Source organism: Methylobacterium currus, assembly GCF_003058325.1.
Taxonomy (GTDB): Bacteria; Pseudomonadota; Alphaproteobacteria; order Rhizobiales; family Beijerinckiaceae; genus Methylobacterium; species Methylobacterium currus.
Genome location: NZ_CP028844.1, coordinates 867894 through 925564 on the forward strand (window position 1 = coordinate 867894; position 57671 = coordinate 925564).

Annotated in this window: 42 protein-coding genes and 2 pseudogenes (1 of these 44 only partly in view); 26 read left to right on the forward strand and 18 right to left on the reverse strand. The window is 66.9% G+C overall.

Annotated elements, in window-relative coordinates:
* Positions 1-309: 309 nt before the first annotated feature.
* The 5 genes from DA075_RS34160 to DA075_RS34180 are packed head-to-tail and all read left to right on the forward strand — an operon-like array spanning position 310 to position 4402.
* On the forward strand, positions 310-1500 hold the full coding sequence (locus DA075_RS34160; protein WP_210207079.1) for a serine hydrolase domain-containing protein: 1191 nt from the start codon (positions 310-312) through the stop codon (positions 1498-1500).
* Entirely contained in the window at positions 1497-2237 is a 741-nt protein-coding gene (locus DA075_RS34165) for an amino acid ABC transporter permease (RefSeq protein ID WP_099957491.1), read from the forward strand. The genes DA075_RS34160 and DA075_RS34165 overlap by 4 nt, the downstream gene beginning before the upstream one ends.
* Positions 2234-2881: an amino acid ABC transporter permease gene (locus tag DA075_RS34170; protein ID WP_099957492.1), complete on the forward strand. Its 648-nt coding sequence runs from the start codon at positions 2234-2236 to the stop codon at positions 2879-2881. Before DA075_RS34165 ends, DA075_RS34170 begins: the two co-directional genes overlap by 4 nt.
* The gene (locus tag DA075_RS34175) at positions 2868-3599 is read left to right on the forward strand and encodes an amino acid ABC transporter ATP-binding protein (RefSeq protein ID WP_099957493.1); all 732 of its coding nucleotides are present in this window, start codon (positions 2868-2870) and stop codon (positions 3597-3599) included. The genes DA075_RS34170 and DA075_RS34175 overlap by 14 nt, the downstream gene beginning before the upstream one ends.
* Before the next feature lie 11 nt (positions 3600-3610).
* Positions 3611-4402 (forward strand): transporter substrate-binding domain-containing protein, encoded by a 792-nt coding sequence (locus DA075_RS34180; protein ID WP_164712597.1) that lies wholly within the window; start codon positions 3611-3613, stop codon positions 4400-4402.
* Here the strand turns inward: DA075_RS34180 and DA075_RS34185 are convergent.
* Positions 4354-4851: a hypothetical protein gene (locus DA075_RS34185; protein ID WP_123834569.1), complete on the reverse strand. Its 498-nt coding sequence runs from the start codon at positions 4849-4851 to the stop codon at positions 4354-4356. The genes DA075_RS34180 and DA075_RS34185 overlap by 49 nt on opposite strands.
* A 287-nt stretch (positions 4852-5138) precedes the next feature.
* Between DA075_RS34185 and mgtA the strand changes: the two genes are divergently transcribed.
* Together mgtA and DA075_RS34195 are read left to right on the forward strand one after the other, a co-directional pair.
* The gene (gene mgtA / locus DA075_RS34190) at positions 5139-7739 is read left to right on the forward strand and encodes a magnesium-translocating P-type ATPase (RefSeq protein ID WP_099957496.1); all 2601 of its coding nucleotides are present in this window, start codon (positions 5139-5141) and stop codon (positions 7737-7739) included.
* A 5-nt stretch (positions 7740-7744) separates the two neighbouring features.
* Positions 7745-9379, forward strand: a complete 1635-nt coding sequence (locus tag DA075_RS34195) for a bifunctional aminoglycoside phosphotransferase/ATP-binding protein (protein ID WP_232388902.1) — start codon at positions 7745-7747, stop codon at positions 9377-9379.
* A gap of 688 nt (positions 9380-10067) precedes the next feature.
* On the opposite strand, the gene DA075_RS34200 is transcribed toward DA075_RS34195, so the two are convergent.
* The 4 genes from DA075_RS34200 to DA075_RS34215 form a co-directional block, all read right to left on the reverse strand.
* The gene (locus tag DA075_RS34200) at positions 10068-11261 is read right to left on the reverse strand and encodes an acetate/propionate family kinase (RefSeq protein WP_099957498.1); all 1194 of its coding nucleotides are present in this window, start codon (positions 11259-11261) and stop codon (positions 10068-10070) included.
* On the reverse strand, positions 11258-12715 hold the full coding sequence (locus tag DA075_RS34205) for a bifunctional enoyl-CoA hydratase/phosphate acetyltransferase (RefSeq protein WP_099957499.1): 1458 nt from the start codon (positions 12713-12715) through the stop codon (positions 11258-11260). The genes DA075_RS34200 and DA075_RS34205 overlap by 4 nt, the downstream gene beginning before the upstream one ends.
* A 46-nt stretch (positions 12716-12761) precedes the next feature.
* Positions 12762-14606 (reverse strand): PHA/PHB synthase family protein, encoded by a 1845-nt coding sequence (locus DA075_RS34210; protein ID WP_099957500.1) that lies wholly within the window; start codon positions 14604-14606, stop codon positions 12762-12764.
* Positions 14607-14667: 61 nt separating this feature from the next.
* On the reverse strand, positions 14668-15696 hold the full coding sequence (locus DA075_RS34215; RefSeq protein ID WP_099957501.1) for an ABC transporter ATP-binding protein: 1029 nt from the start codon (positions 15694-15696) through the stop codon (positions 14668-14670).
* Between the two features lie 286 nt (positions 15697-15982).
* Between DA075_RS34215 and DA075_RS38330 the strand changes: the two genes are divergently transcribed.
* The 4 genes from DA075_RS38330 (at position 15983) to DA075_RS34230 (ending at position 20253) form a co-directional block, all read left to right on the forward strand.
* Entirely contained in the window at positions 15983-16798 is an 816-nt protein-coding gene (locus DA075_RS38330) for a universal stress protein (protein ID WP_099957502.1), read from the forward strand.
* A gap of 767 nt (positions 16799-17565) precedes the next feature.
* Positions 17566-19314 carry a cache domain-containing protein gene (locus DA075_RS34225; RefSeq protein ID WP_099957503.1) on the forward strand — a complete coding sequence of 583 codons (1749 nt, stop codon included), beginning with the start codon at positions 17566-17568 and terminating at the stop codon, positions 19312-19314.
* A gap of 34 nt (positions 19315-19348) precedes the next feature.
* Positions 19349-19588, forward strand: coding sequence for a hypothetical protein (locus DA075_RS36220; RefSeq protein WP_123834571.1), 240 nt, complete (start codon positions 19349-19351; stop codon positions 19586-19588).
* 92 nt (positions 19589-19680) lie between these two features.
* Positions 19681-20253, forward strand: a complete 573-nt coding sequence (locus DA075_RS34230; protein WP_099957504.1) for an NUDIX domain-containing protein — start codon at positions 19681-19683, stop codon at positions 20251-20253.
* Positions 20254-20784: 531 nt separating this feature from the next.
* On the opposite strand, the gene DA075_RS34235 is transcribed toward DA075_RS34230, so the two are convergent.
* The 3 genes from DA075_RS34235 to DA075_RS34245 all read right to left on the reverse strand — a co-directional run bounded on the left by DA075_RS34235 (position 20785) and on the right by DA075_RS34245 (position 24188).
* Positions 20785-22821 (reverse strand): glycosyltransferase family 4 protein, encoded by a 2037-nt coding sequence (locus DA075_RS34235; protein ID WP_099957505.1) that lies wholly within the window; start codon positions 22819-22821, stop codon positions 20785-20787.
* Between the two features lie 49 nt (positions 22822-22870).
* Positions 22871-23557, reverse strand: coding sequence for a hypothetical protein (locus DA075_RS34240; RefSeq protein WP_099957506.1), 687 nt, complete (start codon positions 23555-23557; stop codon positions 22871-22873).
* 445 nt (positions 23558-24002) lie between these two features.
* Positions 24003-24188 (reverse strand): hypothetical protein, encoded by a 186-nt coding sequence (locus tag DA075_RS34245; protein ID WP_099957507.1) that lies wholly within the window; start codon positions 24186-24188, stop codon positions 24003-24005.
* Between the two features lie 710 nt (positions 24189-24898).
* Here DA075_RS34245 and DA075_RS34250 point away from each other — a divergent pair.
* Positions 24899-26035 carry a glycosyl transferase family 90 gene (locus DA075_RS34250; protein WP_164712598.1) on the forward strand — a complete coding sequence of 379 codons (1137 nt, stop codon included), beginning with the start codon at positions 24899-24901 and terminating at the stop codon, positions 26033-26035.
* 455 nt (positions 26036-26490) lie between these two features.
* On the opposite strand, the gene DA075_RS34255 is transcribed toward DA075_RS34250, so the two are convergent.
* The gene (locus DA075_RS34255) at positions 26491-28539 is read right to left on the reverse strand and encodes a response regulator (protein WP_099957509.1); all 2049 of its coding nucleotides are present in this window, start codon (positions 28537-28539) and stop codon (positions 26491-26493) included.
* A 26-nt stretch (positions 28540-28565) separates the two neighbouring features.
* Positions 28566-34379, reverse strand: coding sequence for a HAMP domain-containing protein (locus DA075_RS34260; RefSeq protein WP_099957510.1), 5814 nt, complete (start codon positions 34377-34379; stop codon positions 28566-28568).
* A gap of 1001 nt (positions 34380-35380) precedes the next feature.
* On the opposite strand from DA075_RS34260, the gene DA075_RS34265 reads away from it, so the two are divergent.
* The 4 genes from DA075_RS34265 (at position 35381) to DA075_RS34280 (ending at position 41477) form a co-directional block, all read left to right on the forward strand.
* Positions 35381-37033, forward strand: coding sequence for a putative bifunctional diguanylate cyclase/phosphodiesterase (locus DA075_RS34265; RefSeq protein WP_244936668.1), 1653 nt, complete (start codon positions 35381-35383; stop codon positions 37031-37033).
* Positions 37034-37060: 27 nt separating this feature from the next.
* Complete coding sequence (locus DA075_RS34270; RefSeq protein WP_099957511.1) at positions 37061-38005, forward strand: BLUF domain-containing protein; 945 nt, start codon at positions 37061-37063, stop codon at positions 38003-38005.
* A 763-nt stretch (positions 38006-38768) separates the two neighbouring features.
* On the forward strand, positions 38769-40247 hold the full coding sequence (locus DA075_RS34275) for a hypothetical protein (protein ID WP_099957512.1): 1479 nt from the start codon (positions 38769-38771) through the stop codon (positions 40245-40247).
* Between the two features lie 612 nt (positions 40248-40859).
* The gene (locus DA075_RS34280) at positions 40860-41477 is read left to right on the forward strand and encodes a zinc metalloprotease (RefSeq protein WP_099957513.1); all 618 of its coding nucleotides are present in this window, start codon (positions 40860-40862) and stop codon (positions 41475-41477) included.
* On the opposite strand, the gene DA075_RS34285 is transcribed toward DA075_RS34280, so the two are convergent.
* Positions 41385-43757, reverse strand: a complete 2373-nt coding sequence (locus DA075_RS34285; RefSeq protein WP_210207080.1) for a Tn3 family transposase — start codon at positions 43755-43757, stop codon at positions 41385-41387. The two genes, DA075_RS34280 and DA075_RS34285, sit on opposite strands and share 93 nt — an antisense overlap.
* A gap of 129 nt (positions 43758-43886) precedes the next feature.
* Here DA075_RS34285 and DA075_RS34290 point away from each other — a divergent pair, with 129 nt between their 5' ends.
* From DA075_RS34290 to DA075_RS34295, 3 genes are all read left to right on the forward strand, one after another.
* On the forward strand, positions 43887-44519 hold the full coding sequence (locus DA075_RS34290; protein ID WP_096488053.1) for a recombinase family protein: 633 nt from the start codon (positions 43887-43889) through the stop codon (positions 44517-44519).
* A gap of 136 nt (positions 44520-44655) precedes the next feature.
* Positions 44656-44805 carry a hypothetical protein gene (locus tag DA075_RS36925; RefSeq protein WP_164712599.1) on the forward strand — a complete coding sequence of 50 codons (150 nt, stop codon included), beginning with the start codon at positions 44656-44658 and terminating at the stop codon, positions 44803-44805.
* A 170-nt stretch (positions 44806-44975) separates the two neighbouring features.
* Positions 44976-46159 (forward strand): IS3 family transposase gene (locus tag DA075_RS34295; protein WP_099957514.1). Its coding sequence is split into 2 segments (ribosomal slippage): positions 44976-45243 and positions 45243-46159, totalling 1185 coding nucleotides; the frame shifts between segments, so codons are not numbered across the junction.
* 139 nt (positions 46160-46298) lie between these two features.
* On the opposite strand, the pseudogene DA075_RS34300 reads toward DA075_RS34295, so the two are convergent.
* The 3 genes and pseudogenes from DA075_RS34300 to DA075_RS38735 all read right to left on the reverse strand — a co-directional run.
* Positions 46299-46457: pseudogene (locus DA075_RS34300) on the reverse strand (DDE-type integrase/transposase/recombinase); the annotation flags it as partial.
* A gap of 285 nt (positions 46458-46742) precedes the next feature.
* Positions 46743-47117 carry a flagellar biosynthesis repressor FlbT gene (locus DA075_RS34305; RefSeq protein ID WP_244936713.1) on the reverse strand — a complete coding sequence of 125 codons (375 nt, stop codon included), beginning with the start codon at positions 47115-47117 and terminating at the stop codon, positions 46743-46745.
* A 103-nt stretch (positions 47118-47220) separates the two neighbouring features.
* Entirely contained in the window at positions 47221-47571 is a 351-nt protein-coding gene (locus DA075_RS38735; protein WP_099957516.1) for a flagellar biosynthesis repressor FlbT, read from the reverse strand.
* Between the two features lie 186 nt (positions 47572-47757).
* Between DA075_RS38735 and DA075_RS34315 the strand changes: the two genes are divergently transcribed.
* Both DA075_RS34315 and DA075_RS34320 read left to right on the forward strand, forming a co-directional pair.
* Positions 47758-49686 (forward strand): flagellin N-terminal helical domain-containing protein, encoded by a 1929-nt coding sequence (locus DA075_RS34315; RefSeq protein ID WP_099957517.1) that lies wholly within the window; start codon positions 47758-47760, stop codon positions 49684-49686.
* Between the two features lie 543 nt (positions 49687-50229).
* On the forward strand, positions 50230-52158 hold the full coding sequence (locus DA075_RS34320; RefSeq protein ID WP_099957518.1) for a flagellin N-terminal helical domain-containing protein: 1929 nt from the start codon (positions 50230-50232) through the stop codon (positions 52156-52158).
* A 116-nt stretch (positions 52159-52274) separates the two neighbouring features.
* On the opposite strand, the gene DA075_RS37985 is transcribed toward DA075_RS34320, so the two are convergent.
* The 3 genes and pseudogenes from DA075_RS37985 to DA075_RS34330 all read right to left on the reverse strand — a co-directional run.
* Entirely contained in the window at positions 52275-52562 is a 288-nt protein-coding gene (locus DA075_RS37985; protein ID WP_244936669.1) for a hypothetical protein, read from the reverse strand.
* A 27-nt stretch (positions 52563-52589) separates the two neighbouring features.
* Positions 52590-52751, reverse strand: coding sequence for a hypothetical protein (locus DA075_RS37990; RefSeq protein WP_244936670.1), 162 nt, complete (start codon positions 52749-52751; stop codon positions 52590-52592).
* 289 nt (positions 52752-53040) lie between these two features.
* A pseudogene (locus DA075_RS34330) lies at positions 53041-53394 on the reverse strand (integrase); the annotation flags it as partial.
* 178 nt (positions 53395-53572) lie between these two features.
* Between DA075_RS34330 and DA075_RS34335 the strand changes: the two are divergent.
* The 3 genes from DA075_RS34335 to DA075_RS34345 all read left to right on the forward strand — a co-directional run bounded on the left by DA075_RS34335 (position 53573) and on the right by DA075_RS34345 (position 56079).
* The gene (locus tag DA075_RS34335) at positions 53573-54673 is read left to right on the forward strand and encodes an RHE_PE00001 family protein (RefSeq protein ID WP_091890614.1); all 1101 of its coding nucleotides are present in this window, start codon (positions 53573-53575) and stop codon (positions 54671-54673) included.
* A gap of 217 nt (positions 54674-54890) precedes the next feature.
* Positions 54891-55427 (forward strand): Ros/MucR family transcriptional regulator, encoded by a 537-nt coding sequence (locus tag DA075_RS34340; RefSeq protein ID WP_091890616.1) that lies wholly within the window; start codon positions 54891-54893, stop codon positions 55425-55427.
* A gap of 193 nt (positions 55428-55620) precedes the next feature.
* On the forward strand, positions 55621-56079 hold the full coding sequence (locus DA075_RS34345; protein ID WP_099957610.1) for a Ros/MucR family transcriptional regulator: 459 nt from the start codon (positions 55621-55623) through the stop codon (positions 56077-56079).
* On the opposite strand, the gene DA075_RS34350 is transcribed toward DA075_RS34345, so the two are convergent.
* Positions 56072-56838 (reverse strand): IS5 family transposase gene (locus tag DA075_RS34350; protein WP_099952440.1). Its coding sequence is split into 2 segments (ribosomal slippage): positions 56072-56523 and positions 56523-56838, totalling 768 coding nucleotides; the frame shifts between segments, so codons are not numbered across the junction. The two genes, DA075_RS34345 and DA075_RS34350, sit on opposite strands and share 8 nt — an antisense overlap.
* A gap of 320 nt (positions 56839-57158) precedes the next feature.
* Between DA075_RS34350 and tnpA the strand changes: the two genes are divergently transcribed.
* Positions 57159-57533 carry an IS66-like element accessory protein TnpA gene (tnpA, locus tag DA075_RS34355; RefSeq protein WP_099957519.1) on the forward strand — a complete coding sequence of 125 codons (375 nt, stop codon included), beginning with the start codon at positions 57159-57161 and terminating at the stop codon, positions 57531-57533.
* Positions 57530-57671, forward strand: partial view of an IS66 family insertion sequence element accessory protein TnpB gene (gene tnpB, locus DA075_RS34360; RefSeq protein WP_099957520.1) — the beginning only. It continues 206 nt past the right edge of the window; the window shows 142 of its 348 coding nt (coding positions 1-142); it begins with the start codon at positions 57530-57532; its stop codon lies off the right edge, out of view. The genes tnpA and tnpB overlap by 4 nt, the downstream gene beginning before the upstream one ends.

Consider the following 57671-nt stretch of genomic DNA (forward strand, 5'->3'; position numbering starts at 1 on the left):
ATATTTCAGATATATCCATGCCCCGAAACGGGGCGCAAGGCGAATTTTTCGTGGCCGGCGATCCGGACCCGCCCGGTCCCGATGCGGCGCGATCCTCCGCCGGAACGGAAGCCGTCACGGGGTCGTTCCCCCCTTGACACTATCTGAAACAGCAGAATTATGAGGAGATGCCCCAGGGGCAACGAGGTGATGTCACCCATGACGACGCCATGCCGTGCACCGGACCCGACGAGACCCGGAATCGATCGGCCTCCTCCTCTCGCGCGGACCGGCGACGATCGCGCGGCGACGCCGGAGCCGTCGGTCCCCGTGGCGTCCGTCGACCTGCTCGCGCAGCTGGAGGCCGGGACCTGCCACGAGGCCTTCGTGCCGCTGCGGGATGTCTTCCTCGACAATTTCGCGCGCCGCTCGGAGGTCGGGGGCGCCGTCGCCGTCTACGTGGACGGCGCCTGCCTGGTCGACCTGTGGGCGGGCCGCGTGGTCAGGGACCAGAAGCCGTCCGGGCCCTGGCAGGCGGACACGATCATCCGGATGATGTCGATCAACAAGGCGATGACGGCGCTCTGCGCGCACCGCCTCGCCGATCAGGGGCTCCTCGACTACGACGCCCCGGTCGCGCGGTACTGGCCGGATTTCGCGCAGGCCGGCAAGGGCGCGATCACGGTCCGCCAGCTGATGAGCGGGTTGGCGGCGCTCGTCTATCCGGACGAGGTCCCGGCCGGCAGCGCCTATGACTGGGACCGCGTGGTCGAGGGGCTGGCCCGGCAGGCACCGAACTGGCCGCCGGGGACGCGGGGCGCCTATCATTCGAGCACCTACGGGCATCTCGTCGGCGAGCTGGTGCGCCGCGTCTCCGGGCGGCGTCCCTCGCAGGTCTTCGCGGAGGAGATCGGGCGCCCCTTCGGGATCGACTACCATTTCCGCGTCGCGCCCGGGGACCGGGCCCGGGTGAGCGAGGTCCTGAGCAACCCGGGCAGCACGACCTACAGCGCCATCGCGCGCGGCGGCGAGACCAAGCTCGGGCGGGCCTGGCGGATCCTGCCGGACCTCGACCCGGCCGCCCGGGACCGCCCCGAGGCGCTGGGGGTCGAGATGCCGTCCGGCTTCGGGCGCGGGAATGCCCGCGCCATCGGCAAGCTGTTCGCGATCCTGGGCGAGGGCGGCCGGTGGGAGGGGAGGACGCTCGTCTCCGAGCGGGCGATCCGGGCGATGAGCACCCTCGCTTGGGACAATGTCTGCCCGCTGACCGATCGTTCGTATCGCTACGGGATGGGCATGTTCCTGAACACGCCCGGCCTGGTGCCGATGGGGCCGAACCCGGCGGCGTTCGGGCATCCGGGTGCCGGCGGCGCCATCGGCTTCTGCGATCCGCGCGCGCGCCTCGCCTTCTCCTACTGCACCGCCTTCATGTGCGAGGGCGCCGGGGTCGGGGAGCGCTGCGAGGCGCTCATCCGGGCCGCCTTCGAGGGCCTCTCGCGCTTCCGGGGAGGGCGCGCATGAGCCTCGACTACGCCTTCGACTTCGAGGCCGTCGCGGCCCATGCCGACCTGCTGGCCGCCGGGGCCTGGACGACCGCGCTCGTCACCCTCGTCTGCTGCTGCGGTGGCTTCGCGATCGCGGTGGCCTGCAACGCCCTGCGGCACGGCGGTAGGGCCCCGCTGCGCCTCGCCATCGGCCTCTACGTCGATGCGGTGCGCAACACCCCGTTCCTGGTGCAGCTGTTCTGTCTCTATTTCGGCGTGTCGTCGCTCGGCTGGCGGATCGACGCGCCGCTGACCGCCTGCTGCGCATTGTCCCTGTATAGCGGCGCGTACCAGACGGAGATCCTGCGAGGTGCCCTCGACGGCCTGCCGCGCGCGCAGCAGGAGGCCGGGGAGGCCCTCGGCCTCTCCGACCGCCAGGTCTTCCTGCGCCTCCTCCTGCCCCAGGCGGTCGAGGTGGCGCTCCCCGCCCTCAAGTCGCAGCTAGTGCTGACGCTGATGGCCACCAGCATCGTGTCGGTCATCTCGGTCCACGAGCTGAGCCACGCCTCGGCCGAGATCTCGACCGAGACCTATCGCAGCTTCGAAGCCTACCTGACCGCGTCCGCGATCTACCTCGCGATGGTGATCGCCCTGCGGATGTCGCTGTCCCTGATCGCGGCCGGCCTGTTCCTGCGCAGCCGGCGCCGCGTGGCCGGCGGGCTGCGGGCGGCGGCGGAGATTCTCGTCCGCCGCAAGGGGAGCCTGCCGGCATGAGACCGTTCGGATGGTCAGACCTCCTCCTGCTCCTCGACGGCGCGCTCTGGACGCTCGTCCTGTCGGGGATCGCGATCACCGGCGGCGGGGCGGCGGGCTTCGTGCTCGCGCTGATGCGGTCGTCGCGGCTGCCGCTCCTGTCCTGGCCGGCCGCCTTCACCATCGAGGTCGTGCAGGGCATCCCCCTGCTGATGCTGCTGTTCCTGAGCTTCTTCGGGCTCGCGCTCCTCGGCGTGAACCTGTCGCCCCTGGTGGCGGCGGGGTTCGGCCTGACCCTCAACGCGGCGGCCTTCCTGGGCGAGATCTGGCGCGGCGCGATCCAGGCGGTCGCCGAGGGCCAGCGGGAGGCCGCGGCCGCGCTCGGCCTCACCGCCTGGCAGACCCTGCGCCACGTCGTCCTCCCGCAGGCGGCGCGCCGGTCGCTCTCGGCGACGGTCGGGTTCCTGGTCGCGCTGATCAAGCACACCTCGCTCGCCTCCGTCCTCGGCTTCGTCGAGCTGACCCGCCGCGCCCAGCTGATCAACAACGTCACTTTCAAGCCGTTCCTGGTCTTCGGGATGGCGGCGCTCTTCTACTACCTGATCTGTAGCCCGCTGACCCGCGCCAGCGCTCACCTGGGGGCTCGCTTCGATGGCACTCGTTGAGATCTCGGATATCCGCAAATCCTACGGCGCGCACCAAGTCCTGCACGACGTCTCGCTGACCATCGAGCCGCACGAGGTCGTGGCGCTGATCGGCAAGAGCGGATCCGGCAAGAGCACCTTGCTGCGCTGCATCAACGGCCTCGGCACGATCGATTCCGGCCGGGTGATCGTCGACGGCCTGTCGGCGACGGGATCGCGCGACGAGCTGCGCCGCCTGCGGATGACGGTCGGCATGGTGTTCCAGAGCTACAACCTCTTCCCGCACCTCACGGTCGGGCAGAACGTCACCCTGGCGCCGACCCTGGTGCTGAAGCGCAGCAAGGCCGCGGCCGCCGCCGCCGCCCGCGCGGCGCTCGCCCGCGTCGGCCTGTCGGACAAGTTCGACGCCCTGCCGGAGCAGCTCTCGGGCGGCCAGCAGCAGCGCGTCGCGATCGCCCGGGCCCTCGCGATGGAGCCGCGGGTGATGCTGTTCGACGAGGTGACCTCCGCGCTCGATCCGGAATGGACCCGCGAGGTGCTCAAGGTCATGGCGGACCTCGCCTTCGGCGGCATGACGATGGTGCTGGTGACCCACGAGATGCAGTTCGCCCGGGAGGTCGCGACCCGGGTGGTGTTCATGCACCGCGGACGCGTCTGGGAGAGCGGCCCGCCGCAGGAGATCTTCGCGGCGCCGCGCACGCCGGAATTGCAGACCTTCCTGTCCGTCGAGCTGAAATGAGGAGCCTTGGGATGATGCGCAACGTGTGGAAGGCGGCCGGCGCGGCGGTGGCGCTGCTCGCTGTCTTGTCGGGGGCGGCCTCGGCCGGATCGCTCGACGACATCGTCAAGCGCGGCCGGATCAGGGTCGGCGTCTACGTCGACAATCCGCCGATCGGCTACACCGACGATGCCGGCAACCCGACCGGCGCCGACATCGACGTCGCCCGGCTGCTCGCGAAGGACCTGAAGGTCGAGCTCGACCTCGTGCCCGTCACGGCGCCCAACCGGGTGCCGTTCCTGCTCACCAACAAGGTCGACGTGGTGATGGCCTCGCTGGTGCCCTCGCCGGAGCGCGCGAAGACGATCAGCTTCTCCAATCCGTATGGCAGCCTGCCGATCGCCGTCTTCGCCCGGAAGGACACGGTGATCCGGGAGCCCGCCGACCTCGCCGGCAAGCGGCTGTCCGTCGTCCGCGGCAGCGTCGCCGCCCAGGCGATCAAGGCGGTCGCGCCCAAGGGCGCCACGATCGTCGAATACGACGACAACGCGACCACGATCACCGCCTTCGCGTCGGGCCAGACCGATGCCGTCGTCATCGCCAGCTCGACCGGGCAGATCCTCGCCAAGCAAGCCAACGGCACGCCGGTCGAAGCGAAGCTCACCGTCAAGAACGTCTATTACTCGATCGGCTTGCGGCGCGGTGATCCCGATCTCCTGCACTGGCTCAACATCTTCATCTTCACGCATTCCGAAGACGGAGAATTGAACGCGATCTATAAAAATCGCTTTGGGCAGGAAATGAAGACATTTCCGGTTTTCTGAGAAAACATCCGAGCGGTGACCGATATCCGGCAGGGATTTTGCAGGATATCGTGGGAAGGGTTCAGGACATCGCAAGCCGCTGGCGGGAAGGTCCGACGGGGCCCCGGGAACGGATCGATCTCGCCCTGGAGCGGTTCGGGCGCCCCGGCCATGCGCGAGCAGCAGCCGGCCCGGCGACCCGTCTCACCCGCGTCCGGCTCGATCGCGGCGGCGCCCTCGCGGACGATCGCCTGCGCGCCGCCGGCCAGGCAGCGGCCTTCGTCAACCAGGGCCCGGCCGTCGACGACGACCTTTGCGATGTCGTCGCGGTTGGCGAGGGCGATGCGGGCGCGCAGGGGATCGTGCAGCGGCTGCAGGTGCGGACGCGTCATGTCCACGACGGCGAGGCCGGCGGTGGCGCCCACGGCCAGGACGCCGAGATCCGGGCGCCGGATCGCCTCCTGCCGCACGAGGCCGGTCTGCCGGCCGCGGATGGTGCGCTCGGCACGGTCGCTCAGGCCGGTCAGGCCGCGCCCGGCGGGAGGCCCGCGCTCGGGCTGCGCGGCGAAGCCCGGGTCGCGCCTGGTCCCGCTCCGGCGCCACGCCGCGTCGGGCGAGCAGTGCCAGCGTTGCGGTGGATCAAGGCAGAAATCCGCGGCGCCCGCAGAGTGCGGGCGCCGGCCGTGCAGGGCCGGAGCGGAGCCGGCCGATGGTGGAAGACGTGCGATCACCGCGAGCGAAGCGGAACGCTGCGCCGATGGTCACCGCCGGGCGCCGCGCTTCCGAGGCCCGCGAACCCGGTCGATCGGGCGATCGACCAGCGTTCTGGACCGGCACGCCGGAGGCGCTGTGTGCCCGCCTCGCCTGCGGCCCGGACGGCCTGACCGGTGCGGAGGCGGCCCGCCGCCTCGCGCGCCACGGGCCGAACCGCGACGCGAAGGCCCGGGTCGACGGCGCCGCGCGGGCGGTGTTGCGCCGGTTGAGCGAGCCCCTCGCCCTCATCCTGATCGCCGCCGGCCTCGTCACGATCGTCACCGGCGACTGGGCCGGCGGGGCGATCATCATCGCGATCCTGACGCTTTCGATCGGCCTCGACACGATCCAGGAAGGCCAGGCCCTGCGCACGGCCGAGGCCCTGCGGCAGAGCGTGGCGCTCAAGGCCGAGGTCCGGCGCGACGGCGCCTATCACGTCGTGCCGGTCGAGGACCTGGTTCCCGGCGACGTGATCCGGGTGCGGGCGGGCGACATCGTGCCGGCGGACGCCCTGGTGCTGGCGAGCTTCGGCTTCACCGCGGCGGAGGCCGCGCTCACCGGCGAGCCCTATCCGGTCGAGAAGCGCCCGGGGCTTGTCGCTGCGGCGAGCCCGGCCGAGGCCACGAACGCGCTGTTTCGCGGCGCCGTGGCGCAGAGCGGCGAGGCGGTCGCCCTCGTGGCCGCGACCGGCCGGGACACGGTGTTCGGCGCGGCGGCCGCGTCGCTGGCGGCGGAGGCGGCCCCGTCGCCGTTCCAGCGCGACCTGCGCGACCTCGGCCTCGTGATCGCGCGCCTGACCTTCGTCCTGGTCCTCGGCGTCGTCGCGCTGCGCGTCGCCTTCGGGCGGCCGGCGATCGACTCCCTCCTCTTCGCCGTGGCGCTGGCAGTCGGCCTCACGCCCGAATTGCTGCCGATGATCACCACCGTGACCCTCGCCCGGGGGGCGCTGCGGATGGCGCGGCGCAAGGTCATCGTGAAGCGCCTCGCCGGCATCCATGATCTCGGCGCGATGACGGTCCTGTGCACCGACAAGACCGGTACCCTGACCTCGGCCGAGATCACCCTGGCGCAGAGCCTCGACCCGGCCGGCCGCGCCGCGGCGCGGCCGGCCCGGCTCGGCGCCGTGGCGGCGCTGCTCGGCGGCGATCGCGGGCCGCTCGACGCCGCCCTGGCGGAGGCGAGCCCCGGGGCCGCGGCCGGCTGGCGGCTGGTCCGCCAGCGCCCCTTCGACTACGCGCAGCGCACCGGCTCGGTGCTGGCGGAGGGGCCGGAGGGCCCCACGCTGATCGTCAAGGGCGCGCCCGAGGCCGTGCTCGCCGGCTGCACCGCCCGGCGGGACGGGGACGGGGTCGTCGCCCTGGGAGCGGGCGAGCGCGAGGCGGCCCTGGCGCGGGTGCGCGCCCTGGCGGGCGAGGGCCTGCGCAGCATCGCGGTGGCGTCGCGGCCGGACGCGGGATCGGCCGAGGCCGGCGAGTCGGATCTCGTCCTCGAAGGGACCTGCGCCTTCGCCGATCCGCCCAAGGCCGGAGCGGCCGCGGCGCTCGCCGCGCTTGCCGCGGCGGGCGTGCGGGTCAAGATCCTGTCGGGCGACGATCCGGTCGTGGTGCGGCGCCTCGCCGGGCTCGTCGCACTCCCCGCCGGCCCGGTCCTGTCGGGGCCGGAGGTCGCGGCGTTGAGCGACGAGGCGCTGGCCGTGCAGGCGCGCCGGGTCGACGCCTATGGACGGCTCAGCCCCGACCAGAAGGTCCGCATCGTGAAGGCGCTCCAGGCGGGCGGCGAGGTCGTCGGGTTCCTGGGCGACGGGATCAACGACGCGCCCGGCCTGCGGCACGCGGATGTGAGCCTGTCGGTCGCCGGCGCCAGCGGCGTCGCGCAGGCGGCGGCCGACATGATCCTGCTCGCCCCGGACCTCGCGGTCGCGGCCGACGGCGTCGCCGAGGGGCGGCGCACCTCGGCCAACATCCTCAAGTACATCCGCATGGGGGCGAGCTCGAATTTCGGCAACATGCTGTCGATGGCGCTCGCGGCGGCCGTGCTGCCGTTCCTGCCGATGCTGCCGATGCAGATCCTGCTCAACAATCTGCTCTACGACCTCTCGGAGCTGGGGATCCCGTTCGACCGGGTGCGGCCGGAGGCGACGGCGCAGCCGCAGGCCTGGGACCGGCAGGCGCTCTTGCGCTTCGCCGGCGTGATGGGGCCGCTCTCCTCGCTGTTCGACCTCCTGACCTTCGGCGTGCTGCTCCTCGGGTTCGGAGCGGGCCCGGAGGTCTTCCGCACCGCGTGGTTCCTGGAATCGATGGCGACTCAGATCCTCGTGATCGTCGTCATCCGCACGCGGGGGCGGCCCTGGCGCGACCGGCCGGGCACCGCCCTCGCGGTCTCCTCCCTGGCGGCCCTGGCGGTGGCGCTGGCGCTGCCCTTCACGCCCCTCGGGGACTGGCTCGGCTTCGCGATGCCGGCCCCCGGCATCCTGATCGCCGTCGCGACGATCACGGCTCTCTATCTCGTGGCGGCCGAGGCGGTGAAGCCCTGGGCGATGGGCGAACGGCGCCGGCCGCTCGCGACGCCCGAGGGCCGCACAATCCGGACGGGAATGGAGGGATGACGGCGGTGAGCACGCAAACCGGCACCCTGGTCGAGCCTCCGGTCGAGCCCGGCTCCGAGATCCCGGCCTTCCTGACGCGCCTTCTGGCCGAGGAGGGGCCGGTCGAACGGATCGACACGCATGTCTCGACCGTTCTCCTGGCCGGCGACCGGGTCCTGAAGCTCAAGCGGGCGGTGCGCTTTCCCTATCTCGACTTCTCGACCCCAGAGCGCCGGCTCGCCGCCTGCGCGGCCGAACTCGCCGTCAACCGCCGCACGGCGCCCGGCCTCTATCGCGGCGTGCACCGGATCACCCGCACCCCGGATGGCGGTCTGGCCCTCGACGGGGACGGCCCCCTCGTCGATGCCGCGGTAGCGATGCGGCGCTTCCCCGCCGAGAACCTGTTCGACCGTATGGCCGGCGACGGGCGCCTCACCCCGGCGCTGGTGACCGACCTCGCCGGGCGCCTCGCGGCGTTCCACGCCAAGGCAGAGGTGAGCCGCCAGGCGGGCGGGGCGGCGGCGATGGCCGACCTCGTCACGCTCAACGACCGCAGCCTGCGGACCTGCGGTCTCCTCCAGGACCGGGAGGTGGACGGGCTGACGGACAGGTTGCGGGCGCGGCTCGCCCGCCACGCCGACCGGCTCGACGCGCGGCGCCGGGAGGGAAGGGTCCGGCGCTGCCACGGCGACCTGACGCTCCGCAACATCTGCCTGTTCGAGGGCGTGCCGACGCCGTTCGACGCCCTCGAATTCGACGAGCGCCTCGCCACGATCGACGTGCTCTACGACCTCGCCTTCGTGCTGATGGACCTGTGGCACCGCGGCCGGCCCGATCTCGCCAACCGGCTGTTCAACCGCTACCTCGACGCGACCGGCGAGGCGCCCGATGCCGGGCTGATGCCGTTCCTGATGGCGATGCGCGCCGTGATCCGCGCCCATGTGACGGCGAGCCAAATCACGGCCGGTCAAATCACGGCCGCCCAAGCCACGGCGGGGGATGAGGCGGCGGTCCGCGAGGCGCGGGACTACCTCGCCCTGGCGCGGGACCTGCTCGTCGACCGACCGTCCCGCCTCGTGGCGATCGGGGGCCTGAGCGGGTCCGGCAAGTCGACGCTCGCGGCCGCCCTGGCGCCCCGGCTCGGTGCACCCCCGGGCGCCCGGATCGTCGGCAGCGACCGCACCCGCAAGCGCCTGCACGGGGTCGTGCCCCTGACGCGCCTGCCGCCGGGCGCCTATGCGGCCGCCGTCTCGGAGCAGGTCTACGCGGCGATGCGGGACGAGGCCGCCCGGGTCCTGGCGGGCGGGGCGTCGGTGGTGCTCGACGCGGTGTTCGACCGCCCGGCCGAGCGGGAGGCTGTCGAAGGCCTCGCGGCCTCGTGCGGCGTGGCGGTCCAGGGCCTGTGGTTGCAGGCGCCGCTCGCCACGTTGACGGAGCGGGTCGTCACCCGGCGCGGCGACCCGTCCGACGCCACGCCCGCCATCCTGGCCGCCCAGGCGCGGCGGGATTGCGGGAGCATCGCCTGGCACCGGCTCGATGCGGGGCTCGCCCCGGAGAGGCTGGCGAACGAGGCGCTGTGGGTCGGGACCCCGGCTGCGGCCCGCGAGGCCGGGGAGGGGAAGCCCACCGCGGCGTCGGTCCTCGATCCCGCATTGGCGTGAAAGGGTTCCGCCGCGCTCGGTCCGAAATCCGGTCGGCTCGCCGCCCGAACCGCCGCAGCGAGTGGAAGCCGGAGCATTCCCGGCCTACGCGCACGTCGTCACGGCGGGCGAGACCGTGCACGGGCGGTCCGCCTGACAGAGGAAGAGGCTCGTCCCCTTCTGACGCTCGGGTTGATCCTGATCAATGCCGTCCAAAACGATCGGACCAGCCTGAAGCCGGCTATCTGTTTCGACGATCACAATTGCCATGAATCGGGCAGGCGATCCGTCGTCTGCAGGGTGCATCCATGCCACCTGCCGGCGGTGATCCACCCATTCCGGACGTTCCAGTCCCGAAGCTATGCTACACCCTCGTCATTCTCAGCATGACCGGGAATCTGCTTGACATACAAACAATATTTGCATCAGATAACGAAGAGGCGATCATTCTGAGTAAGATGCTGACAGGTAACAACGCCTTCGAGCTGTGGTTGGGGGTTCAGCGCGTCATGTATTTTACGGGCACGATGCATTGAACGGCCGAAGACAGGAAGGGTGGAGGCCCACCTGCACTGTCGGCGGCGGACGGGAAGCCGTCATGGCGCGTTCGGGTCATGGTCGATGAGCCTCCGCCGAGGACCGGCAGCGGCCTCCGCATCGTGCAAGAGCCGACCGGCCAGGCGTCCGGAGTGGTGCGGCCGTCCCGTCCTCAGCCCCGGCTGACGGCCTCGGCGAGGCATCGCACCACGGCCCGGGCAATCGGCAGTTCCTCGTTCGCCGGCACGACATAGACCGCCACGCGCGATCCGACCCGGCTGATGCAGGTGTCACCCCTGTCGTTGCGGGCCGGATCGAGCGCGACGCCGAACACCGCGAGTCCGGCCGCGATCGCCGCCCGGATCCGCGGCGCGTGCTCGCCGATGCCCGCCGTGAACACCAGGGCGTCGAGCCCGCCGAGCGCCGCCACGAGGGAGCCGGCCTCCCGCACCGCCCGGTAGACGAAGAGGTCGAGGGCTTCCGCCGCCCGCGGATCGTCGGAATCCTGCAGCACCCGCACGTCGTCGCTGATGCCTGAGACGCCGAGCAGTCCCGAACGGGCGTTGAGGAGGTCGGCCACCGCGTCGGGCGACAAGCCCCGCTCGCGGATCAGGTGGAGCACGAGGCCGGGATCGACGGAGCCCGAGCGGGTGCCCATCATCAGCCCGTCGAGGGCCGTGAGGCCCATGGTCGAGGCGACGCTGCGCCGGTTGCGCAGGGCGCAGAGGCTGGCGCCGTGGCCGAGATGGGCGACGATCACGCGGCCGTCGGCCCGGGGCCCCGCCACCTCCGGCAGGACCGAGGCCACGTGCTCGTAGGACAGGCCGTGGAAGCCGTAGCGCAGGAGACCCTCGTCGCCGAGCGCCCGCGGGATCGGGAAGAGCTGGGCGAGGCGCGGCTGGGTGCGGTGGAAGGCGGTGTCGAAGCACGCGATCTGGGGCAGGCCGGGCCAGGCCTCCGCCACTGCCCGGATGCCCGCAAGGTTGAGGGGCTGGTGGGCCGGGGCGAGGGGCACCAGCTGCTCAAGGCGGGCCAGAACCTCGTCGTCGACCCGCAAAGGCGCCGAGAAGTCGCGCCCGCCATGGACGACCCGGTGGCCCGCCGCCCGCACGACGAGGCCCGGCACGCGCCGGAGCGCGCCGAGGAGCCAGGCGACGGCGCCGGCATGGTCGCAACCCGGCGCGGGCGGGTCGGCCCCGGCGAGGGCCAGCGGGCCGGAGGTCTCGAGCTTGACGGCGCCGCCGAGACCGGAGATCCCGCCGCGGCACAGGGGCGCGAGCGTCCCCGCCGCGGCGAGGGCGAATTTCAGGCTCGAGGAGCCGGCATTGATCGCCAGGATCGCGTCGGTCGGGTGCGGGCCGGTCATGCGGCGGCTCCCGGCAAGGCCGTGGCGGCTCCCTGCTCGGCCGCGACGGCGACCGGCGGGGCGATCCCGCCCCGGTGCACGAAGAGCTGCGCGAGGGCGCAGGAGGCGGTACGGATCTCGGCGCCGTCGGACCGGCTCGTCAGGACGATGGGGACGCGCGCCCCGAGGACCAGCCCGGCCGCTTGCGCCCCCGCGAGGTGGATCAGCTGCTTGGCCAGCATGTTGCCGGACACGAGGTCCGGCGCGACCAGGATGTCGGCATCGCCCGCCACCGCCCCGCCGAGGCCCTTCGCCCGCGCGGCGTCCCGCGAGACCGCGGTGTCGAAGGCGAGCGGGCCGTCGATCCGGCCGCCGGTGATCTGGCCGCGCTCGGCCATCTTGCACAGGGACGCCGCGTCGACGGTGGAGCCGAGCTTCGTCGCCACCGTCTCGACCGCCGAGAGGATCGCGGCCTTGGGCTCCGGGATCCCGAGCGCCCGGCACAGGTCGATGGCGTTCTGGACGATGTCGCGCTTCTCCTCCAGCGTCGGCGCGATGGTCACGGCGGCGTCGGTGAGGAACAGGGGCTTTGGGTAGTGCGGCACGTCGAGGGCGTAGACGTGGCTCATGCGCCGTTCCGTGCGCAGGCCCGCGTCCCGGTCGAGGGCGGCGGTCATGATCTCGTCGGTGTGGAGCGCGCCCTTCATCAGGGCCGCGACCGCACCCGTCCGGGCGAGGGCCACGGCCTGCGCGGCCGCCGCGTGGCTGTGGGGAGCATCGACGACGACGATGCCGTCGAGCGCCTCGCCCGCGGCCTCCGCCGCCGCCGCGATCTTCGCCTGCGGCCCGACCAGAACCGGCACGATCAGGCCGGCGCGCCCGGCGGCGAGCGCCCCGGTGAGGGAGAGCGCGTCGCAGGGGTGGACGATCGCCATGCGGATCGGCGGCAGGTCCCGGGCCGCCTCGATCAGCCGCCGCCAGACGGCGCCACGCTCGTGCAGCGCGATCTCCGGCAGGAGGACCCGGGAGCGGCGGACCTTCTCGGTCGGGGCGAGCACCTCGGCCTCGCCCGTGATGACGACCGTCCCGGCGGCATCGACGCAGGTGCAGTCGAGGACGAGCCGGGCGCGGGCCTCGTCCTTCTCGCGCACCGTGACCCGCGCGGTGATCGTGTCGCCGATCCGCACCGGGTGCAGGAAGCGCAGCGACTGGGCGAGGTAGATCGTGCCCGGCCCGGGCAGCTCGGTGCCGAGCACCGCCGAGATCAGCGAGCCGCCCCACAGCCCGTGGGCGATCACCCCGTGGAAGCGGTCGGTGGCGGCGTAGTCGCGGTCGAGATGGGCCGGGTTCACGTCGCCGGAGACGGCGGCGAACAGGCTGATGTCCTGCGCCTGCAGCGTGCGGGTGAGGCTCGCCGTGTCGCCGACCCGGATCTCCGCCAGGGTGCGGTTCTCGATGAAGGGAAATGCGCTCATGGCAGGCCACCGCGTGCAAGCCGCGGCCGATTGACGGTGGGCATGGTCAGGCCTCCCGCACGTAGCGGCCGGGCGCGGGGTCGAGGGCCGGTGCGCCGGGCCGGGCGCGGGGCGACGGGCCGGGCGGTCCGGAGCGGGCCGCGAGCCAGGCGGTCCATTCGGGCCACCAGGATCCGTCCGCGGCCCGCGCACGCCGCAGGAAGCCCTCGGGATCGACATAGAGGTCGCCCGCCGCCCGGGTATGGACCCGGTAACGGCGGTGCGGGTGGCCGGCCTCGGAGACGATGCCCGCATTGTGCCCGCCATTCGTCAGCAGGAATGTGACCTCCGCCTCGGTCAGGAGCGCGAGCTTGAACACCGAGCGCCAGGGGGCGACGTGATCGCGCTCGGTGCCGACCAGGAAGACCGGAACCCGGATGTCGCCGAGCGCCACCGGCCGGCCCTCGACCCGGAAGCGGCCCTCGGCGAGGTCGTTGTCGAGGAACAGGCTGCGCAGGTACTCCGCATGCATCCGTGCCGGCATGCGCGTCGCGTCGGCGTTCCAGGCGGTGAGGTCGCTCGCCTCCTCGCGCCGCCCGAGCAGGTAGCTGTCGACCATCCGCGACCAGATCAGGTCGTTCGAGCGCAGGAGCTGGAAGGCGCCCGCCATCTGCGTCGCGTCGAGGGTGCCCGTGCTGCGCATCAGGCTCTCCAGGAAGCTGATCTGGCTCTCGTTGATGAAGAGGGTGAGTTCGCCCGCCTCGGTGAAGTCGACCTGCGCGGCGAACAGGGTGAGGGAGGCGATCCGGTCGTCCCCGTCCCGGGCCATGGCGGCCGCCGCGATGGCCGCCAGCGTGCCGCCGAGGCAGTAGCCGGTCAGATGAACCCGGCGCTCCGGCAGGAGACCGGTGATCGCATCGAGGGCCTCCATCACGCCGCGCCGCCGGTAGTCGTCGAAGGACAGGTCGCGGTCGTCGGGGCCGGGATTGCGCCAGGAGATCATGAACACCGTGGAGCCCTGGCCGACGAGGTGGCGGACCAGGGAGTTCTCCGGCGTGAGATCGAGGATGTAGTACTTGTTGATCCAGGCCGGGACGATCAGCACCGGCTCGGGCTGGACCGCATCCGTGGCCGGCGCGTACTGGATCAGCTCGATCAGGCCGTTGCGGTAGACGACCCGTCCCGGCGTGGCGGCGACCTCGCGTCCCACCGCGAAGCTGCCGGCCCCGGCGGAGCGCGCTCCGCCCGCCATCGACCGGACCACGTCCTCGATCAGGTTGAGGGCGCCCTGGCCCAGATTCTCCGCCCCGGTGCACAGCGTCTCGCCCAGCACGACCGGGTTCGTGAGCGGATTGTTCGACGGTGCGATCCCGTCGAGCATCTGGCGCGCCGTGAAGGCCACCACCGCCTCGTGCGCGCGGGACACGCCGCGCACGCCGGTGGTGGCGTTGTGCCACCATTGCTGGGTGAGCAGGAAGCTCTGCGCGAACAGGCTGAACGGCCAGGCCCGCCAGGCCGGATCGTCGAAGCGGCGGTCCTGCGGCAGGGGCTCGATGCAGGGCTCGGCGCGCCCACCCTGCAGGGCGCTGCGCAGCACGAACTCGGCGAGGCGCTCGCCCTTGCGGGCCGCCTTGACGACGAGCTCGGCCTGCTTGCCGGGCGAGAAGGCGAGGTGGACGGCCCAGTCGCTCCAGGCATTGGCGAGAGCCGCCGGCGAGAGGCCGCCGGTCGCGCGCGCCACGGCCGCGTGCACGGCCTCGTCGATGGCCTCGCTCGTCGCGAGCAGGTCGCGGTCGTCGCCGGGAGCGGCGGAGGTCCCGGGCGGGGCGGCCTCCGGATGAGGTCGCACGAGCCGGAGGGCGGGGGGTGCGGACGGTTCGACCGGGATCGGCAGGGCGGATGTCGCGGGCATGTCGGGTCTCCAGCGCCGCCCCGTCCTTAGCGGGGCTCGAACCGGCACCCCTTGATCCAGATCACCCCGCCAACGCCGGCGCGCCGCCCGTCGCCCGGGCGATCAGGCCGTATTTCGTGCGGGTCACGCTCACGTCCCGGAACCAGCTCACCAGATCGCCCCAGGGGTCGTTCATGTGGGCGAGCCCCGACACGAAGGCGACCACCGTGCCGAGCTCCGCCTCGCCCGCCGCGACCGCATAGCCGCCGACCGCCAGGATGCCCGCGATGCCGAGGTGATAGGACAGGTTCATCAGGAAGTTCATCGAGAACTTGAAGCCGAAGATGCCCATGTTGAGGCGGAAGACCCCGTCCAGGCGGTCCAGCTCCGCGGGCGTCGGTCCCGGCAGCGCTGCGGGCCGCTCCACCAGCCCGCCGCTGATCCGCCGCAGGAGGCCGACCCGGGCGGCGACGCGCCGGTTGATCGCCCGCTGCATCAGCGGCACGAAGACGATCTGGGGCGAGAACACCGCGAGCGTCACCAGGGCCATCAGCGGGTGGAGGAGCGCCAGGTAGGTGAGGGTGGAGACGAGCACGCCCGCCTGCAGCAACGGCTCCGACAGGCAGATTCCGACGAAGCTGCCGACCGGCTCGGCCTCGTCCAGCACCATCGCGATCTCGACCCCCCGGTCCGGGCCGGAGGCGGCATGGACATCCGCCATGATGGCGGCGCGCAGGCGCCGGACGGCGCGCTCGCCGACGAAGCCGCGGCCGAGGTTGAGCGCGAGCTTGAGCCCGCCGAGGCTGGCCGCCGTCAGCACGTAGAGCAGGGCGAGCCCGAGGAGCGGGTGCGGATCGGCGCCGCGCACGGCGAGGCCGACGGCCCGCCGCTGGAGCTCGATCGGGGCGAGGCCCGCCAGGAACACCGCGACGGCCAGGAGCGCCAGCCCGACCTGCGCGAGCGCGCTCTCGCGCCAGATGAAGGCGAGGAGGCCGGGGGCCGTGTGGCGCGGGGCCGAGCCCCTGGGCTCGGCCGGGCGCGCGGGCTCCGGCGGATCCTGCCGCCGGATCCGGGAGAGGTCGGCCGTGTCCGTGTGCAGGCGCGTCGACATGCCTTCGCCTTCGGGGCCAAGCGGACTTGCGTTGGCGGGCCATCGCGCCGTCCGCTCAGGTTCTTGTTGTGTCGCAGGTTGTCGTCGCAAGACCGGCAACCGCTCTGGCGAAACCTGCTCAGGGCGAACCCTCGGCGAGAGCCGTCCCTGCGAGGGCTCGCTAACGCACCCGACCGGCCGGTGCCTTGATCCGCCTCAAGGCCCGGAGGTCCGGCTTGCGCTGGATCAAGGTGGCGCCTTCCGACCCGGCGGATTCTCGACGGATCTCATCAGCGGGAGAGCAGCCGTGATCAAGGATCTGACGATCGTCGTCGACGGGGTGGGCCGGCGCGCGGCGCCGTACGGAATCAGGCTCGCGGCGCAATGCGACGCCTGCGTCTCTGCCGTGAGCGTCCTGCCGCTCGTGCCGTTCGAAACCTTCGCGCAGGCGGAAATCCGCTACGACCTGGTCGTGGCCGCCGGGCAGGACGCCCGCGAGCAGGCCGACGCGGCGGTCGAGGCCGTCGCCGCCGCGGCCCGGGAGGCGGGATTGTCCTGCGAGACGAGCGCGATCTGCACCTCGGCGCCGCTCGCGCCGCATCGCCTCGCCGGCTTCGTTCATCTGAGCGACATCGTGGTGATCGAGCAGGCCGACGATACAGCGCCCAAGCCGGCCGACGCCTATCTGGAGGCCCTGCTGTACGAGGGCGCGCGCCCGGTCCTGGTCGTCCCCTATATCCAGGAGGCGCCGCCCCGGCTCACCGGCGCGGTCGTGGCCTGGGACGGGAGCGCGCCGGCGGCGCGGGCCCTGAGCGACGCGCTGCCGCTCCTGCGCCGCACCGCCCGCGTCGAGCTCGTCAGCGTGACCGACGAGCCGGTGCCGGAGGCGACGCGCTGGCGGGCGATCCGCCACCTCGCCCGGCACGGGATCGAGGCGGTGTTCGACGTCATCCCGGGCGGTCTGCCGGTGGGCGAGGCCCTGCTCTCGCACGTCGCCGATCGCGGCGCCGACCTCCTGGTGATGGGCGCTTACGGCCATTCGCGCCTGCGCGAGGCGATCCTCGGCGGGACCAGCCGGACGATCCTGGCCTCGATGACGGTCCCGGTGCTGATGTCCCGCTGACCGGGTGTCCTGGCCGCCTTTGATGCATTCCGGTGGGGGAGCGTCGCGGTGGTGGCCTCCTGTCCGTCCTGCGGGTGCACGGGGCCCGGCTGCGGCAGCTCGGCGTAACGCTGCTCCGGCCGACCGGCGTAACCCGCTCGGCTCCGGGCATCGCCCGCCTTGACTAACCCCCACCTGATCGCGAACCTCCCCTGAACAGAAAACCCGTAATGGACAGAGCCCCGATCGACGATCGGGATTCCATTCTCGACGGCGGTTCGCGTGCCAGCTGAGAATGTCACGCGATCAAGGATCGGATCTTGGAATAGGCCTACCGTTTAGAAGATGACGGGCGTTCCGTTCGAAAAGGCGGGAAATCACAGTTTGATGACAGATCTTTTCACAAGAGACGGATAAAACAATGTCTCGACGCCTCTGGGTCAGGTAAGTTTCGGAATGGAATGCATAAATTTCCTGATCGTGATTTCACCTCGAATTTTCGGATGTCCTATGTGAGTCCCTTGCGTAAGTAGATACCGTGCGCGACCTCGGACGTTTTGAAGTTGTGTGCTATCCCGTCGTGACGGCGCAGTTTGCGCCTGCAAAGAGCGCGTGACGACATATCATAAGAACTAGTCCAATCTGTTTAATCACGGCCACACAGCCGAAATCGCCCTAACTTGTATTGATTGAATTCTGTAAACTATTTTCCATTAAGTGACGGATGATCTTGAGCGTGGCGGCCTTCGAGGCGCACGCTCGAAAAAAACAGCGTCCAGGAGGAACGATTGTCTGTCGCGATCAGAGCCCAGCTGCACGCCCTCACGGCCGCGGCCGTCGTCGGCATCGCCGCCATTCTGGTGCTTGCCGGTTTCGCCCTTCGTGATGCTGTCGTCGACGCGCGCATGGCGAAGACGCGTCAACTGGTCGAGGCGGCGCATAGCCTCGTGTCCGGCTTTGCCGAGCAGGAACGCACCGGCAAGGCCTCGCATGAGGAGGCGCAGGCTTTGGCAATGGCAGCTCTGAAGTCCATGCGCTACAATAACAGCGAGTATTTTTGGGTCAACGATATGCATCCGCGCATGATCATGCATCCGACCCGCCAGATGCTCGACGGCACAGACCTCACAACCTCCAAGGACCCGACCGGCAAGGCCTTGTTCGTCGAGATGGTCGAGATCGTGCGCAAGTCCCATGCCGGGTTCGTCGCTTACCAGTGGCCCAAGCCCGGTCAGGACGATCCGGTCGACAAGATTTCTTACGTCAAAGGCTTCGAGCCCTGGGGCTGGATCATCGGCTCGGGCGTCTACGCCGACGACACCGCGGCTCAGGTCCGGGATGCGCTCTTCGGCCTCCTCAAGGGCGTTGCCGTCGCGGCGGGGCTGATCACCCTCCTTGCCGTCGTGATCGGGCGCTCGATCGCCGGGAAGATCAGCGATCTGGCGCGCATCATGCGCCGGCTCGCGGACGGCGACCTCCAGCAGCAGATCCCCTCTGTCGCGCGACGCGACGAGATCGGTGCCATGGCCCGGGCGGTGCTCGTGTTCCGCGATCACGCGATCGAGCGTGAGCGCCTGGAGCAGGAAGCCACGGTGTCCGAGCGCGAGAAGGCCAAACGCAGCCACGACCTCGAATCCAGTCTCGCCGCGTTCCAGGCTGCGATGGGCGACGTCGTGTCCACCGTTGCGGGCAATACGGCCGCGATGCAGCGCACCGCCGAGGCCCTGACGTCAATCTCGACCCAGACGTCCCAGGAGGCCGATGCCGCGACAGCAATCTCGGGGCAGACCTCCGAGCACGTCACGATGGTGGCGGCCTCGACGAACCAGCTCTCGAACTCGATCCAGGAGATCACCCGCCAGGTGCAGGGCGTGACCGAGATCGTTCGGCAGGGGAGCGAGACCGCGACGATCTCTGCGCGCCAGGCCCAGGCGATGGCCGATCTGGGCGAGCGCATCTCGGCCGTGATCGGGTCGATCCAGGCGATCGCCACGCAGACGAACCTCCTGGCCCTGAACGCCACCATCGAGTCGGCCCGCGCCGGGGAGGCGGGCAAGGGCTTCGCGGTCGTCGCGTCGGAGGTGAAGGTGCTCGCGGGCCAGACGGCATGCGCCAGCGACGAGATCGTCGCGCGCGTCGGCGAGATCCAGGCCACCGCGCGCGGCGTGCTCGAGGCCAACGAACAACTCGTCGCCATGATGCAGGACATCCTGGCGGCGACGACGGCGGTCGCCTCGGCCGTCGAGCAGCAGAACGCCGCGACCGGCGACATCGCCCGCAGCGTGCAGGTGGCGGCCGACGGGACCGAGAAGCTCGCCGTGAATATCTTGGAGGTGCGCTCGGGAGCCAGCGAGACGGAGAAGCATGCAGGCACGATGCTCACCGTGGCGAAGGCGATGCGGTCGCAAGCCTCGATGATCGAGGAGCAGGTTCGTTCCTTCGTCTACGCGCTCCGCGCCGGTCCGATGGATCGTCGCAATGCCGGCGCCGATAAAATATACCATGGGCATGACCGACGCTCTCAGTCTTATAATTGAGCAGATGGCGATCGATCCATGCTGAATTGTCAGAATGAGAGTTTTTTGCTTCGTCGAAGTTGATTTCGTCAGACAATTGACGGTATTAAACGGCGATCGAGGGGCGCGAATCGCGGTTTGCCAGGACCTCGCGCGCTGGCCCGCCCGGGCCGGCCGCGTGATCCTGGCATTCGAGCACGCGATCGACGTCGTGCGGGTCGAGGCGCCGGACGAAGGCTTGCGGCTCGCCGCTCCGGACATCCCCAGCGCGGCGATCACCGTCCGGCCGGCGTGACCCGCCATGCGTCACCTCCCATGCGTCCCCTCCCATGCGCCACTTGCCTTGTGCCGCTTGCCGTGCATCACGCCAGCGTGCAGAGGGAGCGCATGACCGACAACGACGATTTTCGCCTGCGCGTTCTGCACGAAGGCTGGAACACCTTCGCGATCGCGACGATCCGGACCCGGCATGGCGACACGATCGACCGCGCCTTCGAGCATCACGGTGCCGCGGCGGGCGTGCTGCCCTACGATCCCGAGCGCCGCTGTGCGCTCCTGGTGCGCCAGGACCGCGTCGGCGTGCTGTACTGGGGCGAGACCGAGCCGATTGCCGAGGTGCCTGCGGGAGGTCTCGACCGGAAGACGCCGGAGGCCACCGCGATCGAGGAGGCGCTGGAGGAAGCCGGTGTGCGTCTCTCCGCGCTCGAACTGGTGGTCGAGGCGTATGCGATGCCGAGCGTCTCCTCGGAGCGGATCTGGCTCTACCTGGCGCCTTACGGCCAGGGCGACAGGATCGCCGAAGGCGGCGGCCTCGCGACCGAGGGCGAGCGGCTGACCGTCGAGGAGATCGGCCTCGACACCCTCGCCCGGCTCGCCGCGACAGGCGGCTTGCGCGACATGAAGACCCTGATCCTGATCCAGGCCCTGCAGCTGCGCCGGCCCGAGCTCTTCACCGCGTAGCCAATCGCGAGGCCCGCCTGCGGCCGTGCGCATCGGCGGCGACGGCACGTTCGATCGCAGGCCGGTTCAATCACAGACACCGAGTACGGGCACTCGACCCGGATCCTTGGACTCGCCCGGCGCCGCCGTCTCGTCCGAGGCGAGGCGCCGACCGAGCATCCGGGGGCACACGGCGACGCGCAGGCGTGCCAGATCCCGTCGACCATCTCCCGAATCATCGTCCCGAGCGGGATCTCGGTGCTCGAGCCGGGAGGTGCTTGGCCTTCTCGGGATTGCCGGGAAGCACCGCGAACCCGGCCGGCCGGAACAAGGCCGGGTCGATGGCCATGTCCTCGTCGGGGTGAGGCCGACATGGTCCAACGCGACCGCGCACCGCCGTCGTTTCTCCTGGTGGACCCGGAGAGAGGACCCGGCCCGATCCGCGCGGCCTTGGAGCGACGTCGGACGAGGCGGATACCGGTCCGTCGCAGACGAGGCACCGAGATCGAAGACCCCGAGCATCGCCCGATCGCGGCGCGATCGGGCGATGCTCTAGACAGCGCGCTTCAGGGTGGCCGACCCGGCCCGCTGGGCGCGAATCTCCTCCAGGCGCCGGCCGTAGCGCCGGGCGATGGCCGGGACGCTGAAATGCGTCGTGACGAACCGGGCCGCCTGCTCTCCCTTGGCCCGCGCCGCGGCCTTGTCGGACGCGACCCGGCGCATGGCGGCCGCCGCCTGGGTGACGTTCGGATCCGCCCATTGGCTGCCGCGCTCGACGAAGATGTACTCCTCGGTGCGTACGCCCACGAGGTCGTAGTCGATGAGATAGGCCGTCTCGGGAGTGCAGAAGTCCATGTTGCCGCCGTAGGCGGTGGCGATGACCGGGCAGCCCAGCTGCATCGCCTCGATCATGCCGAAGCCCCAGCCCTCCGAGCGGTGCAGGGAGACGTAGCAATCGCAGGCCTTCTTGAGGGCGAGGAGATCGCCGTAGCGGAGCGTCTCGTTCATCAGGATGATCCGCGGATCCTGCTTGATCAGCTGATCGATCCGCTTCCAGAGCTCGACCTGGTAGGGATCGGGCACCCGGGTCCTGTTCTGCGTCTTGACGATCAACGTGGCGTTCTCGCTGCGGTCCGGGAACGCGGCGAGGAACGCCTCGATGGTGGCGATCGGGTTCTTGCGCTCGATGAATGAGAACGAATCGAACGTGGTCAGGAACACCGTCCCGCCTTCCAGGATCCCGTAATTCGCCAGGGAAGCCGGCACCACGTCGGGGAGGGCCTCCACCGCCATCCCGACATTGATCACCGGCTTCGAGGTGTTTCGGGCGTAGATCTCGCGATTGTACTCGGACGAGACCCAGATCTCGTCGACCAGTTCGAGCCCGAGCTGCTGGCACTTCGGCAGCTTGTCGAGCTCCCAGAAGAAGTAGCCGATGTTGTAGCCGTCAGACAGGATCTCGCCCTGCTCGAAGGCGAAGACGAGGGGAATCGATTCGGCATTGAGATGGATGAGGGTGATCTCGCGAGGCCGGTCGAACGGGACCATCGCGAGGTCGGAGGCGAAGCCGATGGGCGCCGGGTTGTCGAGACCGAAGGGGAGGGCGGTCGGCTTCACCGCCTCGCACGTGCCGAGGATCTCGTAGGACAGCCGGGTCGCCTGGCCCAGACCCGAGGTCTGATGCAGCGGGCCGATCAGCGCCAGGCCGGCCTCGCGCGGTCCCGAGAGGTCGCGACGCTGAATCAGGTACTCGCCGCAGCCGCGCGACGGCGCATTGCGATCCGGGCCGTGCCGCGGCGCGATCTCGGCTTGGCGCAGCAGCGCCTCGCCGCGCTCGCGCAAGGCTTTGCCGTCCGAAGCTCCCGATCCGGGCGGCAGCGCGAGCTGCGCGAGCACGCGATCGAAGGTCGAGGCGCCGCCCTGGTCCAGCCGCATCACCCGGCGGACGGCATCCTGCGGCAGGAGGCGCAGAATATGCGGCTGCGTGTAGCTCCTCAGGAGCAGGTAATAGAAATAGGCTGCCCGGTCGGCCGTGCGGCCGCCGTCGAGGCCGAGCATGTCCTTATCGTTCTCGAAGCTGCGCGCCATGAAATAGTTGAAAGCGTAGTCCTGGCCTTGCCACTTCTCTTCGAGGCGCAGCAGCGCAGTCTGCTCGTCCGTGATGAGGAACCGGTCGAGCTTTGAGATCGGAGCCTTCTGCGTGCACCACCAGTACAGCGCCTCCTTGAGGATCTCGGTCTGATCGAGGCGGATATGGGTCGGCAGTTCGCGCGCCACGAAGTTGTAGAGGGCGACGGTCACGGCCGGCGACACGCCGGCGATCGGCATCGGGCTGTTGAGAAACCGGATCTGCTCGGCCGAGAGGGGCATCTCGAACTTGGCGCTGCGATGCGCCACGTAGTCGACGAGATACCACATCAGGACCTTGAGCCGGTCCTGTAGGGTGCCCGACATGTCGTGAAGATGGCGCTCGCGCAGGAGCCGGAAGCTCTCGAACTGCACGTATTTGGTGATCAGGCCCTCAGGGTCGCTCGCCCGATCGGCCACCTCGACAAGCAGGTCGGCCGCTAAGCCTTGCCGGACTTTCATGAAGATCGCTCGCCTGACTGGTCTCTCGGATGCGCGTCGCCGGGGCGTCTCATGCCCCGGTCCGTGATCCGTTCAGTTCCTTGGACCGCGCGTCGATCTCGAACGCGGCCCTCTCCATCGCCCGCCGGAAGGCGGACGGCACCCTGCCGGTCAGCAGGGCCGCCTCGGGATGCACGTCGATCGGCTGCTCGGTGAGGGAAACGCCGGAGGACGCGAAGTTCACGGTGATGCGGCTGCGCTGACCCAGCCGCGGCAGCTCGATGTGGAAGCCGTGACGGCCGTTGCCGTAGCCCAGGCGCTCGACATCCTGCCGGTAGATGTCGGCGAGGCCGGTCGTCCGCAATCCGGTTTCCGTGCACACCTCGATCGCCACCGGAAGGTTGGGCAATTCGCGGTCGAGCGCCCATCCGACGACCGCGCTCTCGTCGACGTAGTCGACGTAGCCGATCCACCGCGACGAGGCGGCATCGTCCTGGGCCGTGGGCCGCAGGACCGGCAAGGGGGCACGCCCGAGGATCTCCCCCGTGTCGGCCCGCCGGACTGAGATGGTCGAGAGGTCGCCCCTCCACCCTGCGACGCTGATCTGGAAGCCGTGATAGCCGTCACCGATGCCGGCGTCGAGCAGGTCCTTCCTGAAACTATCCGCCAGTGTCTGTGCGCTCTCGCCCGCCGAGGAGAACGCCTCGACCATGATCTTGTTGCGGGGATCGCGTGTATCGAGGGCCCAGCCGACCACGTTCGTTCCGATGATCCCGTCGACGGATGCGCGGGACGAGCGCCGCGAGGGGCGGCCTCTGGCTTTGATGCGACTGATGATGTTCGCCATTGACTAGACACCTGCTTCTCTGTCCGATGGTCGCGGCCCGCACACCTCACTTCGTTCTGCGAAACACGCTCGCGCACATGCGCGCCCTGATACAGGTTTTGCGGCGGCGGGACAGTAGAATTCGTGAGCGCCGGCGGCAACGCGGCGCCCGGTGTGGAAGGCGCCTCACGGTCGACGGCCCGCGGCCGGACCGCGATCCAGGTCGTGTCCGACGCCGCAGCGCGGCGGCGGACGATCCGACGGAGCCGCCGACCAGGGCTGGACGCCGCATGATGGCTCTGCCCGCTCTGCCCGCGCCCTGGGCGATCGTGCGGCGCAGAGGCCGCCCAGGGGCCTCTCTGTCGACGGAGTCACGTCAATATGGTGCCGCTCGCGATGAGGCCGTCTTCGAGTCGACGATCGGTGCGCCCCTGAACGAGATCTTCCCGCCGGCGTCGCGCCAGTCGCGGTCGGCAGGGACGGTGGCCGGTACGTCGAGGAGGGCTAAGGTGGCTTGCCGCGGGTTCGTATCGGCCGGCGCATGCGCCGTGTCGAAGGTCATGGGTGCCTCGGTGCGACCGGGAGGAAAGCGATCGAGAACGACCCGCGAAGGCCAGCCCGGCAGCTCGGGATTCGCGTGCATACCACTCCGCCGTGTCGACCGACAGCACCTCGGCCGGCAAGTAGGCGAGGCCGGCGCGGTGACGGCTGGGTAACAACGGGGCGATCTCCCTCGCCGGGAGGCGGGCCGCCCCTGCCGGGAGGGCGGCGGCGCCGCGCTGGACGCGGTCGAGCGGACGGGCCACATCCTGCGCCTCGGCCCACCGCCGTCACGCCGAGCGCGTAGCTTATTTTCCCGCCTGGCTCTATCACCGTCTTGCCCGAAGATGTACGGAATCGCTGACTTGGGACCACTGACCGGGACGATGCAGTATGTGCAACTGCGAAGCGATGCGACGCTAGAGGTTTTCTTTTGTAATCTGCATTCATCCTGGCATGAAGACACGAATGAGAAAAACAGCAGGCGCCTGTGGCAGTACTTCCCAAAAAAGATAGCTTCGCCGCGTCTGCGATGTCGGGCGTTCGCCAGCATGATGGCGGCCTCGGACGGCATCCCACGCAAGACGCTCGGATGGTGAATACGTATCGAGGTTCTGCCCTTGTAATTCGATCAATACAGGATCCCGTCTTGACGGCGATCGAAACAAGTTAAAGCCCTCAAATAATCTTGTGATTCATACTGTATATGTTATGATAGATGGAGGGGAAGGCATGAGCAGAGAAGAGATTTATGCCGTATTTCGTTCCTTGCTCAATCGCGAGCCGGAGAACGAGGGTACTGTAACGTCGCTATCGAAGTGTCCCGATCTAAGATCTTTGATTGATGTTGTTGTAAGTTCTCCAGAATTTCAACGTAAAATCCGCATCCGAGAATTTGTCAAAAGTGCCGTGGAGGAGCAATTGGCGCCCTGGCGTGGCTATGGAGTTGTATTCGACAATTATCGACAAGCGTTGGATTTCGAGAATCGCCACTCGCCCTCAACATTCATTTACGAAATTACGGCGGGATCAGTTCGCATCGTACCGAAATCGCAGCCTGTTCCTGAGGTGTTTACGCTCAGGGCCGGCCAGTTTGAAAGCATATTTCGCGACATGCTGTCGATCTATCCCAATCCTGGCGACCTCTCCTTTGCAGTCGACGTCAATGATGAAGCCCGAGAAAGAACGGCATATCCCGTCTTCAGCTTCCAGAAGCAATTCGGTGATAGGAACATTCTGCTGCCGGATTTCGAGTTCGTCGTCACCGATTACCTCACGAAGATTGCGTATGATGGCACACCTTACGAGGACAAGACCAACAAGGCCTCGTTCGCCGGATCGACCACAGGAAAGCACCTCATAACCCTATCCGATATTCGGGATGTGACAGTCCCGCGCATACGCGCGGCGAAGTATTTTCGGGGCCGAAGCGATGTCGATTTTAGATTGCCGGCGATTGTTCAATGTACACCGGAGGCAGAACAGGCCTTGATCCAGGATGGATTCGGTCACGGCGTGATGGGCTGGGATGAGGCATATACGTCGAAATTCATCATTTCAATGGACGGCAATGGTGCTACCTGCTCGCGACCAGCAATTATCATGCGTAGCAGATCGGTTCTATTTAAATACAATTCCAATCATGTGTTGTTTTGGTCTAATCAAGCAAAGCCATGGACGCATTATATTCCGATACAAAATGACGATGATGTATTGAGAATAATTCAATTGGAGAAAGAAGAAAATAATCGCTTCCATTACATTGCCGCCGCTAGCACGGCGTTTGCAGAAGAGCTGCTTGGGAAAGATGCCATCCTGCAGTACACCAGCGGTCTTCTGCGAGAGTTCAGCGCGCTGATCGCGCGCTGACGTGGCGTCTGACGCGCTCATGCAATCATTTCCGGACACGAAATGCTCAGCCCTGCCGATCGGCATGCCTGTGGCCTGTCGCGTCAGGGGGGCTGGTTGTGAGCGGCATCACGATGCGGGCCGCATCACAACCGATCTCGACGGCCGTCCGGCTCAGGGTGCGCGTCACGCCGAGCGGCGCGGTTCATTCCTGAACGGCGTGGTGCCGCATTGCCGCTCGAGGCATCAGGTCACGCGGGCCGTCCTCCCGCGACGCCGTCTCGGGGGCAGGGACTTCGCGACCTCGCGCACCGGCTCGGCGCCCCGGCGGCGCTGTCGGATCTCGGCATGGCGGAGGCGGGGCTGGAACGGGCCGCAGAGGCGGCGTCGGCGAGGCCCTTATCCAAGTTCGCGGCCCCTCGTTCGGGCGGACATTCGCCGGCTGCTCGATGACGCCCACCATGACCCGATCGACATCAGGTCGCATGGTCGCCGCACAGCGACATCCTCAGGATCTCGATCAATTCGTCAGCACGATAAGGCTTGAACAGTAGATCGAAGCCGCTCGCGTCCTGATGTTCTTGCAGATAGCCGGAGGTCAGCAGGACCGGGATCTGCGGCCATTGCCGGCGGATGACGTGACCGAGATCGATGCCCGACATGGTGCCGGGCATGTTGACGTCGCTGAAGACGAGGGCGATCCGCGGCTCGCTTTCGAGGATGCGGAGTGCCTCGGTGCCGTCAGGCGCGCTGAGAACCGTGAACGCGAGCGCTTCGAGCGTGGAGATGATGGTGGAGCGGACGTCGGCGTCGTCCTCGACCACGAGGACGACCTTGCCCTCACCGTTCACGGCATCCGCCGCGTCGAAGGGCGCGCGTTGGCCGGCGGCCTCCGACGGGACGCTTTTCCTCGCGAGCGCGGGCAGCGTGACGACGAAGCGCGTGCCCTGGCCCGGACTGCTGTCGACCGTGATGGTCCCGCCGCTCTGCTGCACGAAGCCGTACACCATGCTGAGGCCGAGACCGGTGCCCTTGCCGGCCTCCTTCGTGGTGAAGAAGGGCTCGAACACCCGGGCCAGGACGGCCGGCGACATCCCGGTTCCGGTGTCGGTGACGGTGATGTCCACCCAGCGCGCGCCCTCGGCGCCGTCCGGTGCGGGAGCGTCGCGACCCCGGACGCGGATGCCGAGCGTCCCGCCCTCCGGCATCGCGTCCCGTGCGTTGACCGCGAGGTTGATGAGGGCCGCCTCGAACTGCGCGTGGTCGACGCAGATGTCCGGAAGTTCGCCGTCGAGCTCGGCCGCGATCGTGATCCGCTCGCCGAGCGTCCGCACGAGGAGCTTGACCAGGCCGGGGATGAAGCTGGCGAAGTCCAAGGCCCGGGGCTGGAGGGGAGAGCGCCGGGAGAAGGCGAGCAGACGGCCGGTCAGCTCGGCGCAGCGATGCGCCCCCTCGATGGCGCTCTCGATCCGGCGCAGGGCCTTCTCGTTGCCCTCCAGCGCTCCTCGCGCGAGGTCGAGATTGCCGATCACGATGCTCAGCATGTTGTTGAAATCGTGGGCGATGCCGCCCGTCAGGCGGCCGACCGCCTCCAGCTTCGAGGCGTGCTGCAGGCTGAGCTCGAGTTCCTTGCGCTCGGTCACGTCGAACCACATCCCGAAGAGTTCGGCGGCCGTGCCGTCCTCAGCCCGGTTGACCACGATCTGGTCGAGGATGTGCCGTTCCGTGCCGTCGGCGTTGCGCCAGCGGTATTCGAGGGCGACCGCGCCCACCTCCGTCAGGTTCCGCAGGTTCTCCAGGACGCCCTCGCTGTCGTCGGGATCGAGGCGGGACTCCCACAGCCCGGAGGTCGCGAAGGCGCCGCGCGAGAAGCCGGTGATGCGCTCGATGCTGTCGTTGGTGAAGTGCAGCCGCCGGTCCTCGCAATCGACCGGAGAGGTGTAGAGCGCGATCGGGAGCCCCCGCAGCACGGCCGCCTGATGCTCCTCGCGCCGGCGCAGGGCCTGCTCGGCTTCCAGCTTCTCGCCGCGCACGCGCAGGTTCTCCAGCAGAAGCTGCTTCTCGGCCGCCGCCTTGCGCTTGATCTCCTCGGTCTTGCGATAGAGATCGACGAAGACGTCGACCTTCGATTTCAGCACGAGAGGCTGGATCGGCTTGAAGACGTAATCCACCGCCCCGGCGGAATAGCCCCGGAAGATATGCATATCCTCCTTGTTGTGCGCCGTGAGGAAGAGGATCGGAACCCGGGAGGTGCGCGAGCGGCTGCGGATCAGGGTGGCGACCTCGTAGCCGTCCATGCGCGGCATCTGCACGTCGAGCAGGATCAGGGCGAATTCCTCCCGCAGGGTCCGGCGCAGGGCCTCCTCGGGAGAATCCGCCATGACGAGGTCGACCGCCGGATCGGCGAGGATCTCCGACGCGGCGAGGAGATTGCGCCGGTCATCGTCGACGATCAGGATCTTGGCCCGGATCGGGAGCGCATCCGGAGGAGCGGTCCGTGGTCCATCCTCGGTCTCGGCGCCCATCGCGAGCGGATCCTCAAGACGCGACGTCACAGCGGTTTCGACGCCGGTGCCCGCGCGCCCTCCCTGATCACGGCCGCGCCGTTCCGGGCTTCGCCGCGCTGCTCCAGCTGGACACGGAGCGCGGCGAGGAGCTGGTCCACGTCGATCGGCTTCGAGACGTAATCGGAGGCACCCGCCTCGATGCACTTCTCGCGGTCGCCCTTCATCGCCTTCGCGGTCACCGCGATGAGCGGCAGGCGGCGGAAGGCGGGAATCGCCCGGATCGCCCGGATCGTCTCGTAGCCATCCATCCCCGGCATCATGATGTCGATCAGCATCGCGTCGACGGTCGGGTTGGCGACGAGGAGGTCGATGCCGTCCCGTCCGTTCTCGGCGAACAGGACCCCGAGCCCGTGCTGCTCCAGCGCGCTCGTCAGCGAGAAGATGTTGCGCAGGTCGTCGTCGACCAGGATGACCTGGCATCCCTGCAGGGTCGCCGTCTCCGGGCCCTCGACGAGGATCGGGTCCTCCGGTCGGGCGCTGCCGATCGCCCTGTGCAGGAAGAGGGCGGTCTCGTCGAGGAGCCGCTCGGAGGAGCGCGTGTCCTTGAGGATGATCGTCGAGGCGGTGTGCCGGAGCTGCTGCTCCTCGGCCGCCGTCAGCTCCCGGCCGGTATAGACGATGATCGGCAGCTCCTCCCCGTCATGCGAGGCGCGGATCTGCTCGATCAGCTCGGAGCCGCCGAGGTCGGGCAGGCCGAGATCGATGATCGCGCAGTCGAAGCGGCCGCCCGTCACGGCTTCGAGCGCGGCGGAGGCCGTGCCGACCGCGAAGATCTTGACGTCCTCCTCGCTCAGGAGTGCCGTGATGCTCGCGCGCTGGTTCTCGTCGTCCTCGACGAGCAGCAGGGTGCGCACCGGCCGCGTGATGAACTCCTTCGACCGCTCCAGGGCGCGCAACAGGCCCTCCCGGTCGACGGGCTTCTCCAGGAACCCGAACGCTCCCGCGCGCAGGCCGCGCTTCTTCTCGTCGTTGACGGAGATGACGTGGATCGGGATGTGCCGCGTGCGGGAATCGTTCTTGAGGAGGTCGAGCAGGGCCCAGCCGTCCATGTCGGGCAGGCCGATATCGAGCGTGATGGCGTGCGGCTTGAAGCGGTGGGCGAGGCTCAGCGCGCCGGCGCCGTCCTGCGCGATGAGGCCCTTGAAGCCGCGCTCGCGCGCGAGTTCCAGCAGCACCGAGGCGAACATCGCGTCGTCCTCGACGATGAGCACGATGTGATCGCCCGGATGGATGGCGTGCCGGTCGTCCGCCGAGGCCGAGAGCGCCATCGCGGCGCTGGGCTGGCGGCCTGTCGGCGCCGAGGCCCCGTTCGCCTCGGACGCCTCCGGCGCGCGGCCCGTGACCGCCTGCACCGGCGGCTCGAAGGGCAGGAACAGGGTGAAGGTGCTGCCCGTGCCGACGCGGCTCTCCACCACGATCTCGCCGCCCAAGAGGCGCGCGATCTCGCGGCTGATCGCCAGGCCGAGGCCGGTTCCGCCGTATTTGCGGCTCGTGGTCCCGTCGGCCTGCTGGAACGCCTCGAAGATGATGCGCTGCTTGTCCTCCGCGATGCCGATCCCGGTATCGGTGACGGACATCGCCATCCAGCGGCTCCCGGCGCGCAGGGGCGACCCCTCGGCCGAGCCGATCGTCAAGGACACGCTGCCCTTCTCGGTGAACTTGAAGGCATTGGAGAGCAGGTTGCGCAGGACCTGCTGCAACCGCTTCGTATCCGTGCGGACCAACCGCGGCAGCCCCGCCTCGATCGTGATCTCGAAAGCGAGGTGACGTTCCTCGGCGATCTGGCGGAAGGTCCGGTCGAGGTTCTCGACGAGATCCTGCAGCGCGACGTCGCCGATCTCGAGCGACACCGTACCGGATTCGATCTTCGACAGGTCGAGGATGTCGTTGATGAGCGACAGCAGGTCGGTTCCCGCCGCGTTGATGGTCTTGGCGAATTCGCGCTGCTTGTCGGTCAGGTTGCCGTCGCGGTTCTCGGACAGGAGCTTCGAGAGGATCAGCAGGCTGTTGAGCGGCGTGCGCAGCTCGTGGCTCATGTTCGCCAGGAACTGCGACTTGTAGCGCGAGGTCAGGCTCAGCTGCTCGGCCTTCTCCTCCAGCGCCGTCTTGGCGACCGAGACCTCGCGGTTCTTGCCCTCGACCTCGCGCTTCTGGATCTCCAGCAGGCGCGCCTTCTCCTCCAGCTCCTCGTTGGTCTGCTGCAGGCGCTCGCGCTGGCTCTTCAGCAGGTCCTCGGATTGCTGAAGCGAGGCGGCCTGGAGCTCCAGGCGGTCGTTGGTCTTCTTCAATTCCTCCTGGCGGCTCTGCAGCTCGCCCGTGAGCAACTGGGACTGCTTGAGAAGCCCCTCGGTCCGCATGTTCGCCGCGATCGTGTTCAGCACGATGCCGATCGATTCGGTGAGCTGGTCGAGGAAGGACTGGTGGGTCTCGCTGAACCGGTTGAACGAGGCGAGCTCGATCACCGCGCGCACCTCCTGCTCGAACAGCACCGGCAGCACGATGATGTTGAGCGGCGCCGCCTCGCCGAGCGCCGACCCGATGGTGATGTAGTCGCCCGGCACGTTGGTGAGCAGGATGCGCTTCTTCTCGTAGGCGCATTGCCCGACGAGACCCTGGCGCAGGCGGTAGCGGTTGGAGAGGTTCTTGCGCTCCGTGAAGGCGTAGCTCGCCACGAGGTCGAGGACCGGCTCGCCGGCCTCCTGCTCGACCATGTAGAAGACGCCGCGCTGGGCGTTCACCAGCGGGGCGATCTCGGACAGGATCAGGTTCGAGACCGTGGCGAGGTCGCGCTCGCCCTGGAGCATCCGGGTGAACTTGGCGAGGTTGGTCTTCAGCCAGTCCTGCTCGGCGTTCTTCAACGTCGTGTCCCGCAGGTTGCGGATCATCTCATTGATCGTGTCCTTCAGCGCCGCGACCTCGCCCGAGGCCTCGACCGCGATCGAGCGGGCGAGGTCGCCCTTGGTCACCGCGGTCGCGACCTCCGCGATGGCGCGCACCTGGGTGGTGAGGTTCGCCGCGAGCTGGTTGACGTTGTCGGTGAGGTCGCGCCAGAGGCCGGCGGCGCCGGGCACCCGCGCCTGTCCGCCGAGCTTGCCCTCGACGCCCACCTCGCGGGCCACGTTCGTGACCTGATCGGCGAAGGTCGCGAGCGTCTCGATCATCTCGTTGACGGTGTTGGCGAGCGCCGCGATCTCCCCCTTGGCGTCGACCGAGAGCTTCCGCTTGAGATCGCCCTGCGCCACCGCCGTGACGACGCTGGCGATGCCGCGCACCTGGCCGGTGAGGTTGGCGGCCATCATGTTGACGTTGTCGGTGAGGTCCTTCCAGGTGCCGCCGACGCCCTTCACCTGGGCCTGGCCGCCGAGCTTGCCCTCCGTGCCGACCTCGCGGGCGACGCGGGTGACCTCGGAGGCGAAGGAGTTGAGCTGGTCCACCATGGTGTTGATGGTGGATTTCAGCTCCAGGATCTCGCCGCGCACGTCGACGGTGATCTTCTTCGACAGGTCGCCGTTGGCGACCGCGGTCGTGACCTCGGCGATGTTGCGGACCTGGCCGGTCAGGTTCTCGGCCATCATGTTGACGTTGTCGGTGAGGTCCTTCCAGGTGCCGCCGACGCCCTTCACCTGGGCCTGGCCGCCGAGCTTGCCCTCGATGCCGACCTCGCGGGCGACGCGGGTGACCTCGGAGGCGAAGGAGTTGAGCTGGTCCACCATGGTGTTGATGGTGGATTTCAGCTCCAGGATCTCGCCCTCGACCGCGACGGTGATCTTCTTCGACAGGTCGCCGTTGGCGACCGCGGTCGTGACCTCGGCGATGTTGCGGACCTGGCCGGTGAGGTTGGCGGCCATCATGTTCACGTTGTCGGTGAGGCCCTTCCACACGCCGCCGACGCCCTTCACCTGCGCTTGGCCGCCGAGCTTGCCCTCCGTGCCGACCTCCTTGGCGACTCGGGTGACCTCGGAGGCGAAGGAGTTCAGCTGATCGACCATCGTGTTGATGGTGGATTTCAGCTCCAGGATCTCGCCGCGCACGTCGACGGTGATCTTCTTCGACAGGTCGCCGTTGGCCACTGCCGTGGTGACGTCGGCGATGTTGCGGACCTGGCCGGTCAGGTTCTCCGCCATCAGGTTCACGTTGTTGGTGAGGTCGGCCCAGGTGCCCGCCACGCCCTCCACCCGGGCCTGTCCGCCGAGCTTGCCCTCGGAGCCGACCTCCTTGGCGACGCGCGTGACTTCCGAGGCGAAGGAGTTGAGCTGGTCGACCATCGTGTTGATGGTGTTCTTCAGCTCCAGGATCTCGCCCTTGACGTCGACGGTGATCTTCTTCGACAGGTCGCCGTTGGCCACTGCCGTGGTGACGTCGGCGATGTTGCGGACCTGGCCGGTGAGGTTCGCCGCCATCAGGTTCACGTTGTCGGTCAAGTCGGCCCAGGTTCCCGCGACGCCCTTGACCTGGGCCTGACCACCGAGCTTGCCCTCGGATCCCACCTCGCGGGCCACGCGCGTGACCTCGGAGGCGAAGGAATTGAGCTGGTCGACCATCGTGTTGATGGTGTTCTTCAGCTCCAGGATCTCGCCCTTGACGTCGACGGTGATCTTCTTCGACAGGTCGCCGTTGGCGACCGCGGTGGTCACGTCGGCGATGTTGCGCACCTGGCCGGTCAAGTTGGCGGCCATCATGTTCACGTTGTTGGTCAAGTCGGCCCAGGTTCCGCCGACGCCCTCGACCTGGGCCTGGCCGCCGAGCTTGCCTTCCGTGCCGACCTCGCGGGCGACGCGGGTCACCTCGGAGGCGAAGGAGTTGAGCTGGTCCACCATGGTGTTGATGGTCAGCTTGAGGGCCAGGATCTCGCCCTTGACGTCGACGGTGATCTTCTTCGACAGGTCGCCGCGGGCGACGGCCGTCGTGACCTCGGCGATGTTGCGGACCTGGCCGGTCAGGTTCTCGGCCATCATGTTGACGTTGTCGGTCAGATCCTTCCACACGCCGCCGACGCCCTTCACCTGGGCCTGGCCGCCGAGCTTGCCCTCCGTGCCGACCTCCTTGGCGACGCGCGTGACTTCCGAGGCGAAGGAGTTGAGCTGGTCGACCATCGTGTTGATGGTGTTCTTCAGCTCCAGGATCTCGCCCTTGACGTCGACGGTGATCTTCTTCGACAGGTCGCCGCGGGCCACCGCCGTGGTCACGTCGGCGATGTTGCGGACCTGGCCGGTGAGATTGGCGGCCATCAGGTTCACGTTGTCGGTGAGATCCTTCCAGGTGCCGCCGACGCCGCGCACCTGGGCCTGACCGCCGAGCTTGCCCTCCGAGCCGACCTCGCGGGCGACGCGGGTGACCTCGGAGGCGAAGGAGTTGAGCTGATCGACCATCGTGTTCACGACCTTGCCGATCCGCAGGAACTCGCCCCTGAGGGGACGCCCCTCGATCTCGAGCTGCATGGTCTGGCCGAGGTCGCCCTTGGCCACCGCGCCGATGACCCGCGCGACCTCCGTTGTGGGCTGGACGAGATCGCCGATCATCGCGTTGACCGAATCGACACATTCGACCCAACCGCCCGTTGCGGCCGGAAGCTTGCCGCGCTCGCCGATCCTCCCATCCTTGCCGACCGTGCGGGCCACGCGATCGAGTTCGCGCGCGAGCCCCTGGTTCAGCTCGACGATGTCGTTGAAGGCCTCGGCGATCTCACCGTCGATGCCCGTCAGGTCGAGGGGCAGGCGGGTCGAGAAATCCCCCCTCCGGAACGCTCGGAGGCTCTTGAGGAGAAGCTTCGGATCGAGCTGCGAGGGGACGGGCGTCATACGGACATACCTGCGGACGACAACAAGCCTGCCGCGCCGGTGGGCAATCCAGCCAGCGCCCGTCATCGACACCCGACGGGGCGCTCCGCTGATTGCTGGTCCTCCGACGGGCAGCGACCTGTGCTGGTAAGGCGGCGTACCGCAAGACGCAAGCTCACCTGAGGGTAATGATTGGTAATGGTGCCGCGCCGATTCCACACTTTAAAGGCGAATTTCCTGTCTCGTGTACGTTTTTCAAGCTTCCCATGATGCAATCAGGGGTGGGCGCGTGGCCGGAATCTTCGAGCATCAGATGACCTTACGTAGTTACGTGTTTTTAATCATGTTTTATGATATTTTATAATATAAAATACACAAATTATCGACATTAGTTTCTTATATCGTTCAAATTTTAATCTGTGATTATAGAACGGGGGAGTGTCCTTCCCAAGATGTGGGCGCCCCCGATCTTCAGTGTAAGACCCGATTGCGTCATGCCGTTCGAGGCGCCCGACAAGGTTCTCGGCAGTCGCTCTGATGCAAGTCCGGTGCGGGTAAAGGGCATCTACCTCGGGTCTTTCGGGTGAGCGGCAGGCATTCCGTCACCGCTCGCGCCGCTCGCTGCTCGTCCGACCGTCACGCTGGACATGCGTTACCACCCGGACGCTAGCGGGCGGCGACATCCTCGGCAGCGCCCGCGGGACCACCTTCTCCCCAAGATCATCGACGCCGCGTCTCCGGAATCGCGGCTGCAGCGATTAAGAGTTTTGACCATGCTGTGAATTGCACCCGCAGCTAAGAAGCGATGCGACAATGCGCCTCAACCGCCGGTGAGGTGTCGGCCATCGGACGCCTACAGGTTGTTAATTTCTTGTCTCGCATGAATCGTCTCGACGCTCATGCTCCACGAGCAATTTGGTGCTGCCCTATACGGTGAACACAAGATGTCGGCGGACGCAAGACCACTCTGGCCAACAAAAGATATTCATAAATGCCCTCCTGTTGCCGACAAGCCGTCTAGGTTGTATTCCGCCGCCTTCGATCAATATCTGAACTCTGTCCGACAGGGCATCTTGTTCATTGATCGTCAAGGGCGCTTAATCGTCGTCACAGCTTCAGCTCAGAAAACAATCCACCACATCGTTCCTCATGTGCAGGAACTCGTATCGGCACGGCAGTTGCTGCGGGCATTTCAAGCTTGTCGATCGTCCCGGCGCGAGATGTTTCAACATCTCCGCAGCATGTTGAAGAGGCCATCGCGCACGATTTTCGAAGTCGCGCACCTGAATCGTACGATCCAGGTCGAGCTCTCTCCCGTTGCAGAGGAAGGCTGGGCGGTCACGCTCGAGGATATCAGCGCGCGGAAGGCCAACGAAGCCCGCGCCGACGAGGTGGCGCGCCTCGATCCCCTCACCGGCCTTCCCAACCGCCTCCTCCTGCGCGAGCGTCTCACGGAGGCGCTGGCGCGCCTGCAGCGGACAGGCGACGCTTTCGCTCTCCTTCTGATCGATCTCGACCGTTTCAAGCCCGTCAACGACACGCTCGGCCATCCGATCGGGGACGCGTTGCTCGAGAAGGTCGCCGACCGCCTGCGCTCGACGGTACGCCCGACCGATACGGTGGCCCGGGTCGGCGGCGACGAGTTCGTCATCCTTCAGAACGGTGTCCGTGAGGCGGCCGACACGCAGGCCCTGGCTCGCCGCCTCGTCGACCTGATCGGCCGGACCTACATGGTCGAGGGTCATCTCCTGACGATCGGAGCGAGCGTCGGAGCAGCCTTCGCCCCGGGAGATGGAACGGAGTCCGACAAGCTCCTGAAGAACGCCGACCTCGCCCTTTACCGAGCCAAGCTCGACGGGCGCGGCACCTACCGGTTCTTCGAGCCGGAGATGGATGCGCGCATGCAGGCGCGCCGCAAACTCGAACTCGACATGCGTCAGGCGCTGGCGCGCCGGGAGTTCCAGCTGCACTACCAGCCGCAGCTGCACCTCGAGAGCGACCGGATTACGGGCTGCGAGGCGTTGATCCGCTGGCGTCATCCCGAGCGGGGCATGATATCGCCGCTCGACTTCATCCCGCTCGCCGAGGAGATCGGGCTCATCGTTCCCATCGGTGAGTGGGTCATTCGGCAAGCCTGCCGCGATGCCATGACGTGGCCGGCCCACATGTCCGTGGCCGTCAACGTCTCGCCCGCGCAGTTCAAGAGCGATCGGCTCGTCGAGATGATCATCTCGGCGCTGGCGACTTCGGGATTGCCGGCCCGGCGGTTGGAGGTGGAGATCACCGAGGGCGTGCTGCTGCAACAGAACGAGAGGACGCTTCAGACCTTGCACCGGCTCCGGGAGCTCGGAGTGCGGGTCTCGATGGATGATTTCGGCACCGGCTACTCGTCGCTCAGCTACCTGCAGTCGTTCCCGTTCGACAAGATCAAGATCGACAGATCCTTCGTCAAGGATCTGGCGACCAAGCCGGACGGTGAAGCGATCATTCGCGCCGTCGCGGGCCTTGGCAAGAGCCTGGGTATGACAACGGTCGCCGAGGGTGTCGAGACTCCGGAACAACTTCAGAGAATCCGGCTCGAAGGGTGCACGGACGTTCAAGGCTATCTGATCAGCAAGCCCATAGCCGCCGATGACCTTTCGGCCTTCCTGATGACCTATCCCCTCCCGAACTGACCTCGGCGCCCAACGGGTGAGTATCTCATGACCGATCTGTATCGCCTCGTTTATGCCAGCAAGAATTTGCTGCAGGGTACGGAGCACGACATTGCGACGGAGATCCACCAGATCCTGGAGGTGTCGCAGCGCAATAATATGAAGATCGGCGTAACCGGCGCGCTGATGTTCAATGCAGGATCGTTCGCGCAGGTGCTCGAAGGCCCACGGAACGGGGTCGAGGCCACCTTCGAGCGGATCCAGCGCGATCTCCGCCACAGCGACGTGACGGTCCTGCAATGCGTGCCGGTGGAGAGCCGCGGCTTTGCGAACTGGTCGATGGCCTTCGTCGGACACTCGTCTCGCGGTCGAACGCAATTCAGCAGCCTCGCTGCCGAAAGTGGCTTCGATCCCTCGCGTATGAGTGGCGACGGCGTCTTTGCCATGCTGCACGGGCTGGTGCTGGAAGAGGAGGGCTTGTCCCCCACCATGGCCGATACGTCGTCATCGTTGCCCGTCAGGGAATCCAGCCAGCTCAAGCTTGATGTCGAGCAGGTGCGCGCGGAAGTGGCGCAACTTCGGCAGATGACGACGCCGGTGCACACAACGGCGACGAGCCATCCCCAGGGAAGCGCTTCAGATGAAACGGCTGGAGTTGTTCCCCATCGCAGGAGCGGCGGGGAGCGTTCATCAGATCTGGAAATCGACGCGGTTGCTGCCGTCCTGAAGGCGTCCCTGGCAAGCGAGCGACAGCGCACGACCGAGCTACGTGACGAAATCGACGAGCTACGCATCGCCCTGGCACTCAGCCATGACCAATTGGCGGCCATGCGGGAAGAAAGGAACCTGTGGGCAAGCCGCGCGAATCTGCTGGCGAAGGCACTGGCTCACGAGGCTTCGGACCTCAGTGAGGCAGATCAACGGTCGAGCCGATTGGGAGCGCACCCGAACGAGCAAGGACACGATGCAAAGCTCAAGTGGTCGGCGGCTTGACCCGGGAGTGATCCCGTGCGGCATGACGACTGATTGGGCTCATATCAGCTGATATCTCGATCTTGGTCGTGCAGTGCCGCCGCGCTCACGACGCGTTTCAGGCAGACGTGGCGCAGGCGGGGCTGCGCCGCTCGTCGAGCAGGTGCGGCCCTGGCGCAGCATCGCGGAACGGACGCCCTCGCCGGGTGTGCGAGGAGCATCCACCGCTGACATGCTCGCCCGCCACGGCATCGCCGACGTCCCCGGCTGCCCGACGATGGGTTCGCCATCTCTCGCCTTCGATAGCCTTGCGCCATCCGCACCGGTCGAGCGCGACGAGGACCGCCCTCGGGACGGGTCTGCGTGCGGCGGGCGGGTGCACGGAATCCTGGCCGCCCTCGCCGCCGGCATGCCGGCCGTCCCGGTCGAGGACGATAGTCGCTCGATGGAGCCCGCCCGGACGTCTGGCATCCCGGCGACGACATCCGGAGGCCCTGATCGGCAGCGAGTTCGGCGTGATCGTCCGCCTCGACCGTTTCGGTCCCTTCGCGCAGGGGCGCGGTGACCGCAACGGGAGAATGAAGCCGGGCCTCGATGTGACCGGCGTCTCTCGCAGGTTATAAGGCGGGCCCCTCGGAGACGCGCCTGACCGCGCCTCGGCAGGAAGCGTGCGAGACCCGGCGCGGGGCTTTGCCGAATGCCTGCCACGTCGTCCCATCCTGCGTCAGCCGTTCCGGCATCTCCGATCGGCATTCCCCGTCATCGAACGATCAGGCTCCCCACGATGTCCCGCCGGCCGCAACTGCCCCTCGGTGCCCTGCTCGTGACGCTGCTCGCGTCGGGGCACGCCTCCGCCTTCGAGCCGCCCAGCCGCGATCCGCGCGAGACCGCGCCCGACGCCGGCAGCCGGACCCCCGAGGCTCCGGCCGACGCGGTGGACGCGATGGCGTTCATTCCACAGGCCCTCCGGGCCGGCGTGCGCGACCGGACCGGCACGACCGACCTGGCGCCGTATCTGCGCGCCGCCTTCGCCACCGGCCGGACGGTGCGGATCCCGGCCGGCCGCTATCCGGTCTGCGACGGCCTCACGCTCGCCTCCGGCCAGAGGGCGGTGGGGGAGGGGGTGACGGCGTCGGTGCTGTGGGTCGGGCCTTGCTTCAATCTCGCGGCGCCGGCGGTCGTGGCGGTCGCGGCCGGCGATTCGTCGGGCTGGGACGGGATCGGGATCGCCTTCGACCAGTCGGCCGCGACGAGCCGGGCGACGCTCCGGCGCTATCCGTGGGCGCTCGACATCCGCGCCGCCACCCGCGTCAAGATCGGCAGCCTCCGCCTCTCGGGCGCGTATGACGGGATCCGCTGCGACGGCAATTGCGGCGGCCTCGCCGCAGAGCTGCTCGAAATCGGGGCGTTCAACCGGGGGCTGCTCCTCGACGGCCCGCAAGACTTCACCCATATCGGCGTGCTCCATGCCTGGCCTTTCGACTTCGCCGCGTCGCCGGCCCTGATGGCGATCTACCGCGACGGGGCGACGGTGGCGGCGGAGTTCGGCCGCGTCGACGGGCTCGACATCCGCAGCCTCGACACCTTCGGTGCGGCGGTTGTCGGCAACCGGAACGGCAATAGCGGTGCGGCGCGCCAGATCGGGATGATGCAGCTCGACGGCGACGGGGCCACCTTCTCCAATGCCGCCGGCGATTGGCAGATCGGCCTCCTGTCGAGCACCAAGTCCGGCCACCCGACCGTCCCCACCATCGCCTCGGCGGGCGGGACCGTGCTGATCGGCTCGGCGCGGCTCTGGGGCGCCACCCGTGCGCCCTACCTGATCGTGACCGGCGGCAGCCTGGCCGTGTCCGGCGGCGCGTTCGAGCAGGCGGCCGACCAGCCGGCCGCCGAGGTCGCCGGCGGCACCCTCGTCGTCACCGGCACGATGCTCAAGCCGCTCGTCGGCTCTGCCGGCCCGGCGCGCAGCCGGCCCTTCCTCGTGCAGAGGGGCGAGGGCACCCTGATCGCGACCAACAACGCCGCTTTGCTGCCGGCCTCCGGGGGAGGCGGCCCGCTCGTCGGCATCGGGACGGACCACGCCCGCAACACCGTCACCGGCAATGTCATGGCCGGCTGGGGCATCGCGCTGCCGCAGGGCGCAGGGCTCGGATCCTACGGCGACAATGTCGCGCCGGCACAAGAGAGTGTGGCGGGCGTCGCGGTCGGGCGCGCAGCCTCGCGGCCGACCCGCCCATCCGGAACGGCCAAGCCGTCACCGTGACGGCCAAGCCGTCACCGTGACGGGGTCGGCGGCCGGGCCCGCGAGGCCGGCCGCTCGCGGCTCTCTTCCGGTCTCGCCGAGCCCGGCGCGATCCCGTCGAGACAAGCACAGACAAGATCCGTTCGAGATCGACCGATCACCGGTGCTGATCGCAGAGGTGCCGCATCCGGCCCCCTGTCATCACGGGTTCAGCGCGCACGTCTGCGGCCCGACCGACGGTGTGTCCAGACATGGCGCCGGGCCGCGACCTCGATTGCATGTTCCGCGAGTAGTCATAGTCCGATCGGCGTAATGACGACGCGGTAAGGACTAGGCCATTCGGATCGGTCGCAGAGAAATCTCGCGTCGGAGCAACGTCGTAGTCCGGCAAATCTGCCCTGCCGTTCAGGCATGTATCGGCTGTCTTTCACGACGGTATCTTGTCGTGCTTTTCGCCATGGGGCGGTTTTCGTACTGATATTTTGCAAATACGTCATAATAGCACATTGTAAAAACCAAGAAAGAAACAATAAAAATCTGGACACGTCTTCGATAGAGCCCGTAACCTGCAAGCTTGTCAGCGGATGGTCGGCCGTCGCCGGCGCTCCGTTCTGGCACACCGGGAGGACGCGGATGGCACTGACGGCTGTTTCGCCGGAAAGCGGCAACGAATTTGTCGATTCTTTCATCAACAATGGACGGCATTACGTCAATGGCGCGGGGGTATCGGGCCCGTTCGTCATCAATTATTATTTTGGTGAGCTGACAGGCACCGAGATCGACGGCCGCAACTACGGTTATACGTGGCGCCCGATCGAGAAGGCGGCCTACCGCACCGCCGTGCAGGGTTGGGAGCACGTCGCGAACATCAAGTTCAACGAGGTTGCGGCCCAGGCCGATGCCCTGTTCGTCGAGCGCCTCGAGAACCAGGCGACCGCCGGCGGCACCGTCTCGGCCTCGCACAGCCTGCCGAGCGCCAATGCGGCGGCGCAGAGCCAGGGCACCTACAACTTCGAGGCGGTCAACATCCGGCAATGGACGCCGGACACGCTGGAGCCCGGCGGCAACTTCTTCGGGCGTGTCGCAAAAATTTTGGCCGGAGAAAATTGTGCTCCCGGGAGAGTCCGCGCTCGATCCGATGGGGCGATCTCAGGGCCGCTAAACCGCCTCACCGACCCCTTTGAAGCGGCTAAGCAGGCCGTGGGCAGGCATCGTAACACCCGGTGCGGAGAAGATTATTTCGATCGTTGAGAGTTTGCGACACGCCCCCGCGGTGTCGGTCGCATGCTCGCGGATGACCAGGTCGCTCTCATGATCGAGCAGGCCGTCGAGGACATGGGCGGCCTCGCCGGCATTGGCGGCGATGACCTTGGTGTGGAACGGCGTGAAGCGGTCGGTGACGTGCGTGTAGAACAGCACACCGGGTTCGGTGCCGTAGCGGGCGTTGCGATCGGCGCGCGCCTCGCCCTGACCGCCGGCGCGGAAGAACTGCCCGTCCGACGACGACGTGTCGCCCGGGCCCCAGACCGCGGCGAGCGGATGCACGGTGTGGCAATCGACGATCGCCGCCAGCGCCGACAGGTAGGTCTCGTCGCGCACATGCCATTCCGCTGTCCAGCGCAGGCGCGGCAGCGTCAGCCCGCGCGAGCTTTCCGCCATGCGCCCGAGGCCCAGGTTGGTCGCGTCGGCGAGGATCGCGCCCATCAGCGCGGCCGGGTCGGAAGCGGGTACGCCGCTGCGGGCATGGACGAAGCGGTCGGCGAACCCCGACCAGGCGGCGACCTCCACCAGCAGGTCGGTGATGCGGACACGCGGCAGCATCGCGTAGAGCTGGCTCTTCAACGCCTCGGCCTCGTCGGCCGGGGAGCGCCGGATGGGTGAGATCAGTAGCTGCCCGCGCTCGATCGTCACGTCGACCAGCCCACCGGCCGCGGCGGCGCGCTCCACCTCGGTCATACGCCGGGCCAGGAGCGTGCGGCGCTCCTCATGCCATTGGGCAAACCCAGGCGACACGGCGAGGCGCAGGTTGCCATCGGCGCGCATCGTCTCGAACGCGGGCACGGGCAGCAGATAATCGTCGAGCGTGCGATAGGCGCGGCTGCCGTCCACCCAGATGCTGCCCGAGGCCAGCCGCTCGCGCAGGTGGACGATCACCGCGATCTCGTAGGCGCGCCGGTCGATCGTCCCTTCGACCGGCTGCACGACCTTGCGCCAGCGCGGCCTGATGAAGCTGGTCGGCACCCGCTTCGGCAGGACCGATCGACCGTCGCGGTACATCGTCCGCAGCGCCTCGATCGCACCGAGAAGCGGATCGCCCGACCGCGCCGTGCGGAAGGTGAAGGCGGCGAGGAAGGTCGGGGCGAACCGCCGCACGGCGGGATAGCGTTCGACCACATCCTCCAGGCCGTCATCGACCGAGCGCGTCAGATCCTCGGCAAAGCGGATGCTGCGTTCCAGCTGATCCCACCCCACTCGGTCGTCGATCGCGCGGAAGGGGTCGCGCCCGCTCGCGCGGGCCTCGACCAGCAGGCGGCCGAGCCGGGCATGGAGGCGGGCCGTGTCCTTCAGCATCCGCGCTTGCCCGAGCAGCCGGTCGGAGCGGGTGCGGTCGGCACGGCGGAACAGCGCGCCCACCATCTTCTCGACCATGACCAGGGCGGCGTCGGTCAGCGCCGCCTCCATCTCGATCATGGAGGCGACGAGCATGGCGAGCCGACGAGGACGTTCGAGGCGGCGCAGGTGCTGGGCGGTGACGAGGCCGGCGGTGCGCGCGATGACGGCGTAGCGGGCGGCATGGATGCGGCGTGCCCCGTCCGCCGCGATCCCGATGGCGCGCACCGCGTCGAGCCGTTCGACGATCCCCTTCAGGTTGGCAGCCGACGGCGCCTCCGGCCACTCCCGTATCCAGCCGAGCCGGGTGCGGCCGTCGTCGTCCGAGGCGATCAGGCGATCGAGCGCCGCTTGCTGCTCGGCCGGGCAGTCTCGGATCAGCCCGGCATGGGCGGCCTTGCGCGCCCGGGTCCGTACGATGAGCGCCAGCCGTTCCAGCGTCGATGCGGCCGGCAGCACGATCCGGCCCAGCCGCAGCCGATCGACCATGCCGGCGACGATCGTCTCGCCCCGGTCGGTCGAGGCGGCGATCTCCGACCCCACCGCCAGCATCGATCGCACGTCCGCCCGCTCGAAGGCGCGCAGGCCGAGCCAGGCTTCGATCTCGGCGCGATGCTCGCGCAGCGTCGTCGGGCGGGCGGCATAGCTGGCGAAGTCGGTGGCATCGCATCCGATCTGACCGGCGAGCAACTCCAGCATCGCGTCGGGCACCGCCTCACCCGCCACCAGTGCGCGTCCGGGATGACGGAGGTAGCAGAGCTGCACCGCATGGCCGATCCGGTTCGGACCTCGCCGACGCCGTGCCACCTGCACGAGGTCGGCGGGACCGAGGGTGTAGAGTCGTTCGATCGTCGCGTGATCGGCAGGCGGGTCGAAGATCGCGGCGCGCTGCGCCGGTGACAAGATAGTCTTGGCCGGCATCCGCTTCCCATCCGTCACGAAACAGGAATGCGGGCCTGTTCACGGAGCGTAGACCACAAGACGGGTTGTGTGACATCATGCTGACCGATCGGCGGGCAATGCCGCTCCGTCACGCAGACGGACGTATGAATGACGACCGTGATCGGCTACGCCCGGGTGTCCAAGGCCGACGGCAGCCAAGTGCACGACCTGCAGCGCGACGCGCTCGTCGCGGCCGGCGTCGATCCCGGGCACATCTACGAGGATGCCGCCTCCGGTCGGCGCGACGATCGTCCCGGGCTCGAGGCCTGCCTCAAGGCGCTACGGATCGGCGACACGCTGGCGGTGTGGAAGCTCGACCGGCTCGGCCGCGACCTGCGCCACCTCGTCAACCTGGTCGGGGATCTCACGAAGCGCAACGTCGGGCTGAAGGTGCTGTCGGGCGAAGGCGCCTCGATCGATACCACCACGGCCAACGGCCGGCTGGTGTTCGCCATCTTCGCCGGCTTGGCCGAGTTCGAGCGCGAGTTGATCTCCGAGCGCACGAAGGCCGGGCTGGCCGCGGCTCGCGCCCGGGGCCGCAGGGGCGGTCGCCCCTTCAAGATGACGCCCGCCAAGCTGCGCCTGGCTCAGGCCGCGATGGGAAACCCCGAAACCTGCGTCGCCGACCTCTGCGTGGAACTCGGCATCACCCGGCAGACCCTCTACCGGCACGTCACGCCCAAGGGGGCGATCAGGCCAGACGGAGAAAAGCTCCTCGCCCGCACCGGTCGGCGGGCTTAGCGTACGTTTTCGACCATCCTCTCACCGGGCCCCGGGAAGTGGACGGCCTGCCGGCACCAGCCGGTTAAAGAAGCTCCTGACGCCCAAAGCGCTCGACAATGCAATCTCGGCTTACCTCGCTGATCCGTGGAGGCCGGTGTCGCTGGAGATCGGCGGCAAGCGCCTCGTCGTCGCTGCTGTTCAGGCGCACACCTACGCCGTCGAGGTGCTGGCCCGCCCGAATGTCACGCTTTGGCAGATGCGCCCCGCGGTGCGGACCGCGATCCTGGTGGCGCCCATCGCATGATCCCGGCGATCTTCCTCTTTCTCGCGGCTCTCCTCGCGCCGATATGCACGGGGGCAGCCTTCGTGTCGCTGTGGCTTGCTACCGGTCGGGTCAACCATAGAGACGACCATTGACCCCGATGTTGACCCGCTTTCGTGGAGCCCTTCAGGCTTTTCCACGAGGTGCAACCGATGCCCCATACACGTCCGCCCTATCCTGCTGAGTTCCGTCGTCAGATCGTCGAACTGGTCCGCGCCGGACGCGATCCCACCGATCTTGCCCGTGAGTTCGAACCGTCGGCTCAGGCCATCCGGAACTGGGTCGCACAGGCTGACAAGACCGAGGAGCGCCGTGAGGCAAAGACAGAGACCCTCACGGCTGCCGAACGTGAAGAACTGATCCGTCTGCGCCGCGAGGTGCGCCAACTGCGGCTGGAGCGGGATATCCTGTCAAAAGCCGCGGCCTGGTTCGCGCGGGAGACCGGCGCGGTGCCGTCGGGATCTTCCGGTTCATGAGCGCAAACCGGGCCACCTTTCCTATCGCCGTCATGGCCCGCGTGCTCGGCGTCTCGGAAGCAGGCTACCATGCCTGGCGGCAACGGGAGCCCTCGGCCCACGCGCAGGCCGATGCCGCGCTGTTGAAGCGGATCCGCACGATTCACGCGGGCTCGGGCGAAGCCTACGGTGCTCCACGCGTTCATGCTGAGTTGGCGGCCGAAGGATCACGCCATGGGCGCAAGCGCATTGCGCGCCTGATGCGCGCAGGCGGCCTCGTCGGCGCCAGCCGGCGGCGGCGAGCTGTCATCACCACGCGGCGGGACAAGAAGGCCCGGCCAGCCCCCGATCTCGTTGAGCGCAACTTCCGAGCCGAAGGCCCCAACCAGCTCTGGGTCGGCGACATCACTTATGTGCCGACCGCCGCTGGCTTCCTCTACCTCGCCGTGGTCCTCGATGCCTGGAGCCGGCGGATCGTGGGGTGGGCGATGGCGAACCATCTGCGAACCGAGCTCGTGCTCGACGCCCTGGAGATGGCGATCGGCCAGCGTAAACCGAGCGCCGTCATTCACCATTCCGACCAGGGAAGTCAGTACACCGCTCTCGCCTTCGGCAACCGTTGCCGGGAAGCCGGTGTTCGGCCCTCGATGGGCTCGATCGGCGATGCCTACGACAACGCCATGGCCGAAAGCTTCTTCGCGACCCTCGAATGCGAACTGCTCGACCGCCGGCGCTTGGCTTCACAAGCTCAGGCCCGAATGGCCGTCTTCACCTTCATCGAGGGCTTCTACAATCCAGTTCGACGCCACTCCGCCCTCGGCTACCGCTCGCCGATCCGCTACGAGAAGGAGATGCTGACAGACCCATCGCCCGCAAGCTGATCACCACTCCACGAAAGCGGGTGAACATCACTCGGGCGAGCGCAAGTACTACCTGTCCAACCTGCCGGCGCGGATCACGCGACGGGCACTCGTGGGCGCGATCAAGGCGCGATGGGTGTGCGAGCAGGCGCACCAGCAACCCGAAGCCTTTGCGCAGCCACAGCATCGCCTCGAAGCTGCAAATCGTGCGCCGGGCCGTGGTGAACGAGGGGAACCCACCCACCCACGGCATCGCCCGTTTCACTCGGAAATGATCGCTCTCGATCCCCTGCTGCAGTTGCCTGGTAACGTGGTGGCTGTTGTCCCAAGCCGCCTTGTTCTGCGCCGCAGTGTCGGGATCGCCGCTCATTACCAGCTCTAGCTGAAATTGTGTGCAATATTTACATCACGCACGATATTGTTGCGATTGGGGTTTCAAAGTTCTGGCTTATATCTCAGTCGCACTCTTATCGGACATGGTTAGCAACTCGTGAACCGGCCTCGGTATGGATCATGACTTCGCCGATGAGTCTCTCGCTGAGAAGCTTCCGGCCTGAGAATGTTGGCCGACACGTCGTGCTCAGATTGAGGGACTGATGATGTATTAACTCACTTGCGCCTCGTAGGTAGCTAGCGCTTTGCCATGCTTGAGCGCCGCATGTGTCTTTTTTTCATCGAGTGAATTTTGAATATTATTAATATATTTATTTGATCCCGGTAGATGCACTAGCAATTCTAAAATACAAGAAGATAATTCCCTCAACTCTTCAGAGTGATCTTCTTTGAGGTGTATCTGCTGCAATAGATAAACTATCCTCTTGCAGGGTGTGCGAGCTTCTTCTTCGGAGATCATTTCACTGCCACGAAGCATGCGGCATTGATTTTTGAGTACAATATCTGCCTTACTGGAACCATTTACGATGATAGCGCCATTGATATAGATGGTTTCGAAGGGCATTATTGTTAAGCGAAGCGGCATGATGGTCACCCCTATTTGTAGTTCGTTGTGATACCAATTTTGTGTTTCTAAGAGAAGGACATATTTTTGCGTCCTATTAGATCAAGAAGCGATTTCTCATATTTTATAAGCTCTTGACCGATTTTGAGAGCTTGATAGAAATTATTACATACGATTTCCTTATAAGGCTCTGATATATACAGCCCATACTTGGAGCCGCTTTAATTGTCTCAGTTGTCGATGAAATAAATGCGTTTTCAACCTCGATGTAATTATCTGTTATATAAACAGCTTGTAAAGTAACGTACAGTCGTTCACAAACGGTTCTTGCTTGGTTTTCAGCCAATATATCCTTCTCACGTAAAAATTCGGTCTTTGTTTCGAAAGTCAGCGATGCTCGACGATCAACGTTTCGGATCGAGACGTTGCCTACAATGACTCGCTCATGCGGCTTAAGATCGATACGGAGGGCCATGCGGGAGGTGCTCTGATCTGGGGTTACTCTGCCCCAATGGCGTTAATCATTCGTAAATCATACTTTCAAAAATCCTGGCTAATGGGACGCTTCCGGTGATCGCAGTAAGGATCAAGCAGGGACGCTCGTTGGAGAGTGATGGCGCCTTCGAAACTGAAGGTTAAAGATCTAAATAGGATCGCCCTCATGTCTTCCGATATCACGCTGTCGGCCGCCACGCGCCAGAACCTCCTGTCGCTGCAGGACACGGCCAGCCTCCTCTCTACGACGCAGACCCGCTTGTCTTCCGGCAAGAAGGTCAACAGCGCCCTCGACAACCCGAGCAGCTACTTCACCGCTCAAGGCCTGTCCTCGCGCTCGTCGTCGCTCAGCGGCCTGCTCGACGCGGTGTCGAACGGCATCCAGACGATCCAGGCGGCCAATACCGGTATCACCAAGCTGAAGAGTCTGACCGATCAGCTGAAGTCGGTGGCCCAGCAGGCCCTTGGCTCCTCCAACGCTTTCGTCGCGAAGGCTGCGATCTCCTCCACGGCTTTGACCGGCGCCACGGCCGACAACCTCCTGTCGACCGGCGCCACGTCAGTCCTGGCCGATACTGCGTTGAGTACGAACACGAGTGGTGTGGCCGCGAACAAGACAGGCAACGTCGACGTCAGCACGCAGACTGCTATTCAAACGGCTCTGTTCACGGCCGGCGCGACAAGCCTCACGATGAGCATTGATGGCGTCAGCATCACCTTGAACAAGAACGTCGACGACACCAGCCAGTCCACCCTGGTCAGCTCGATCAACTCCCAGCTGAAAGCGGGTGGATCGAATGTCCAGGCGGCGATAAGCGGCAATTTCATCAAACTCGCCGGCTCGACCGACGGTGCCACCTTCAGCGTGGACAGTACGGCCAACACGAAGCTGGGTTTTGGTATCACCGCGAACGCTGCCGGTCAGTTCCTTGTCAACGGCACATTCTCGCCGACCGCGACGACGCTCGCGACGGCCATCGGCTTCACGGCCGGCGACAGCTTCACCGTCAACGGTCAGTCGGTGATGGTCTCGAAGTCCGATACGCTGAGCTCGCTTGCTCAGAAGGTCGGCACGGCCACCGGCGGCACGGTCAGTGCGAGCTTCGACTCGACGACCCGCAAGTTCACCTTTACAGCCGCGGACGCCTCCACCGCCATCAACCTGGGCGACGGCAGCACTGCGACCGCTAAGGTGACCAACCTCGGCTTCACTGCGTTCAAGAGCTATGCCGCTGGTCAGGGTGCCACGACCATTCAGCAGTATACTACTCCACCTGCGCTCGTTGGCGTGAATTACCAAAGCTTCAATGCCAGCGCGCTCGCAAACAGTTCGATCGCAGTCAAGGTTGCTAACGGAACTACCGTCAACGTCGCGTTCGGCACCGGCAGCGGCCAGATCTCCAGCCTGACCCAGCTCAACGCTGCCCTGGCACCCGCCAACGCCATGGCAAGCCTCGACAGCTCGACCGGCCAGCTCAAGATCACAACCACGAACGAGTCGGGTGCTGACGCTCTCCAACTGACTGCCACAGGCACACTCAACCCGTTCAGCTCCGGCACCTCGACTGCGATCATTGCCGGCGACGGGGCGAACACCCGCAACGGCTTGGTCAACACCTACAACAACCTTCTGACCCAGATCGATCAGATGGCCCTCGACTCCGGGTTCAACGGCACGAACCTGCTGGCGGGCGACACCTTGAACATCGCCTTCAACGAGAAGGGCACGTCGTCCCTCAAGATCCAGGGTTCTTCGGTGACCTCGTCCTCGATTGGACTCTCGGCGATCGGCCAGGTTGACTTCCAGGATACTAACTCGATCAACGACGTGATGAAGAAGATCACCAGCGCGTCGAACTCGCTGAAGAACCAGGCCTCATCGCTGGGGGCGAACCTGGCGGTGGTGCAGAACCGTCAGGACTTCACCAAGCAGATGATCAACGTGCTCGACACGGGTGCGGCGAACCTGACGAACGCCGACCTGAACGAGGAGGCGGCGAACTCGCAGGCGCTGTCGACCCGCAACTCGCTCGGCATCTCGGCGCTGTCGCTCGCCAACCAGGCCCAGCAAGGCATCCTGCAGCTCCTGCGCTGATCGACGCTCAGCCTTAAGCGTAAGACAAACGGCCGGGGCTCACGCCTCGGCCGTTTCCTTTTTTAAATCATGCGGATTGACCTTGTTGCTGCCGCAGGAAGCAGAATTAAAGTTGCTTATAATCTCTGTTATATAATTACAAAATAAATATAAGTATTTATAATGGTATATTATATTACATATAGTCATTAATGTATGTAATGTTTTTATATCTGAATATTTATCATGAAACCTCATAAAAAAATCTCATAAAATCTATTATTTAATTGATCAATCTATTCAATATCCCATTATCTTGCATTAAGTATGTACCGCATTCCTAAAGGCTGTCTCCAGGGTCACATGTGGATGGCCAGGCGAGGGTACTCTGATTGAGTATCGTGCTGCTGCGATAGAATTGAGGTCTCGTAAATCATACTCTCCAAAAATTCTGGCCAATGAGACGCTTCCGGTGATCGCAGTAAGGATCAAGCAGGGACGCTCGTTGGAGAGTGATGGCGCCTTCGAAATCTGAAGGTTAAAGATCTAAATAGGATCGCCCTCATGTCTTCCGGTATCACGCTGTCGGCCGCCACGCGTCAGAACCTCCTGTCGCTGCAGGGCACGGCCGACATGCTCTCCACCACCCAGACCCGCCTGTCTTCCGGCAAGAAGGTCAACAGCGCCCTCGACAACCCGAGCAATTACTTCACCGCTCAAGGCCTGTCCTCGCGCTCGTCGTCGCTCAGCGGCCTGCTCGACGCGGTGTCGAACGGCATCCAGACGATCCAGGCGGCCAATACCGGTATCACCAAGCTGCAGGGCCTGACTGACCAGCTGAAGTCGGTGGCTCAGCAGGCTATCAGTGCCTCTAACTCCTTCGTCGCGAAGGCTGCGATCTCCTCCACGGCTTTGACCGGCGCCACGGCCGACAACCTCCTGTCGACCGGCGCCACGTCAGTCCTGGCCGATACTGCGTTGAGTACGAACACGAGTGGTGTGGCCGCGAACAAGACAGGCAACGTCGACGTCAGCACGCAGACTGCTATTCAAACGGCTCTGTTCACGGCCGGCGCGACAAGCCTCACGATGAGCATTGATGGCGTCAGCATCACCTTGAACAAGAACGTCGACGACACCAGCCAGTCCACCCTGGTCAGCTCGATCAACTCCCAGCTGAAAGCGGGTGGATCGAATGTCCAGGCGGCGATAAGCGGCAATTTCATCAAACTCGCCGGCTCGACCGACGGTGCCACCTTCAGCGTGGACAGTACGGCCAACACGAAGCTGGGTTTTGGTATCACCGCGAACGCTGCCGGTCAGTTCCTTGTCAACGGCACATTCTCGCCGACCGCGACGACGCTCGCGACGGCCATCGGCTTCACGGCCGGCGACAGCTTCACCGTCAACGGTCAGTCGGTGATGGTCTCGAAGTCCGATACGCTGAGCTCGCTTGCTCAGAAGGTCGGCACGGCCACCGGCGGCACGGTCAGTGCGAGCTTCGACTCGACGACCCGCAAGTTCACCTTTACAGCCGCGGACGCCTCCACCGCCATCAACCTGGGCGACGGCAGCACTGCGACCGCTAAGGTGACCAACCTCGGCTTCACTGCGTTCAAGAGCTATGCCGCTGGTCAGGGTGCCACGACCATTCAGCAGTATACTACTCCACCTGCGCTCGTTGGCGTGAATTACCAAAGCTTCAATGCCAGCGCGCTCGCAAACAGTTCGATCGCAGTCAAGGTTGCTAACGGAACTACCGTCAACGTCGCGTTCGGCACCGGCAGCGGCCAGATCTCCAGCCTGACCCAGCTCAACGCTGCCCTGGCACCCGCCAACGCCATGGCAAGCCTCGACAGCTCGACCGGCCAGCTCAAGATCACAACCACGAACGAGTCGGGTGCTGACGCTCTCCAACTGACTGCCACAGGCACACTCAACCCGTTCAGCTCCGGCACCTCGACTGCGATCATTGCCGGCGACGGGGCGAACACCCGCAACGGCTTGGTCAACACCTACAACAACCTTCTGACCCAGATCGATCAGATGGCCCTCGACTCCGGGTTCAACGGCACGAACCTGCTGGCGGGCGACACCTTGAACATCGCCTTCAACGAGAAGGGCACGTCGTCCCTCAAGATCCAGGGTTCTTCGGTGACCTCGTCCTCGATTGGACTCTCGGCGATCGGCCAGGTTGACTTCCAGGATACTAACTCGATCAACGACGTGATGAAGAAGATCACCAGCGCGTCGAACTCGCTGAAGAACCAGGCCTCATCGCTGGGGGCGAACCTGGCGGTGGTGCAGAACCGTCAGGACTTCACCAAGCAGATGATCAACGTGCTCGACACGGGTGCGGCGAACCTGACGAACGCCGACCTGAACGAGGAGGCGGCGAACTCGCAGGCGCTGTCGACCCGCAACTCGCTCGGCATCTCGGCGCTGTCGCTCGCCAACCAGGCCCAGCAGGGCATCCTGCAGCTCCTGCGCTGATCGACGCTCAGCCTTAAGCGTAAGACAAACGGCCGGGGCTCACGCCTCGGCCGTTTCCTTTTGGGCCAGGCAAACCGGTCTGGATGACTGGCTGGCCTGGATCTCCGCCAGCCCGCTCAAGAAGCGATGACGTTGAACAGGTCGAGCTGCTGCACACTTGCCCGCCGCTGCCACTGTCGCTGAGGAGTAGGACGGGGAGCCGCCTCAGGCCTGACGAAAGGTGGCAGCGAGTAGCTCGGCTTGCCGTGCAGCACCGCCCCGACGATCTGACCGCCTTCATCACGGCTTAGCAGGTAGAGGACGTGGGCTGGCGTCCGCAGGATCTCCTGGCGCAGTGGCTTCCCGGTAGGCAGGCGGGCCAGGGCCGCCAGAAGACACGGCAGCCCGGCCGAGGCGACCTGCATCGCTTAGAACTCAATCTCGCGCAGACCTCAGCGCTGGCGCGCGGCGCCGGCCGTCGTAGACGGGAAGGGGTTGGCAGCGAACGCCGTCGCCTCGTCGAGGATGAAGGCTGCGAGACGGTCGCACTCGGCGATGGCGCTCGCTCTCAGCACGTCGGCGAGCCGGTGCTTGTCCTCTGAGATATCCCGCAACCGGTGCTCCGCCTCAGCCAGGCGCACCGCGGGGCGGGTGAACAGCCATCAGGCCTTCTATTCCGCTGCCTCTGAGGCTGCCAACCCGCCAAAGTTTGACGAGCCGTTGCGGTTCATGCCGAACGCCAGCTTGGGCGCCTCGCATCCCGCGAGGCGCCGAGGAGACCACCGCCGCAGCAGTGAGACCTTAGGCGTATGGACTCTTGGGGTTCCCTTGGCGGCTGAGGAGTGACTCAAGGCTGCTTTTTGGAGGGCAGCTTTGGGCGTCCTGGATCGTCTCGTTCTCATCCTCGACGGTGCTGGGCATGCCATGACGGAGGTCGCTCTCGCGCTCGGCCGGGTCCCAGAGGTGATGGGCGACGAACTTCAACGCCAGGGCCTCGGTCGCAGGCCAAGGCAGGGGATGAACGGTCGCGGCGAGGCACCAGGCCTCGAGGTAGCCGAGATCGGAGGCGAGCGCCCGCAGGGTGTTGGTGCCCATGCCAGAGCGGGCGAGGTGCTTGAGGGTGGCGGCGTCCTCGTCGGTGAGGAGGATGGCCAGGCGCTCGCGGGCATCGAACGGCAGGAGACCGGCGAGGGCATCGAGGTCGTGCTCTCGGGCGAGGGTCGGATCTGGGAGCAGGGCAGGAGCAGTATCGGGCATCGTGGCCGGAGGTGAGAGGAGCAGCGAGGGCGCATTCAAGCCGATTTCTGGCCGCGCGTCCATCATCATCGATAAGGGGACATTATCAATGGTCAGAATGCCAGCTGTATCCTCATACAGGTGCGCGAAGCGAAATGTCCGCTCGCTTCCGTGATGGTCAATCGATACAACGGCGACAATGGTTTACCGCCTGCCCGAGCCGCTCCCCTGGGACGCCCTCGCCGCGCCGCTCGCCGCTGCCGAGGATGCCCTCGCCCGCCTCGACCAACTCCTCGCCACCAGCCCCATCCGCCACGGCTGGTGCACCCGCACAGACTTCGCCGACGGCTGCGCCAGCCTCGCCCTCCAGGGTGACCTCGTGCTCCTCGAAGACCTCGTCCTCCACGACGCCGGCCGCGACCGACACGCCCCCTCGCAAGAGCTCACCCGCGCCCACGCCGTCCTGCGTACCCGTCGCCGTATTGCCGCTGCCGAGCCCGGATGGGCCATCAGCCCCACCGGCCTTGCCGCCCTGTCCGAGGATCCAGATGGGACAGGTGATCAGGACGCGGTCCCGGTGCCAGCCACGCCGCCGATCGACGGCGCAGACGGGGAGGGGGATCTCGCGGACGTCGATGATGCGTTTTCCGCCGCGCTCGCCGACATCGACGCCCTGATCGCCCGCTCCCGCCGCCTCCTCGCCGACGCTGGCCCGGTGAGGGAGAAATCGCCCCTCGTCTACGATCCGGCCTGGGGCGCGACCGACCGCCTCGCCGCCTGGCGCCACGCCGTCGCCGACACCCGCATCCTGCCGCCGGTCCTCGCCGCCACCATCGCCTATGACGCCTGGGCGGACCTCGAGCCGCTCCAGCATCGCGCCTGGCTCGGGTCGCTGCTCGCCGCCGACCTCTTGCGCGCCCGCGACAAGGCCCGACACCACCTACCCGTTCTCGCCAGCGCCCTGCGCCGCGTGCCGCGCGATCGCTGGCTCACGCGCGATCCGTCCTCCCGGTGGTTGACGTTCCTGGGTGCCGTCACCGCGGGTGCCGAACAGGGCATGAGGGATCACGACCGCTGGATGCTCGCGCGCCAGGTCCTCCAGGCGAAGGTGAGGGGGAGGCGGGCGAACTCCAGCCTGCCAAGGCTCATCGATCTCGTGCTCGCCCGCCCGCTGGTCTCCACCACCACCATCGCCGACGAGCTCGGCGTGACGCCGCGCGCCGCCCAGACCCTCGTGGCCGAACTCGGCCTGCGCGAGCTCACCGGGCGGGGTCGCTATCGAGCTTGGGGGATCTTGTAGGCCGTCGGCGATGCGTGAATGTGAGATCCACGCGGGTCACGGCCGAAAATACTGCTCTGCAGGTCGGTGACTTGGTGCGACAAATTGCTGATGAACCTGGTTGCTCCTCAAATAGCTTGGGATCAGTCAGCGGCAGGGATTTGCTCGACGCTGGTGATCCTCCATAAAATTCTCCACGTGCGGATCTGGATGGATCCTCGTAGCAGAAAGAATTGACGTGTCGGACGAGACCCAAGCCCAACAGCCTGAGTTCATCGACCTCGCGGCTGATATCGTGTCGGCCTATGTGAGCAAGAACAACGTTCCGGTCGCCGAACTCCCGAACCTGATCGCCTCGGTGTACGCCTCGCTGAGCAGCCTCGGCCAACCCGCCGCAACGCCGGTCGAGGGTCACAAGCTCACGCCGGCTCAGATCCGTAAGTCCGTCACCCCGGACGCGATCATCAGCTTCATCGACGGCAAGCCGTACAAGTCACTCAAGCGGCACCTGACCTCGAACGGCCTGACCCCCAACGAGTACCGCCAGAAATACGGTCTGCCGCGCGACTACCCGATGGTGGCGGCCACCTACGCCGCCCAGCGCTCCGAACTCGCCAAGAGCCTCGGCCTCGGCCAGCTCCGGCGTGATCGGGCCGCGGCCAAGAAGGCGGCTGAGAAGCGGGCCGTCCCCGATCCAGTCGTCGCCGCACCCGCGGACGCGAAGTCGGCACGCCGCGGCCGACCGAAAAAGGCCGAGGCCAGCTCGGCTAAGTGAAGTCGGATCCAACGAACCCATGGCCGCGACAGCGTGCCCGACGCACGCTGTCGCTTTCGGGTGTGCTCCCGATCATGGCGGGTTTCCTGATCGCCGTGGTCGGCGTGTATTTCGCCCTTGAGGACGTCGTGATCCTCTGGATCAGGTAGGCGTGCCCTGGTCTAGGGTTGTGCGGCTTGGCGCGATGCTCGATATGCTGACGTTGCTCGGTCCTGGTCCGAGTCATGAAGTAGGGAAGCTTTCCGTGTCGCAACAAGAGCAAGGTCCCTTGGGCACTCTCGTGGGGCTCGCCGCCGACATCGTGTCGGCCTACGTGTCCAAGAACTCTGTTCCGGTCGCGGAGCTGCCCAACCTGATCGCGTCAGTCCACACCTCGCTGACGAACTTGGGGCAGCCGGCTTCAGCCGAGGCGGAGAAGCTGACCCCGCCAGTGCCGATCAAGAAGACGGTGACCCCGGACTACCTGATCAGCCTGGAGGATGGGAAGCCGTATAAGTCGCTGAAGCGCCACCTCTCGACCCGCGGGCTCACCCCCGGGGAGTACCGGCGCAAGTGGGGTCTGTCGCACGACTACCCCATGGTGGCGGCGAACTACGCTGCTCAGCGCTCGGAACTGGCTAAGAGCAGCGGATTAGGGCCTGTCGTCACTTGATCCAGAGGAGCGTAGCGGCGAGGCAGAGGACGCCCATGAAGCTGACGGCAGTCTTCTCGTAGCGTGTGGCAACGGCCCGCCATTCCTTGAGGCGCGCCCACAGTCGCTCGACGATGTTGCGATTGGTGTAGATCCAGTCAGGACAGGCGAGCGGGGCCTCGTTGCTCTTGGTCGGGATCGCGGGCCGGGCCCCGGCGGTCCAGATCGCCTCGCGAAAGCCGTGGCTGGAGAAGCCACGGTCGGCCACCACCCACTTCGGCACCCCGGGCAGTTGATCGAGCAGCGGAAGGGCGTGGGGCAGTTCATGCGCCTGACCGGGCGCGAGGCGGAAACCGACGGGGCGGCCCCGTCCATCGGCGATCACGCAGGCCTTGGTGCCATAGCCGCCACGCGAGCGGCCAAGAGCTTCACGATGGTCTCGCTCGGCTCCAGATCCCCCCTTTTGGCCGCGCCCGCCGCCTTCTGGTGGGCTCGAATGTTCGTGCCGTCGAGAAACACCATGCCCAGCGCGACGCCGCGGCTCTGCACGAGGTCGAGCAGCCGCTCCCAGACGCCGGCGCGCGCCCAGCGGATGAAGATCTGGGCGGCCTGCCACCAGGGACCCAACTCGGCTGGAATGGCCCTCCAAGAGGCGCCGTTGTGATGCCGCCAGAGGATGGCTGAGATCGTGCGGCGCAGCTCTTGGGGCGGCGTCTTGCCTTTGGGCCGGCAGGCTTCCACCAGCGGTTCCAGTTCGGCCCACTGAGCGTCCGTCAGCATCGTGTCTCCTCGCTCAAAGCGGGGAAACGCTCATCCTCGCAGAGAGTTCAAGCGACAACAGGCCCTAGGCCGGCCCCGCAAGGCAGCCTAAGGCCCTTTCCAGCAAACTCTGTCGACCAGCATGATATATAGCCGGTCGATAGAGTCATGGATCAAGGTGAGCCGGTTTACGGCATTCATGGCGGGTACTACGGCAGCTATGGATTCCATGGTGGCTACGCCGTAAGCTCTCGGTGGCGGCCGCCTTGTGCCTGTAGTGCTTTGCTCTGGATACAGTGTCTGGCGTCAGATGGCGCTGTATCGGCCCTGTGTCTGGACCTATGACCAACTCTCCTCATGTCGTTGTTGCAGGCACGCGCCGCGTCTGGTCGCCTGAGCAGAAGCGCGCCATCCTGGCCGAGGCGAACGATCCCGGCACGACCGCCTCGGAGGTAGCCCGCCGGCACGGTCTGCACTCCAGCCTGCTGTTTCGATGGCGGCGCGCCTTGCTGACCGAGCAGCCGGATGGGACTGTCACCGCGCCGCCGAGCTTCATCCCGCTCGCCCTGCCGCCTCCGGCTAAGGCGACAGCCGACGTGCCGGCCGGGTCGAGCCTGATCGAGATCGAGCTGGCCGGCGGGCATCGGGTGCGGGCCGCAACCGGGGTGGACTTGACGCTCCTGCAGGGCGCGATCGCCGCGCTGCTCGGTCGATGATCCCTGTCCCGTCCGGCTCGCGCGTCTGGCTGGCCACCGGGCACACTGACATGCGCAAGGGCTTCGACGGGCTGGCCGCCCTCGTCCAGGACCATCTGGCGCGCGATCCGTTCTCGGGCCAGGCCTTCGTGTTCCGCG

Bases quoted from the DNA above. Each gene is read 5' to 3' on its own strand.
- DA075_RS34165 (WP_099957491.1), top strand. From the start codon at position 1,497: ATGAGCCTCGACTACGCCTTCGACTTCGAGGCCGTCGCGGCCCATGCC.
- DA075_RS34170 (WP_099957492.1), top strand. From the start codon at position 2,234: ATGAGACCGTTCGGATGGTCAGACCTCCTCCTGCTCCTCGACGGCGCG.
- DA075_RS34175 (WP_099957493.1), top strand. From the start codon at position 2,868: ATGGCACTCGTTGAGATCTCGGATATCCGCAAATCCTACGGCGCGCAC.
- DA075_RS34180 (WP_164712597.1), top strand. From the start codon at position 3,611: ATGATGCGCAACGTGTGGAAGGCGGCCGGCGCGGCGGTGGCGCTGCTC.
- mgtA (WP_099957496.1), top strand. From the start codon at position 5,139: ATGGTCACCGCCGGGCGCCGCGCTTCCGAGGCCCGCGAACCCGGTCGA.
- DA075_RS34200 (WP_099957498.1), bottom strand. From the start codon at position 11,261: ATGACCGGCCCGCACCCGACCGACGCGATCCTGGCGATCAATGCCGGC.
- DA075_RS34205 (WP_099957499.1), bottom strand. From the start codon at position 12,715: ATGAGCGCATTTCCCTTCATCGAGAACCGCACCCTGGCGGAGATCCGG.
- DA075_RS34210 (WP_099957500.1), bottom strand. From the start codon at position 14,606: ATGCCCGCGACATCCGCCCTGCCGATCCCGGTCGAACCGTCCGCACCC.
- DA075_RS34215 (WP_099957501.1), bottom strand. From the start codon at position 15,696: ATGTCGACGCGCCTGCACACGGACACGGCCGACCTCTCCCGGATCCGG.
- DA075_RS36220 (WP_123834571.1), top strand. From the start codon at position 19,349: ATGAGAGTTTTTTGCTTCGTCGAAGTTGATTTCGTCAGACAATTGACG.
- DA075_RS34230 (WP_099957504.1), top strand. From the start codon at position 19,681: ATGACCGACAACGACGATTTTCGCCTGCGCGTTCTGCACGAAGGCTGG.
- DA075_RS34235 (WP_099957505.1), bottom strand. From the start codon at position 22,821: ATGAAAGTCCGGCAAGGCTTAGCGGCCGACCTGCTTGTCGAGGTGGCC.
- DA075_RS34245 (WP_099957507.1), bottom strand. From the start codon at position 24,188: ATGACCTTCGACACGGCGCATGCGCCGGCCGATACGAACCCGCGGCAA.
- DA075_RS34250 (WP_164712598.1), top strand. From the start codon at position 24,899: ATGAGCAGAGAAGAGATTTATGCCGTATTTCGTTCCTTGCTCAATCGC.
- DA075_RS34255 (WP_099957509.1), bottom strand. From the start codon at position 28,539: ATGGGCGCCGAGACCGAGGATGGACCACGGACCGCTCCTCCGGATGCG.
- DA075_RS34260 (WP_099957510.1), bottom strand. From the start codon at position 34,379: ATGACGCCCGTCCCCTCGCAGCTCGATCCGAAGCTTCTCCTCAAGAGC.
- DA075_RS34270 (WP_099957511.1), top strand. From the start codon at position 37,061: ATGACCGATCTGTATCGCCTCGTTTATGCCAGCAAGAATTTGCTGCAG.
- DA075_RS34275 (WP_099957512.1), top strand. From the start codon at position 38,769: ATGTCCCGCCGGCCGCAACTGCCCCTCGGTGCCCTGCTCGTGACGCTG.
- DA075_RS34280 (WP_099957513.1), top strand. From the start codon at position 40,860: ATGGCACTGACGGCTGTTTCGCCGGAAAGCGGCAACGAATTTGTCGAT.
- DA075_RS34285 (WP_210207080.1), bottom strand. From the start codon at position 43,757: ATGCCGGCCAAGACTATCTTGTCACCGGCGCAGCGCGCCGCGATCTTC.
- DA075_RS34290 (WP_096488053.1), top strand. From the start codon at position 43,887: ATGACGACCGTGATCGGCTACGCCCGGGTGTCCAAGGCCGACGGCAGC.
- DA075_RS34305 (WP_244936713.1), bottom strand. From the start codon at position 47,117: ATGCCGCTTCGCTTAACAATAATGCCCTTCGAAACCATCTATATCAAT.
- DA075_RS38735 (WP_099957516.1), bottom strand. From the start codon at position 47,571: ATGGCCCTCCGTATCGATCTTAAGCCGCATGAGCGAGTCATTGTAGGC.
- DA075_RS34315 (WP_099957517.1), top strand. From the start codon at position 47,758: ATGTCTTCCGATATCACGCTGTCGGCCGCCACGCGCCAGAACCTCCTG.
- DA075_RS34320 (WP_099957518.1), top strand. From the start codon at position 50,230: ATGTCTTCCGGTATCACGCTGTCGGCCGCCACGCGTCAGAACCTCCTG.
- DA075_RS37985 (WP_244936669.1), bottom strand. From the start codon at position 52,562: ATGCAGGTCGCCTCGGCCGGGCTGCCGTGTCTTCTGGCGGCCCTGGCC.
- DA075_RS34335 (WP_091890614.1), top strand. From the start codon at position 53,573: ATGGTTTACCGCCTGCCCGAGCCGCTCCCCTGGGACGCCCTCGCCGCG.
- DA075_RS34345 (WP_099957610.1), top strand. From the start codon at position 55,621: ATGCTGACGTTGCTCGGTCCTGGTCCGAGTCATGAAGTAGGGAAGCTT.
- tnpA (WP_099957519.1), top strand. From the start codon at position 57,159: ATGACCAACTCTCCTCATGTCGTTGTTGCAGGCACGCGCCGCGTCTGG.